Origin of the sequence: Klebsiella sp. 18074 (genome assembly GCF_902705905.1) — a bacterium.
Lineage (GTDB): Bacteria > Pseudomonadota > Gammaproteobacteria > Enterobacterales > Enterobacteriaceae > Klebsiella > Klebsiella terrigena.
This window is the reverse complement of the sequence record NZ_CACSIS010000028.1, coordinates 1-57,671: the sequence shown is the minus strand read 5'-3', so window position 1 is coordinate 57,671 and position 57,671 is coordinate 1. Positions and strand designations below refer to the sequence as shown.

Below are 57,671 nucleotides of genomic sequence, written 5' to 3'. Positions count from 1 at the left end.
GGAAATTAACGTCTGGGAGCTGATTCGCCTGGCGAACCGCCATCCGCGCGTCAATATCCTGCAGCCGGGACCGGGCGTTGGCGGCCACTGTATCGCGGTCGATCCGTGGTTTATCGTGGCGCAAAATCCGCAGCAGGCGCGGCTGATCCGCACCGCGCGTGAGGTCAACGACCATAAGCCTGAATGGGTTATCGAGCAGGTGAAGGCGCGGGTGGCCGAGTGTCTTGCCGCCAGCAACCGACGCGCCAGCGAACTGAAAATCGCCTGCTTTGGCCTGGCCTTCAAGCCGAACATCGACGATCTGCGCGAAAGCCCGGCGATGGCTATCGCCATGCAAATTGCGGCCTGGCACAGCGGCGAAACGCTGGTTGTTGAACCCAATATTCACCAGCTGCCGAAGAAGCTTGAGAGTCTGTGCACCCTGGCATCGCTGAGCGATGCTCTGGCGAACGCTGATGTGCTGGTGATGCTGGTCGATCACCATCAGTTTAAAGCGGTAGGCGGCGACAGCGTAACCCAGGCATTTATCGTCGATACCAAAGGGGTATGGCGGTGAGAACGATTCTGGTCACCGGTATGCGCCTGGGCCCGATCCCTGGCTCCGGCTATGGCCAATACTTACTGGATCTCGTCCGTGTCCGTCCGCGCCAGTATTGAACCCCTGGAGTGGGAAAATCGCTTCTTTGACGTTAACAGCGCGATCGTGCGCTTTCGTCACGACGCCCCGCCGCTGACGAGCCAGGCGCTGACCGGCTGGTCGCGGCTGCAGGCGAAGATTGCGGCGGACGATACCGAACGGCTGGATGCCTTACAGCAGCTGGGCTTCCAGCTTGTGGAAGGGGAAGTCGATCTGGCGCTGTCGGCCGGGACGACCGACGACCTCGGGTGCGAAATTGCTACCGGCTCAGACATCCCGCGCCTGCGGGAGCTGGCGGCGCAGGCGTTTGCCTTCAGCCGCTTTCGCGCGCCGTGGTATGACGCTGATGCCAGCGGCCGTTTCTACGCCCAATGGATTGAAAATGCGGTGCTGGGGACCTTTGATAACCAGTGCCTGATTTTTCGCACCTCCGACGGCGATATCCGCGCTTTTGTCTCCCTGCGTCAGCTCAACGCTACGGAGGCCCGGATCGGCCTGCTGGCCGGTCGCGGCGCCGGCGCTGAGCTGATGCAGGCGGCGCGAAGCTGGGCCGGATCGCGCGGGCTCTCTACACTGCGGGTGGCGACCCAGATGGGTAATACCGCCGCGCTTAAACGTTATATTCTCAGCGGTGCGAATGTGGAAAACACCGCGTACTGGTTATACAGGTGACATGATGATTCCATTTAACGCGCCGCCGGTGGTGGGAACCGAGCTTGATTATATGCAGTCTGCGATGGGCAGCGGCAAGCTGTGCGGCGACGGCGGATTTACCCGCCGCTGCCAGCAGTGGATGGAGCAGCGCTTCGGCACGGTAAAAGCGCTGCTGACCCCGTCCTGTACCGCTTCGCTGGAGATGGCGGCGCTGCTGCTGGATATCCAGCCGGGCGACGAAGTCATTATGCCGAGCTATACCTTCGTCTCTACCGCCAACGCCTTTGTGCTGCGCGGTGCCAAAATTGTCTTTGTCGATATCCACCGCGATACCATGAATATCGACGAAACGCTGATCGAAGCCGCCATCACTGAGAAGACCCGGGCGATTGTGCCGGTTCACTATGCCGGCGTTGCCTGCGAGATGGACACCATCATGGCCATTGCCAGCAGGCATAACCTGTTCGTGGTGGAGGATGCCGCGCAGGGCGTCATGTCGACCTACAAAGGGCGCGCGCTGGGCACTATCGGGCACATTGGCTGCTTTAGCTTCCATGAAACCAAAAACTATACCGCCGGCGGCGAAGGCGGGGCGACGCTGATCAACGATCGCCATCTGGTCGAGCGCGCGGAAATCATTCGCGAGAAAGGCACCAACCGCAGCCAGTTCTTCCGCGGACTGGTGGATAAGTACACCTGGCGCGATATCGGCTCCAGCTATCTGATGTCCGACCTGCAGGCCGCCTATCTGTGGGCGCAGCTGGAAGCGGCGGAGAAAATTAACCAGCAGCGCCTGACGCTGTGGCAGAGCTATTACGACGCGCTGCTGCCGCTGGCGCGCGCCGGGCGCATCGAGCTGCCGATTGTCCCTGCCGACTGCGGGCACAACGCGCATATGTTCTATATCAAGCTGCGGGATATCGACGACCGCAGCAGGCTGATCGCGTGGCTGAAAGAGGCCGAAATTCTCGCCGTCTTTCACTATATCCCGCTGCACAGTTGCCCGGCAGGGGAGAACTTCGGCGAGTTCCGCGGGGAAGACCGCTTTACCACTCAGGAGAGCGAGCGCCTGCTGCGCCTGCCCCTGTTCTACAATCTGTCGTCGGTTAACCAGCGGACGGTGATTAACTCGCTGCTGAGCTATTTCTCCTGATATGTCGTTGGCAAAAGCTTCGCTGTGGACCGCGGCGTCCACCCTGGTCAAAATCGGTGCCGGACTGCTGGTGGTTAAGCTGCTGGCCGTCTCCTTCGGGCCGGCTGGCGTAGGCCAGGCCGGTAACTTTCGCCAGCTGGTCACCGTGCTTGGCGTCCTCGCCGGAGCCGGTATTTTCAACGGCGTAACCAAGCTGGTTGCGCAGCATCACGACGATAGCCAGCAGCTTAGCCGGGTGGTCGGCACCTCCTTTTCGATGGTGCTGGGCTTTTCGACGCTGCTGGCGATTATCTTTTTACTCGCCGCGGCGCCGATTAGCCAGGGGCTGTTTGGTCATACGCAGTACCAGGGGCTGGTGCGGCTGGTGGCGCTGGTGCAGATGGGCATTGCCTGGGCTAACTTCCTGCTGGCGCTGATAAAAGGCTTCCGCGATGCGGCTGGGAACGCGGTATCGCTGATTGCCGGTAGCCTGATCGGCGTGGTGGCATACTATGCCTGTTACCATTTTGGCGGCTATCAGGGCGCGCTGCTAGGGCTGGCGCTGGTTCCCGCGCTGGCGGTGGTACCGGCGGCTATCGTGTTGTGGCGGCGGGGGAGTATCCCGCTCAGCGCGCTGCGCCCGCGCTGGGATAACGGCTTCGCCGGGCAGCTGTCCAAATTCACCCTGATGGCGCTGATTACCTCGGTAACGCTGCCGGTCGCCTGGGTGATGATGCGTAACCTGCTGGCGGCCCATTACGGCTGGGAGGCGGTGGGGATCTGGCAGGGGGTAAGCAGTATTTCCGACGCCTATCTGCAGTTCATCACCGCGTCGTTCAGCGTCTATTTGCTGCCTACGCTCTCCCGGCTAACCGCCAAAGCGGATATTACCCGCGAGATCGGCAAATCGCTAAAATTTGTCCTGCCGGCGGTGGCGGCGGCAAGCCTGACCGTCTGGCTACTGCGCGACTTTGCCATCTGGCTGCTGTTTTCCGAACGCTTCACGGCGATGCGTGACCTGTTTGCCTGGCAGCTGGTGGGCGACGTCCTTAAGGTCGGGGCCTATGTCTATGGCTACCTGGTGATCGCCAAAGCGTCACTGCGTTTTTATATTCTGACGGAAATCAGCCAGTTCACGCTGTTGACCGCCTTCTCACACTGGCTTATCCCGGCGCACGGCGCAGTTGGCGCAGCGCAGGCGTATATGGCTACGTATATTGTTTATTTCGCCCTTTGTAGCGGCGTGTTTTTACTTTGGCGTAAACGGGTATGACAGCACTGATACACGTACTGGGATCGGATATTCCGCACCACAACCAGACCGTTCTGCGGTTCTTTAATGACGAACTGGCCGCCGGCGACGAGCGGGCGCGCAGGTTTATGGTGGTCGGTGACGCAGCGGGCGTCCGCGAGGCGTATCCGGCGCTATCCATCACCTGTTATCCCGGAAAGAAATCGCTGGCGCAGGCGGTCATCTCCGCGGCGAAAGCGGATCGGCGCCAGCGCTTTTTCTTCCACGGTCAGTTCAATACCGGCCTGTGGCTGGCGCTGCTCGGCGGCGGAATTCGCCCTTCCCAGTTCAACTGGCATATCTGGGGCGCCGATCTGTATGAGAATTCGTCCAGCCTGAAGTTCCGGCTTTTCTATCCGCTGCGCCGTATGGCTCAGGGGCGCGTGGGGCGCGTTTTTGCCACCCGCGGCGACCTGAGCTGGTTTGCCCGCCGCCACCCTAAGGTTGCGGGAGAGCTGCTCTATTTCCCGACCCGGATGGATCCGGCACTGAATACCCTGGCGGATAGCGCCCCGCGCACCGAAGCGCTGACCATTCTGGTGGGCAACTCCGGCGATCGCAGCAATGAACATATTGCGGCGCTGCGCGCTATTCATCAGCAGTTTGGCGATACGGTAAACGTGATCGTCCCGATGGGCTATCCGGCCAACAATGCGGAATATATTAACGAAGTGCGCGCGGCGGGCGCGGCGTTATTTAGCGCCGGGCGTTTACAGGTGCTCAGCGACAGGCTGGAATTCAGCGATTACCTGGCGCTGCTGCGCCGCTGCGATCTGGGCTATTTCCTCTTTGCCCGCCAGCAGGGGATCGGTACGCTGTGCCTGCTGATTCAGGCGGGTATTCCCTGCGTACTGAATCGGGAGAATCCGTTCTGGCAGGATATGACGGAGCAGAATATTCCGGTACTGTTTACCGGCGATACCCTGGATGTTGCCGTGGTACGCGAGGCCCAACGTCAGCTGGCGAACGTTGATAAGAACCAGATTGCTTTCTTCCGGCCAAACTACCTGACGGGCTGGCAGCGGGCATTGCAGATTGCCTCGGGGGTGAGCGCATGACATTAATGCAATTTAGCGGGCTGCTGGTGGTCTGGCTGCTGTCGTCGCTGTTTATTGCCACCGCCACGTATTTTGAGTTTCGCCGGGTGCGCTTTAACTTCAACGTCTTCTTTTCACTGCTGTTTCTGCTGACTTTCTTCTTCGGCTTCCCGCTGACCAGCATTCTGGTATTTCGCTTTGACGTCAGCGTTGCGCCGCCGGAAGTGCTGCTGGAAACCCTGCTGGTGTCGGTGTGCTTTTACGCGGTGTATTACGTCACCTACAAAACGCGGCTGCGTTCGTCCGCTCACGATAGCCAGCGCCGCCCGCTGTTCACCATGAACCGCGTGGAGACCCATCTGGCATGGATGATTCTGCTGGCCGTTGCGCTGCTGTGCGTCGGTATTTTCTTTGCCCACAACGGATTCCTGCTGTTCAGGCTCAACTCCTATAGCCAGATCTTCTCCAGCGAAGTGTCCGGCGTGGCGCTGAAGCGCTTTTTCTATTTCTTTATTCCGGCGATGCTGGTGGTCTACTTCCTGCGCCAGGACTATAAGGCGTGGATTTTCTTTCTTATCAGCACCACCGCCTTCGGTCTGCTGACCTACGCTATCGTCGGCGGCACGCGGGCGAACATCATTATCGCCTTCGCCATCTTCCTGTTTATCGGCATTATTCGCGGCTGGATAAGCCTGTGGATGCTGGCTGCGGCCGGCGTGCTGGGTATCGTCGGTATGTTCTGGCTGGCCCTGAAGCGCTACGGGATGAACGTCAGCGGCGATGAGGCGTTTTATACCTTCCTGTACCTGACCCGCGATACGTTCTCGCCGTGGGAGAACCTGGCGCTGCTGCTGCAGAACTACGATAAGATAGAGTTCCAGGGGCTGGCGCCGATGATCAGGGATTTCTACGTCTTTATTCCCAGCTGGATGTGGCACGGCCGGCCGTCGATGGTCCTCAATACCGCCAACTACTTCACCTGGGAAGTGCTGAATAATCACTCCGGGCTGGCCATCTCCCCGACGCTGATTGGTTCGCTGGTGGTGATGGGCGGGGTATGGTTTGTTCCGCTGGGGGCGGTCGCGGTCGGGCTGATTATTAAGTGGTTTGACTGGCTGTATGAGCTTGGCAACCGGGAGAGCAACCGCTACAAGGCGGCCATTCTGCATAGTTTCTGTTTTGGCGCTATCTTCAATATGATCGTGCTGGCACGCGAAGGGCTGGACTCTTTCGGCTCTCGCGTGGTGTTTTTCCTCGTGATCTTTGGTATCTGCCTGCTGGCGGCGAAGTTGCTGTACTGGTTCCTGGATAGCGTAGGACTGATTCATAAGCGGACCAAACCGCTTTCGCAACCTCAGGTCTGATAAGGATTAACATGTCTGAGAGTACTTCCGCGCCGTTGTATCTGCTGAGAGGTTTACAGCTCATCGGGTGGCGCGACATGCAGCACGCACTGGATTTTCTCTACGCTGACGGCGCAATTCGTCAGGGTACGCTGGTGGCGATCAATGCCGAAAAGATGCTGGCAGTCGAGGACGATCCCGAGGTGCGGGCGCTGATTGAAGCGGCTGAATTTAAATATGCCGACGGTATTAGCGTGGTGCGTTCATTACGTAAAAAATATCCTCAGGCCCAGGTATCGCGCGTGGCGGGGGCCGACTTATGGGAAGCCCTGATGGAGCGCGCCGGAGCCCAGGGCACGCCGGTGTTTCTGATCGGCGGCAAGCCGGAGGTGCTGGCCCAGACCTGTACGCAGCTGCGCCAGCGCTGGAATGTTAACATCGTCGGCAGCCAGGACGGCTATTTCTCCGCCGACCAGCGTCAGGCGCTGTTTGAGCGCGTCCGCGATAGCGGGGCGAGGATTGTCACCGTGGCGATGGGCTCGCCGCGCCAGGAGATCCTGATGCGCGACTGCCGGTTGGTCTATCCGCAGGCGCTCTATATGGGCGTGGGCGGCACCTATGACGTATTCACCGGCCACGTTCACCGGGCGCCCAGGTTCTGGCAGAACATGGGGCTGGAATGGTTCTATCGTTTGATATCACAGCCCAGCCGGATTAAAAGACAGATCAGGCTGCTGCGATATTTACGTTGGCATTATACCGGCCAGCTCTAATATTCCACTACAAACAGGCGAGTTTTCACACATATTCGGTGTAATACATTCACCTGGCTGATACTTTATTTGCCATTTCCGCAAAATTAATTAACCATTCGCATGCTTAATGCGCGCCGGCACTCTTTGCCGGCGTGCAGGCAGGGCTATTTCCTTTCGCACATTTATAAAAATAACCGGTATATGCGCGGGACCTTCAGAAGGGCATCAAGGCGGCTTATCAGCTAACTTTCCGACATCCATCATGATGACGGAGGGATAGGTGCGTGCTGCCAATAGCGAGGCCGTTCGGCGGGAACGAGTAAAACCGGAGCAGGGCAAACACAAGAGGGTATATGACTGAGAAAAAAGCGGAACTTCAGCGCGGGCTGGAGGCCAGGCACATTGAGCTAATCGCCCTCGGCGGTACGATTGGCGTCGGTTTATTTATGGGATCGGCGAGTACGCTGAAGTGGGCCGGCCCGTCGGTCCTGCTGGCGTATATTATTGCGGGCTTATTTGTCTTCTTTATCATGCGTTCGATGGGGGAGATGCTGTTCCTCGAACCGGTAACCGGCTCGTTCGCCGTTTACGCTCACCGCTATATGAGCCCGTTCTTCGGTTATCTGACCGCCTGGTCCTACTGGTTTATGTGGATGGCGGTAGGGATATCGGAGATTACGGCCATCGGGGTTTACGTCCAGTTCTGGTTCCCCGACATGGTGCAGTGGATACCGGCCCTGATTGCCGTTGGGCTGGTGGCGTTGGCGAACCTGGCGGCGGTGCGCCTGTACGGTGAGATCGAGTTCTGGTTTGCGATGATTAAGGTCACGACCATCATCGTGATGATTGTGGTCGGGCTGGGGGTTATTTTCTTTGGCTTTGGTAACGGCGGGCACTCCATCGGCTTTGGCAACCTGACCGAACACGGCGGCTTCTTTGCCGGCGGCTGGAAGGGCTTCCTGACCGCGCTCTGTATTGTCGTTGCCTCCTACCAGGGCGTTGAGCTTATCGGTATTACCGCCGGAGAAGCGAAGAATCCGCAGGTGACCCTGCGCAGCGCGGTCGGCAAAGTTCTGTGGCGTATTCTTATTTTTTACGTAGGCGCCATTTTCGTCATTGTGACTATCTTCCCGTGGAATCAGATTGGCGTCGGCGGCAGCCCGTTCGTGCTGACCTTTGCGAAGATTGGCATCACCGCCGCGGCGGGCATTATCAACTTTGTGGTTCTGACGGCCGCGCTTTCAGGCTGCAATAGCGGAATGTACAGCTGTGGCCGCATGCTCTACGCGCTGGCAAAAAACCGCCAGCTGCCGGCGGCAGTCGGCAAGGTCTCCCGCAACGGCGTACCGGCGGTCGGCGTCGCGCTGTCGATCCTGATCCTGCTGATGGGCTCCTGCCTGAACTATATTATTCCCAATCCGCAGCGGGTGTTCGTCTACGTCTACAGCGCGAGCGTGCTGCCGGGTATGGTGCCGTGGTTTGTGATCCTGATTAGCCAGCTGCGTTTTCGCCGCGCGCATCGGGAGGCGATGGCCAGCCACCCGTTCCGCTCGCTGCTCTTCCCATGGGCGAACTATATTACGATGGCGTTTCTGGTTTGCGTGCTGATCGGCATGGGTTTTAACGAAGATACCCGGATGTCGCTGTTTGTCGGAATTCTTTTTCTGGCCCTGGTTACCCTTATTTATAAGGTTTTTGGCCTCGGGCGGCATGGAAATGTCGATAAAGCGGCTGAATAAGCAGCAAAGCGCATAAAGTGTGAGCAAACGGAAATTTTATTTAAAAAGGCACTAGACAGCGGGGGGGGAAGTCCGTAATATCCGACCCCGCAACGGCGCTAAGCGCCCGTAGCTCAGCTGGATAGAGCGCTGCCCTCCGGAGGCAGAGGTCTCAGGTTCGAATCCTGTCGGGCGCACCATTTAACCCGGTGCTTGAGCTGCGGTGGACTGTTTAAGACAGTGCCGCGTGAAAAGATTTGTAGTGGTGGCTATAGCTCAGTTGGTAGAGCCCTGGATTGTGATTCCAGTTGTCGTGGGTTCGAATCCCATTAGCCACCCCATTATTTGATAGAGTTGTGAATTGCGAAGGTGGCGGAATTGGTAGACGCGCTAGCTTCAGGTGTTAGTGTCCTTAGGATGTGGGGGTTCGAGTCCCCCCCCTCGCACCACGACTTTAAAGAATTGAACTAAAAATTCAAAAAGCAGTATATCGGCGAGTAGCGCAGCTTGGTAGCGCAACTGGTTTGGGACCAGTGGGTCGGAGGTTCGAATCCTCTCTCGCCGACCAATTTTGAACCCCGCTTCGGCGGGGTTTTTTGTTTTCTGATATCGCAAAAAACCCTCGTATCTTTCTGATTTAAAAAATAAAACCTCCCTGCCTCTACCGCCATTCTTTGTCCAGAAAACTCCCAATTCACCATCAGGGGAGATGTCATCTCCACAGAACCTGTGCGATAATAAACGGGTAGATGCTCATTCCATCTCTTATGTTCGCCTTTAGTGCCTCATAAACTCAGGAATGACGCAGAGCCGTTTACGGTGCTTATCGTCCACTGACAGATGTCGCCATTATCTGGTCTCATCAAACACCATGGACACGACGTTGAGTGAAGCACCCAATTTGTTGTCAAACAGACCTGTTTTAACGCCCGCCCTGATTATCAGTGCGGGCGTTTTTTTCTTTCAGGGGCTGGTAAGAAAAGGGCAGGGGATAAACGGAGAAGACGGCGCACAGAGAAAGCACTGTCGCCCCTGATGAGGCGACAGCGGCAGGGACGGCTACTGCGGCGTATTGTTCTGCAGGGTTAGCAGCAGGCCATCGCGGCGCAGCGTGGCGGCCTCTTCCGGCTGGTGCAGCCGGTCGAGCGTATCCGCCAGCCAGGCGTAGTCAAACGCGTCCGGGCGCTGCTTCAGCGCGGCGCGGAACGCGATACTGGCTTCCTGCCATTCGCCATGACGCATCAGCGATTGCCCCAGCGTACTCCACAGCAGCGGACGATCGCCGACGGCTTTGATCTGCTGGCGCAGCACCTTTTCCAGCTGTTCCGGATTGTTGGTCTTCAGGCGCGGGATAAGCATCACCAGGCGATCGTCATACTGCTTTTTCAGACCGTCGATAATAATCTGCTGCGCGGTATCGTGGTCATCGCTCTCGATGAGCAGATTGGCCATCGCCACCTGCAGCGCGACCTGGCCACGCGTTTTGCGGCTTTGGTTTTTCCACCATTCGCGCAGGCCTTCGCTGCCCCGATCGGCCAGCGTCTTATCCATTAAACCAATCCACGCCTGCTGCTCCAGCGCGGCGCGATGCTCTTCATCGCTGACGTTGGCTTTGGCCATCGACGGGATGATGTCCAGCAGCGAGTGCCAGGCGCCGGTGCGGGTGTAGGCCTGTTCCGCGAGACGCAGGACTTCAGGATGTCGGGGAGTGATTTCCAGCAGCTTATCAATACCGTGGCGCGCCGCATGATTTTCATTGCGCGCCAGCTGCAGGCGCACGCGGGCAATCTCTACCGGGATCAGATCGTCCCCGGCGAGCTCCGTTGCGCGCTCAAGATGCTGATTGGCGCGGGCTTCATCGCCGCGCTGCTGGGCCGCTTCTGCCGCCAGAAGATAGTTAACCACCGGCTGCTCGGCGTGATCGGCATTTTTGGCCATCAGCTTTTCAACCTGCTGGTAGTCGCCTTCCGCCAGTTTTAGCAGCGCCTGCTCGGTTTGCTTGCGCGCGCGGCGGCGTTTACGTCCTACGAACCAGCCGCGGGTATGGGCGCTGGTGCGAAAAATACGCCGCAGCAGCCATTCAATGGCAAACAGCACCACCATTGTGAGGATCAGTACGATCGCCAGGCCGGTGACGCTGGTTTCAATGTTGTAGTTATCGGTTTGGATCAGCACGTAGCCCTGATGGCCGGAAATGATCGGACCGATAACGATCCCGGCGATCAGCAGTGCGAAGAGTAAGAGAATTTTCAACATGCGTTACTCTCCTTGTGGCGCAGGGGCTGGTGCCGGCACGGCTGGCGTCGCGGCAGGAGCCGGAGCACCGCTCTGCGCGACGGCGGGTTGTGCCATCAGGTTACGTACTCGCGTCTGCATCAGCTTCTCGAGTATTGCCTGACTCTGCAGATTTTCTGGTACGCTCATGGTGATGCTCTGCTGGCTCAGCTTATCGACTTCCTCAAGGAAGGCTTTGGTGGTGGCATCGTCAGTATCGTAATAGGCGCGAACCCAGGTCGATACGTTTTCCAGGGCCTGCTTGTAGGTCTCTTCCTGGTGGCGCGGAACCGCCTGCGCGGCGACCAGCAGGCGGGAGCGAATATTCTCGCGCAGGTAGACGTCCTGGTTCGGCGCCAGCAGCGGCACTGCCGTTTCATCGCGGCGGCGGATGGTGATAAAGCTGTCCATAAAGCTCTGCCAGCTCTTCTGCAGGTTAATGCGCCACTCGCCGATTGAGCTGGACAGCTCTTCGCTGTCGGAATCCATCGGCGAGTCGTCGTCGTTATTATCCGCCAGACGCAGATTGTCTATCTGATTAGCGAGCTGATTCACTTTGAGAATGATGCCGTCGTAGTCGACCTGGCTTACCGCCGAGAGCGAGGCGATATCGTCGGTAATGGCGCGACGGGCGCCAATCAGGCTGGGGTCGTTCATATCGGCGAGGCTGGCATCGGCGCTTTTGAGCAGCGCGGCGGCGGTGGTGACGTCCTGATCGCTCCACAGCTTGCGTCCGGCAACTTTTACCAGGAAATCAGCCTGCGCCAGCAGCCAGGTTTTGGCGTCGCTGCCGGAGATAACGGCTACTTTCTGCTGCACTTCTTCCAGCTGCTTCGCCAGCGCATCCTGCTGACTTTTGGCTGCGGTCAGCTGGTCAGCCTGCTGCCTGATGATGCCTTCGAGTTCGGTTTTTTGGCCTTCCTGCGATTTCTGCAGGGCCGCAATCTGCGCGGCTAACGCTGAGCTGGCCGCGTTCTGTCGGGATAGCTGCTGATTGTGCACGCTGTACAGACCCACGCCGGCGGCGAGGGCAATAGCGATAGCGACCGCGCTCAAAACAAGACTGGTTTTATTCCCGCCCTTTTCCTTCCCGGTTTTCTCTGGCTGTGGCGTCTTTTCCACGGCCTCCCTGGTCTCTTCAACCACGGCGGATTGATTTTGTTGTTCCGTCATTATGGCTTCCAATGTTGAGAGTTATTGTAATGCGCGTAGCAGCGTATCGTTGTCGGCGCTTTCGGCTACCTGGATATCCTGCCAGCCCAATTCCCGTGCCTGCTGGGCCAGGCGCTCGCTGACAACTAAAATGCGACAGCGGAGGAGCCACCGTTCTCGATACCATTGCGGGATCAGCGTCCAAAGCTGTTGCAGCATCTCACCGCTGGTGATGACCAGCGTCGAGACGCCGCGAGACTGCCAGCGCATTGCTTCTTCTGCACCATCATAATGCTTTGCACAGCGTTGATAGCACTCACAAAAAGTGACATCAGCGCCGCGCTCGCGGAGCGTTTCGCCGAGTAATTCCCGGCCGCCGTTGCCGCGAAGCAGGAGGGCCTTCTTACCAGCAATGTTTTGTAATTCAGGTAATTGTAGCAAGACTTCGCTGATTTCCCGATCTAATGGGTAGCGAATATTCTGGCTGCTGACCTTATGCAGGGTCAGCGCCGTGGTGCGGCCAATGGCAAAATAGCCGGGAGCCAGCGGCCAGCGCAGGGCCTGCTGCTGCAGGCGAGCGTGGGCAAACTCCACGGCGTGCTGAGAGAGGGCGAACAATAGATCGCCCGCGGAGAGGGCCGCCAGCCGGTCGCCGAGCGTGTGCAGCTCGCGGCCGGGCGTAAATTCAATCAGTGGAAAGCTCCAGGCCACGCGTCCCAGCCCGCGCAGGCGGCTGACCAGCTCTTCGCCCTGCGGCAGCGGACGGGTGACCAGGATACTCATCGTGGCGCTTCTCCGGCATAAACTGCGGTCAGGATCTCCCGGGCACCGTTATCCAGCAGCTCTTCCGCCAGAGAGACGCCAAGGCGCTCGGCATCTTCAGGGCGCCCGCGGCGTTCGCCGTGAACCAGCTGTGAACCGTCCGGCGCGCCGACCAGCGCGCGTAGCCACAGCTCGCCGTCAATAAGCTCGGCGTAGCTGCCGATCGGCACCTGACAGCCGCCCTCAAGGCGGGTGTTCATCGCCCGCTCGGCGCGAACCCGTATCGCCGTTGGCGTATGGTTCAGCGGCGCCAGCAGCGCCTGCGTCCACTCGTCGTCAAGGCGGCACTCAATGCCGACTGCGCCCTGCCCGACGGCGGGAAGAGATTGTTCTGGGCTTAACGGCTGGCGAATTCGCGCTTCGAGCCCGAGGCGTAGCAGCCCCGCCGCGGCGAGAATAATCGCATCATACTCACCGCTATCCAGTTTGCCCAAACGGGTACCGACGTTACCGCGCAGGGAACGAATCTGCAGATCCGGGCGCCGTGCGGCCAGCTGACACTGGCGGCGTAAACTTGACGTGCCAACGATGCTGCCCTGAGGCAGCGCGTCAATAGAGGCATAGTGATTTGAGACAAAAGCGTCGCGCGGATCTTCTCTCTCACAAATCGTTACCAGCCCGAGGCCCTCGGGAAACTCGACGGGAACATCCTTCATAGAATGGACGGCGATATCGGCGCGCCCCTCCATAATGGCAAGCTCTAACTCTTTGACAAACAGGCCCTTGCCACCCACTTTTGCGAGGGGTGTATCAAGGAGCACATCGCCGCGAGTGACCATTGGCACCAGTTCAACCTTGAGCTGCGGATGGCAGGACTCAAGGCGCTCTTTCACATAATGCGCCTGCCATAGCGCAAGTGGGCTTTGCCTTGTGGCAATTTTCAAAACTTTGTCTAACATGCTTGTTACCGTCATTGTCGACCACAAACCATCCTAACATTGTTGTCTTATGGATGTTAGTTTTGTGGGTCAGGGCCTCGGTCATCTCTTTATTGGCCTTTTATGCGCATACCGGTTGCCGAACCGTAGAGAGGAATTTACACGCAGTAAACGGTGCTACACTTGTATGTAGCGCATCTTTCTTTACGGTCAATCAGCAAGGTGTTAGATTGATCACGTTTTAAACCATTTGTCCGTCAGCAGTTCATCACAACCACACCGACGACGAATGGTGACGGTTTTTGTTGAAATACTGAAACCCGGTACTGGCTATGGTACGTCGGGTTTTTGAACATCAGGCGATATGTCTTGTACCTCTATATTGAGACACTGAAACAGAGACTGGATGCCATCAACCAACTGCGCGTAGATCGCGCGCTTGCTGCCATGGGACCCGCTTTTCAGCAGGTTTACAGTCTACTGCCGACATTACTACATTATCATCACCCGTTGATGCCGGGTTACCTTGACGGTAACGTTCCCCGAGGCATTTGCCTTTACACGCCTGATGAAACCCAACGCCACTACCTTGACGAGCTTGAGCTAAACCGCGGAATGCTGACGCAGGAGCCGCCGAAAGGCGAGCTGCCGATCACCGGCCTTTACTCCATGGGCAGCACCTCATCCGTCGGCCAAAGCTGCTCTTCCGACCTTGATATATGGGTTTGCCACCAGGCCTGGCTCGACACCGACGAGCGCCAGCTGCTGCAGCGTAAATGCAGCCTGCTGGAGAGCTGGGCGGCGTCGCTTGGCGTGGAAGTCAGCTTCTTCCTGATCGATGAGAACCGCTTCCGCCATAACGAAAGCGGCAGTCTGGGCGGCGAAGACTGCGGCTCTACGCAGCATATCCTGCTGCTGGACGAATTCTACCGCACCGCCGTGCGCCTTGCCGGCAAGCGTATTCTGTGGAACATGGTGCCGTGCGACGAAGAAGAGCACTATGACGATTACGTCATGAGCCTCTACGCGCAGGGCGTGCTGACGCCGAACGAATGGCTGGATCTCGGCGGCCTGAGCTCGCTGTCGGCGGAAGAGTACTTCGGCGCCAGCCTGTGGCAGCTGTATAAAAGCATTGATTCGCCTTATAAAGCGGTGCTGAAAACGCTGCTGCTGGAAGCCTATTCCTGGGAATACCCCAATAACCGCCTGCTGGCGAAAGATATTAAACAGCGCCTGCACGACGGCGAGATCGTTTCCTTCGGTCTCGATCCCTACTGCATGATGCTGGAACGCGTCACGATCTACCTGCAGGCCATCGAGGACGAGACGCGCCTCGACCTGGTACGCCGCTGTTTCTACCTGAAAGTGTGCGAAAAGCTGAGCCGCGAGCGCGCCTGCGTGGGCTGGCGTCGCGAGGTGGTGAGCCACCTGGTGAAAGAGTGGGGCTGGGATGAAAAGCGTCTGGCGATGCTGGACAACCGGGCCAACTGGAAGATCGACGAAGTACGCAAAGCGCACAACGAACTGCTTGATGCGATGATGCAGAGCTACCGCAACCTGATTCGTTTTGCGCGTCGCAACAACCTCAGCGTTTCCGCCAGTCCGCAGGATATTGGCGTCCTGACCCGCAAGCTGTACGCGGCGTTTGAAGCGCTGCCGGGGAAAGTGACCCTGGTGAACCCGCAGATATCGCCGGATCTTTCCGAACCGAATCTGACCTTTATCCACGTGCCGCCGGGCCGCGCTAACCGCACTGGATGGTACGTCTATAACCGCGCGCCGGATATGGAATCGATCGTTAGCCATCAGCCGCTGGAATATAACCGCTATCTGAACAAGCTGGTGGCATGGGCGTGGTTTAACGGCCTGCTGACGTCGCGCACCCGCCTGTTTATTAAGGGCAACGGCATTGTCGACCTGGCGAAGCTGCAGGAGATGGTGGCCGATGTTTCTCACCACTTCCCGCTGCGTCTACCTTCGCCTACGCCGAAAGCGCTGTATAGCCCCTGCGAAATCCGCCATCTGGCGATTATCGTTAACCTTGAATACGATCCGACCGCCGCGTTCCGCAATCAGGTGGTGCATTTTGACTTCCGCAAGCTGGACGTATTTAGCTTTGGCGAAGAGCAGAAGTGCCTGATAGGCAGCGTAGACCTGCTGTATCGCAACTCGTGGAACGAAGTGCGAACCCTGCACTTCAACGGCGAGCAGGCGATGATCGAAGCGCTGAAGACCATTCTGGGCAAAATGCACCAGGACGCGGCGCCGCCGGATAGCGTTGAAGTGTTCTGCTACAGCCAGCATCTGCGCGGACTCATCCGCACTCGCGTGCAGCAGCTGGTCTCCGAGTGCATTGAGCTACGCCTCTCCAGCACCCGTCAGGACACCGGCCGCTTCAAGGCGCTGCGTGTCTCAGGGCAGACGTGGGGCCTGTTCTTCGAACGTCTTAACGTCTCGGTGCAGAAGCTGGAAAATGCCATTGAATTCTATGGTGCCATCTCGCACAACAAGCTGCACGGCCTGTCGGTTCAGGTAGAAACCAACCACGTCAGGCTGCCGCAGGTGGTGGATGGTTTTGCCAGCGAAGGGATTATTCAGTTCTTCTTTGAAGAGGCGGATAACGACAGCGGATTTAATATCTATATTCTCGACGAGAGCAACCGCGCCGAGGTTTACCATCACTGTGAAGGCAGTAAAGAGGAGCTGGTGCGCGACGTTAGCCGCTTCTACTCCTCATCGCACGACCGGTTCACCTACGGCTCCAGCTTTATCAACTTCAACCTGCCGCAGTTCTATCAGATCGTTGACGTTGACGGCCGGCTTCAGGTTATTCCCTTCCGTAGCCAGGCCATCGGTGCCGCGACGGCACCGGTCAATCAGGATGCCGCGGCGTCACCGATGCTCCAGCAGCACTACTCCTGATATCGCGTCCTGATATCGCGAAGTACTCCCCGGCTGCGCGAAGCGTACCGGGGATACCGATGAGCGCAGCCGGCTAGCCCGCTTTAACGGAAGCTCACCGCTTCGCCTGCCTGATGCGTTGCCGCCTGCTCCAGCAGATCCCAGAAGGTTTCGCCGCTGCGATCGCAGATCCACTCGTCGCCTTTGAGGTCAAAATGGTAGCCGCCCTGCTTGGTTGCCAGCCAGACCTGATGCAGCGGTTCCTGACGGTTAATAATGATTTTGCTGCCGTTTTCAAAGCTAATGGTCAGCACGCCGCCGTTAATTTCACAATCGATATCGCTATCGCCGTCCCACTCGTCCAGGCGCTCTTCGATAGTCATCCACAGGCTGTCAGCCAGGCGATGGAATTCACTGTCATTCATGGTTCTACCCTGCTTTTTTGAAGATGGCGGCAGTATAGCGCGAAACAAAAGCGCGCGCAGTCGGATGCTAAACGCTTGCTTTTACGTCTTCTCCTGCGATGATAGAAAGCAGAAAGAATGACTCACGGGCAACTATCAATGAAAAACGTTTTTCCTACGCTTGCCGTTCTGCTGGCGATCTTCAGCCTCACCGGCTGTGGTCTGAAGGGGCCGCTCTATTTCCCACCGGCGGATAAAACGGCGCCGCCGCCGACCAAACCGGTCGATAGCGGTATCCAGAGCGCGACGCCGGATCGTAACGATCGCGGCGATAGCGGTGGCCCGACCCAGGTAGACTACTGACGATACTCCCCGGGACGAACGGCCTGCCGTCCTCCTGAAACGCAAATTAGTTAGAGTACAGATGATGCAGTTTTCTAAAATGCATGGCCTGGGTAACGACTTTATGGTCGTTGACGCGGTAACACAGAATGTTTTTTTCTCTCCGGAGCTGATTCGCCGGTTGGCAGACAGGCATCTTGGCGTGGGCTTCGATCAGCTGCTGGTTGTCGAGCCGCCCTACGATCCGGATCTGGATTTTCATTACCGCATCTTTAACGCTGACGGCAGCGAAGTGTCGCAGTGTGGCAACGGCGCGCGTTGCTTTGCGCGGTTTGTTCGTCTGAAAGGCCTGACCAATAAACGTGATATTCGCGTCAGTACGGCGAACGGTCGTATGGTATTAAGCGTAACGGAAGACGATCTGGTGCGCGTGAATATGGGCGAGCCGAACTTTGAGCCGTCCCAGGTCCCGTTCCGCGCAAACAAAGCGGAAAAGACCTATATTATGCGCGTCGCTGAGCAGACAGTATTGTGCGGCGTGGTCTCAATGGGGAACCCGCACTGCGTCATCCAGGTCGATGATGTGGAAACCGCGGCGGTGGAAACGCTTGGCCCGGTGATGGAAAGCCACGAACGCTTCCCGGAACGCGCGAACATCGGTTTTATGCAGATAGTCGAGCGTCATCGTATTCGCCTGCGCGTCTTTGAACGCGGCGCGGGCGAGACCCAGGCCTGCGGCAGCGGCGCCTGCGCGGCGGTCGCGGTCGGTATCCAACAGGGGCTGCTGGCCGAGGAAGTACGCGTGGAATTACCAGGCGGGCGTCTTGATATCGCCTGGAAAGGCCCGGGTCAACCGTTGTTTATGACTGGCCCGGCGGCACACGTCTACGACGGATTTATTCATTTATGAAACAACTCGGGGAAGAACAGCAGGATACGATCGGCGCGCTGGATGACCGCGCGGTGGTGGACTATCTGTTGCAACATCCTGAATTCTTTATTCGTAATGCCGCTCTTGTGGAGCACATGCAGGTTCCTCATCCGGTTCGGGGGACCGTTTCGCTGGTCGAGTGGCACATGGCTCGCGCACGTAATCATATCAACGTGCTGGAAGAGAACATGTCGCTGCTGATGGAGCAGGCGACGGCCAACGAAAGCCTGTTTCAGCGGCTCCTCCATCTGCAGACGCGGCTGGCGGCGGCAGAAAGCCTCGATGAGATGCTCAATCGCTTTCATCGCTGGGCCCGCGAGCTGGGCCTGGCCGGCGCGACGGTGCGTCTGTTCCCCGACAGCTGGCGGCTCGGCGCGCCCTCAAAATTCACCCATCTTGCGTTGACCCGACAGGCCTTTGAGCCCGTGCGCATTCAGCGTCTCAGGCAGGAGCGCCACTACCTCGGCCCGCTGAACGGACCGGAGCTGCTGGTGGTGCTGCCGGAGGCGAAAGCCATCGGCTCGGTGGCGATGTCGCTGCTGGGCGGCGATGATGCCCCCGGCGTTATGCTGTTCAGCAGCCGCGATGCGCAGCACTATCAGCAGGGACAGGGCACACAGCTGCTTCAGGAAATTGCCCTGATGCTGCCAGGCCTGCTGGAGCGCTGGGTTGAACGCGCATGACCGACTCTCCTCTGTTTACCGCCGTTGCCCGCTTCCTGCGCTATCTTGGCGTGGAGCGTCAGCTTAGCCCGATTACGCTGCTTAACTACCGACGCCAGCTTGATGCGCTGGTGGCGCTGGCTGAAAACGCCGGCTTGAAAAGCTGGCAGCAGTGCGATGCGGCTCAGGTGCGCGGTCTGGCGGTGCGGAGTCGAAAACAGGGACTGGGTCCGGCAAGCCTGGCGCTGCGCCTCTCCGCGTTACGCAGCTTCTTTGACTGGCTGGTGGCGCAGGGCGAGCTTACCGCCAACCCGGCAAAGGGAATTTCGGCGCCTAAAATACCGCGTCATTTACCGAAAAATATCGACGTGGATGACGTTAACCGGCTGCTGGATATCGATCTGAACGATCCGCTGGCGGTACGCGACCGGGCGATGCTGGAAGTGATGTACGGCGCGGGCCTGCGTCTTTCTGAGCTGGTGAACCTCGACATTAAGCATCTCGACCTGGAATCGGGAGAGGTGTGGGTGATGGGGAAAGGTAGCAAAGAACGCCGCCTGCCGATTGGCCGCAGCGCGGTGGCGTGGATTGAGCACTGGCTGGATCTACGCGGCCTGTTCGGCACCGATGACGACGCGCTGTTTTTGTCGAAGCTCGGCAAACGCATCTCCGCGCGCAATGTTCAAAAACGTTTTGCCGAGTGGGGAATTAAGCAGGGGCTGAACAGCCACGTTCATCCGCACAAGCTGCGCCACTCCTTTGCCACGCATATGCTGGAATCGAGCGGCGATCTGCGCGGCGTGCAGGAGCTGCTGGGTCATGCCAATCTCTCCACTACTCAAATCTATACCCATCTTGACTTTCAACACCTTGCCTCGGTGTACGATGCGGCGCATCCGCGCGCCAAACGGGGGAAATAATGCGTTTTTACCGACCTCTGGGCCAGATTTCAGCACTGACGTTTGACCTGGACGATACCCTTTACGACAACCGCCCGGTCATCGACCGGACGCTGCACGAGTCGCTGGCCTTCGTGCGCAGCTACCATCCTTCGCTGAGCCAGTTCGACGCCCATCACCTGCAGCAGCTGCGCCAGACGCTGCTGGAGATCGAGCCGGATATTTACCACGACGTGACCGAATGGCGACGGCGTGCTCTGGTGCTGGGGATGATGAACGCTGGACTCTCTGCCGCGCAGGCCGAATCCGGTGCCGATGCGGCGATGGCGAACTTTGCCCACTGGCGCAGCCTGATTGACGTACCGCAGGAAACCCACGATACCCTGGCCGCGCTGGCGGAGAAGTGGCCGCTGGTGGCGGTGACTAACGGCAATGCGCAGCCGGAACTGTTCGGCCTGAGCGACTATTTCCGCTTTGTGCTGCGCGCCGGGCCTGACGGACGTTCTAAGCCGTTTGCCGATATGTATCATCTGGCGGCGGAGCGTCTGGCGCTGCCGCTGGGGCAGATACTCCACGTCGGCGATGACCTGACAACCGACGTAGCGGGCGCTATCCGCTGCGGCATGCAGGCCTGCTGGATTAAGCCGCAGGACGCCGACCTGATGCACACCACCGACAGCCGGCTGCTGCCGCACATTGAAATTTCGCGGTTGGCATCTCTGACCTCGCTGATATAATCACCATTAGTTCTGTATATATTAACAGTATGCCCGTCAGGCTAAGCGCTGGCGGGCGGCTCATTTCCGGCGGTGCCAATGGACGTTTCTTACCTGCTCGACAGCCTTAATGATAAACAGCGTGAAGCCGTCGCGGCCTCGCGCACCAATATGCTGGTTCTGGCTGGAGCGGGCAGCGGTAAGACCCGCGTACTGGTGCATCGCATTGCCTGGCTTATCAGCGTAGAAAACTGTTCGCCCTACTCCATTATGGCGGTGACCTTTACCAACAAAGCGGCGGCGGAAATGCGCCATCGTATTGGCCAGCTGATGGGCACGACCCAGGGCGGCATGTGGGTAGGCACCTTCCACGGCCTGGCGCACCGTCTGCTGCGTGCCCACCATCTTGATGCCGGGCTGCCGCAGGATTTCCAGATCCTCGATAGCGAAGATCAGCTGCGCCTGCTGAAGCGGCTGATCAAAGCGATGAACCTCGACGAGAAGCAGTGGCCGCCGCGCCAGGCGATGTGGTACATCAACAGCCAAAAAGATGAGGGGCTGCGCCCGCACCATATCCAGAGCTACGGCAATCCGGTGGAGCAGACCTGGCAGAAGGTGTATCAGGCCTATCAGGAAGCCTGCGATCGCGCAGGGCTGGTGGATTTTGCCGAGCTGCTGCTGCGCGCGCACGAGCTGTGGCTCAACAAGCCGCATATTCTTCAGCACTACCGCGAACGCTTTACCAATATCCTCGTCGACGAATTCCAGGATACCAACAATATTCAGTATGCCTGGATCCGTCTGCTGGCGGGCGATAGCGGCAAGGTGATGATCGTCGGTGATGACGACCAGTCGATCTACGGCTGGCGCGGCGCGCAGGTTGAGAATATCCAGCGCTTCCTGACCGATTTCCCTGGCGCTGAGACCATTCGCCTGGAGCAGAACTACCGCTCAACCAACAATATCCTCAGCGCCGCCAACGCCCTGATTGAAAATAACAGCGGACGTCTGGGCAAGAAGCTGTGGACCGACGGCGCCGACGGCGAGCCGATCTCCCTGTACTGCGCTTTTAACGATCTCGACGAAGCGCGTTTCGTGGTTAACCGGATTAAAACCTGGCAGGAAAACGGCGGAGCGCTGGAGCAGTGCGCCATCCTCTACCGCAGCAACGCCCAGTCGCGCGTGATGGAAGAGGCGCTGCTGCAGGCCAGCATGCCGTACCGTATTTACGGCGGCATGCGCTTCTTCGAACGCCAGGAGATCAAAGATGCGCTCTCCTACCTGCGCCTGATTGCCAATCGCAACGATGATGCGGCGTTTGAGCGCGTGGTCAATACGCCGACCCGCGGCATCGGCGATCGCACCCTGGACGTGGTGCGTCAAACGTCGCGCGACCGCCAGCTGACGCTATGGCAGGCGTGCCGCGAGCTGCTGAAAGATAAAGCCCTCGCGGGCCGTGCCGCCAGCGCCCTGCAGCGCTTTATGGAGCTGATTGACGCCCTGGCGCAGGAGACGGCGGATATGCCGCTGCATGTCCAGACCGACCGGGTGATTAAAGATTCCGGCCTGCGCATGATGTACGAGCAGGAGAAGGGCGAAAAAGGCCAGACGCGGATCGAGAACTTAGAAGAGCTGGTGACGGCAACGCGCCAGTTCAGCTACAACGATGAAGATGAGGATTTAATGCCGCTACAGGCGTTCCTTTCTCATGCCGCGCTGGAGGCGGGCGAAGGGCAGGCGGATACCTGGCAGGATGCGGTCCAGCTGATGACCCTGCACTCGGCGAAAGGTCTGGAATTCCCGCAGGTGTTTATCGTCGGCGTGGAGGAAGGGATGTTCCCGAGCCAGATGGCGCTCGACGAGGGCGGACGCCTGGAGGAGGAGCGCCGCCTCGCCTACGTGGGCGTAACCCGTGCGATGCAGAAGCTCACGCTGACCTATGCCGAAACCCGTCGTCTGTACGGCAAAGAGGTTTACCATCGTCCGTCGCGTTTTATCGGCGAGCTGCCGGAGGCGTGCGTGGAAGAGGTGCGCCTGCGCGCCACGGTGAGTCGTCCGGTGAGCCATCAGCGCATGGGCACGCCGATGGCGGAAAACGATACCGGCTACAAATTGGGTCAGCGCGTGCGCCATCCGAAATTCGGTGAAGGCACCATCGTCAATCTGGAAGGCAGCGGCGAGCATAGCCGTCTGCAGGTGGCTTTCCAGGGGCAGGGCATCAAATGGCTGGTGGCGGCCTACGCGCGGCTGGAAACAGTGTAACAGTAAGAAAAGTATCGTTTTTTTGTAATAATCTGCTAGCCTTATATGCTAAAGGGCAGGATTTGCTCTTTAGCGTTCCGTTGCGTGTTGACGCCGTTTTTGCGCTGGCGTAACATGCGCGCACGATTACGCTAAGAGGACATTCGCCTTGGACACACCCAGTAGATGCTGGCTCAACTTCCTGTCCATCAGGAACAACTCCTAAGGCTATCCTCTTATGCTGATAGCCTTAGCGGTTGTCAGCGACCCGTCATACCCGTCGCTCTGAGTCAGGCTTAATGGTCTGAAACCCCTTTTGTTTCTGTGTGCCCACCGAACTGTCCGATAATTTTTTTGCATTGGGAGTCCCGGTCATGCTGAGCGCATTTCAACTGGAAAATAATCGTCTGACGCGCCTGGAAGCCGACGAGATCAAGCACCTTGCCAGCTCGGTGTGGGTCGATCTGGTCGAGCCTGACGATGAAGAACGTAGCCGCGTGCAGACGGAACTGGGTCAGAACCTGGCAACCCGTCCGGAGCTGGAAGATATCGAAGCATCGGCGCGTTTCTTCGAAGATGAAGACGGTTTACACATTCACTCATTTTTCTTCTTTGAAGATGCAGAGGATCACGCCGGCAACTCCACGGTGGCGTTTACCATCCGCGAAGGGCGCCTTTTTACCCTGCGCGAGCGTGAGCTACCCGCATTCCGTCTCTACCGCATGCGCGTGCGCAACCAGTCAATGGTTGATGGTAACGCCTACGAGCTGCTGCTCGATCTGTTCGAAACAAAAATCGAACAGCTGGCGGATGAAATTGAAAATATCTACAGCGACTTGGAAAAGCTGAGCCGGGTGATTATGGAAGGTCGCCAGGGCGACGAGTACGATGACGCGCTCTCTACCCTGGCGGAACAGGAAGATATCGGCTGGAAGGTGCGCCTGTGCCTGATGGATACCCAGCGGGCGCTGAACTTCCTCGTGCGTAAGGCGCGCTTGCCGGCGGGCCAGCTGGAGCAGGCGCGTGAGATCCTGCGAGATATTGAATCGCTGCTGCCGCATAACGAATCGCTGTTCCAGAAGGTGAACTTCCTGATGCAGGCGGCGATGGGCTTTATCAACATCGAGCAGAACCGCATCATCAAGATCTTCTCGGTGGTCTCCGTGGTCTTCCTGCCGCCAACCCTGGTGGCATCAAGCTATGGGATGAACTTTGAGTTTATGCCTGAGCTGCACTGGAGCTTTGGTTATCCGGGGGCGATCGTCTTTATGATGCTGGCCGGCCTGGCGCCATACCTCTACTTTAAGCGTAAAAACTGGCTTTAAAACAATAAATTATATCAAAACCGGCTGCCTTATAAGGTGGCCGGTTTTTTTTTCGCTTTTATGTCTGCCGCCGCGCTGGAGAATGGAAACAGGCTTTGATTATCGCGAGTGACTTAATTCTCTACGCATCAGAAGTTTGGTCCATAAGTCACATAACGGCTGAGGGATAATTGTTACCATCGCAATATTCCCGATAAAAAAAGGTGAAATTTTATAATGAAAAGTATCTTTACACTCCCCTTTCTGGCCTTTTCCTGCCTCTCCGTTAATGCACAAGCTGTTGAAAAACTTGCTGGTAATGAAATTCTTGCGGTTCAAAAAGGCGGCGTTGCGGATAAAGTCTACGCCGAGAAGTATCCTCAGCTGAAGATTGCGACCTATAACATCGGCAAGAATGAAGCTTCCGATAACGTGGCGGATTTTACCTCACTCAATTTAGCGATTAAGAACATTGGCGCCGATATTATTGCGGTTCCGGAAGTCGATAATAAAACCGCCAGAAGCCAAAAGATCGATCAGCTAAAAACTATCGCGGACGCCAACGGCTACCACTATGCCTTCGGCAAAGCGCTGGATTTCGACGGCGGAGAATATGGCCTCGGTATTCTGTCCAAATATAAAATTGACCACACCCAGGTGATTAAGCTGCCGTCGGGGATGCCGAGCAGCGAATCGCGCTGCTGGCGCAAATCGCCGTTCCCGGCTTTGACTGCCCGGTGCTGGTGATGGTGACCCATCTCGACTGGCAGAAGGATCCGACGATGCGCGTGGAACAGGTTCGCCATCTTCTGGACGTGAGCATCGGCGATGCCCCATCTGACTTTAAAGATATCGCCTCATCGATCAAAATCCTCGCGGGTGATTTTAACTCCACGCACGATGAGCAGCCGTTAAAAGAGGTGGGTTATTTCTTTAACCCCGTCGTGAAGCAGGGGACGGATTACCGCACCTGGCCCGCGGTTAACCCGGCAATAGATATTGACCATATTTTTACCTTCAAGGGGCAAAAATGGAATGTGAAAAAAATCGAGGTGCCGCATAACTCGCCGGCCTTTGCCTGGTCATCCGCCAGCGATCATTTACCCCTGATTGCCGAGCTGGAGCTCACCGAGCAGTAAAAATAACGCGCCGGCCTCTGCGGATGAGAGGCCGGCGCGTGATGCGGACGCGACGGCGCTAAGCCCGACGCAGCCGGCGCTGGGTGTACAGCGCGTCGACGATAAACACCGCCAGCGCGACCCAGATAAAGGCGAAGGTGACCATCTTATCTGCCCCCGGAACTTCCCCGTAAAACAGCACCGCCAGCAGGAACATCAGCGTTGGGCCAATGTACTGGAAAAAGCCCAGCGTGGAGAGGCGCAGGCGGGTGGCCGCGCCGGTAAAGCACAGCAGCGGGATGGTGGTAACGACGCCGGCAGCCATCAGCAGCAGGTTCAGCGACCACGGGTTTTGGCCCATATGGCTGGTGGGGCTATCGGCAATACCGAACAGGTAAAGGGCGGCAACCGGCAACAGCCACAGGGTTTCAAACAGCATCCCGGTTTGGGCATCGACGGCAATCTTCTTGCGCAGCAGCCCGTAGAAGGCAAAGCTAAACGCCAGTCCGAGGCCAATTATCGGCAGCGAACCAAAGGTCCATAGCTGCACCAGCACCCCGCAGAGCGCCAGCAATACCGCTAGCCACTGCATGCGGCGAAAACGCTCGCCGAGGAAAAGCATCCCCAGCACGATATTGACCAGCGGGTTAATAAAGTAGCCCAGGCTGGCTTCCAGCATATGGTGGTTATTCACCGACCAGATAAAGAGCAGCCAGTTGCCGCCAATCAGCACCGCCGACAGCGCCAGCAGGAGCACCTTTTTTGGCGTCTGCAGCAGCTTTTTAACCTGCGGCCACTGGCGGCTAAAGCTAATAAGCGCCAGCATAAAGAAGAAGGACCAGATCACGCGGTGAGTCAGAATTTCATCTGCGGGAACGTAGTAGATAAGCTTGAAATATGCGGGTGCAATACCCCAGATAAAATAGGCGGCAAGAGCCAGAATAACGCCAAGCCGCGTTTGTTTTGCATCCATCGGTAAAATCCGTTACGCCAAAACAGCGATGTTACTCGATTTACGCCGATCAACCCACCATATACGTCGCCGTGGCGCTGGCGATATAAACCTGATCTTCGTTATGTAATTCTACGCGGGCGACCGCCACTTTATTCCCGGCGCGCAGCAGACTGCTGGTGGCGGTAAAGTGCTCTCCGCGGCCCGGCCGCAGGTAGTCGACGCGCAGATCGATGGTGCCCATACGCGACAGGCGCTGGCGCAACTCTTCTTCGTTGATGGTCTCATGGCGGGTCAGCGTACTGCCGACGCACACCAGGCCGGCGGCAACGTCCAGCGCCGAGGCAATCACGCCGCCGTGCAGAATGCTTTGCGCCCAGTTGCCGACCATCATAGGCTGGTTTTTAAAGCTCAGCTGGGCGAACTCTTTTTCGTAACGCTCCAGCTTCAGGCCTAAGGCGCGGTTAAACGGCATATGGTTGACAAAAATTTCTCCCACCAGCTTTAGGGCGGCTTCGGAAGTGAGTTCAGACATAGCGGGTGTATCCATTCGTTAATGAGATGTTGATTTTATGCCTCTAAAATATTGATTTCCACTTTCGGAACGGATAACCGAGCAGGGAGTCGATAAACAGGTAAAATGAGCCCGGTGTAAAATAGAAATAAAAATCACTCTTTCAGGAGAACAGTAATGCGTATCTCTTTGGCCTGGCTGCTGGCGCTGGTTGCGCTCCCGGCCGGCGTTTTGGCGCAGGACGTGCCGATTAATCATCAGGTCCACGATACTCCCGCGGTGCGCGGCAGCATTATCGCTAACCTGCTGCAGGATCATGATAATCCGTTCCTGCTCTATCCCTATGAGAGCAACTACTTGCTCTATACGTGGAGCAGCGATATCAACAAGGAAGCGATATCCAGCTATGACTGGGCCGAAAATGCCCGCAAGGATGAGGTGAAATTCCAGCTCAGCCTCGCCTTCCCGCTGTGGCGGGGGATCCTCGGTGATCATTCGCTGCTCGGTGCCTCCTATACGCAGAAATCCTGGTGGCAGCTCTCAAACAGCAAGGAGTCTGCGCCGTTTCGCGAAACGAACTATGAGCCGCAGCTGTTCCTCGGCTTTGCGACGGATTATCGGCTTGCCGGCTGGACGCTGCGCGATATTGAGATAGGCTATAACCACGACTCCAACGGCCGCTCCGATCCCACCTCCCGCAGCTGGAATCGCCTGTATACCCGCCTGATGGCGCAAAACGGCAACTGGCTGGTGGAAGTGAAGCCCTGGTACGTTATCGGCAGCACCGATGATAATCCGGACATCACCAAATATATGGGCTATTACCGGCTCAAAGTTGGCTATCAGCTAGGCGATGCCATACTCAGCGCGCAGGGGCAATATAACTGGAATACCGGCTACGGCGGCGCAGAGGTTGGCGTGAGCTATCCGATTACCCGTCACGTGCGTTTTTATACCCAGGTCTACAGCGGCTATGGCGAGTCGCTTATCGACTATAACTTTAACCAGACGCGCGTCGGCGTCGGCGTGACGCTCAACGATCTGTTTTAATCGTTGCACTCTGGCTCACGGGCGCTGAAAATAGCGCCTGTTTTTCTTTTCAGGCAGACGGGGTCAATGTGGCACAGGCGGAAGTATTGAATCAAACATTGCTGGCAAAGCAGGTTTTACAGGAAACCTTCGGCTACCAGCAGTTCCGCCCGGGTCAGGAAACCATTATCGACACGGCGCTGGAAGGGCGAGATTGTCTGGTCGTGATGCCAACCGGCGGCGGCAAATCGCTGTGCTATCAGGTGCCGGCGCTGGTGCTGGGCGGCCTGACGGTGGTGGTATCGCCGCTGATCTCGCTGATGAAAGATCAGGTCGATCAGCTGCTGGCGAACGGCGTGTCGGCGGCCTGCCTGAACTCAACCCAGAGCCGCGAGCAGCAGCAGGAGGTCATGGCCGGCTGCCGCAGCGGACAGATTCGCCTGCTCTACATCGCCCCTGAACGCCTGATGCTGGATAATTTCCTCGAGCATCTCAGCCACTGGAATTTGTCGATGCTGGCGGTGGATGAGGCGCACTGCATTTCCCAGTGGGGGCATGATTTCCGTCCGGAATACGCCGCCCTGGGGCAGCTGCGTCAGCGGATGCCACAAATCCCGTTTATGGCGCTGACCGCCACCGCCGATGACACCACCCGTCGCGATATCGTTCGCCTGCTGGGGCTGAACGACCCGCTGATTCAGGTCAGCAGCTTCGATCGCCCCAACATCCGCTATATGCTGATGGAAAAATTTAAGCCGCTGGACCAGCTGATGCGCTACGTGCAGGACCAGCGGGGCAAGTCGGGCATTATTTACTGCAACAGCCGCTCGAAAGTAGAAGATACCGCCGCGCGCCTGCAAAGCCGCGGCGTCAGCGCAGCGGCCTACCACGCCGGGCTGGAGCATCAGGTCCGTGCCGATGTACAGGAGAAGTTCCAGCGCGATGACCTACAAATCGTGGTGGCGACGGTGGCCTTCGGCATGGGCATCAATAAGCCGAACGTCCGCTTTGTGGTGCACTTTGATATTCCCCGTAACATTGAGTCCTACTATCAGGAAACCGGCCGCGCCGGGCGCGATGGCCTGCCGGCGGAGGCAATGCTGTTTTACGATCCGGCCGATATGGCGTGGCTGCGCCGCTGCCTTGAGGAGAAGCCCGCCGGGCCGCTGCTGGATATTGAACGCCATAAGCTGAACGCCATGGGGGCCTTTGCCGAGGCGCAAACCTGCCGCCGCCTGGTGCTGCTGAACTATTTTGGCGAAGGGCGTCAGGAGCCGTGCGGCAACTGCGATATCTGCCTCGACCCGCCGAAGCAGTACGACGCGTTAATGGATGCGCGCAAGGCGCTGTCGACGATTTATCGCGTCAACCAGCGGTTCGGGATGGGCTACGTTGTGGAGGTTCTGCGCGGCGCCAATAACCAGCGTATTCGCGATATGGCCCACGATAAGCTGCCGGTTTACGGTATTGGTCGCGATCAGAGCCACGAGCACTGGGTGAGCGTGATTCGCCAGCTGATCCACCTCGGGCTGGTGACGCAGAATATCGCCCAGCACTCGGCGCTGCAGCTCACCGAAGCCGCTCGCCCGGTACTGCGCGGCGAAGTTCCGCTACAGCTGGCGGTGCCGCGCATCGTGGCGCTGAAGCCGAAAGCGATGCAAAAATCATTCGGCGGCAACTACGATCGCAAGCTGTTTGCCAAGCTGCGCAAGCTGCGTAAAGCCATTGCCGACGAAGAGAATATCCCGCCGTATGTCGTCTTTAACGATGCGACACTGATCGAGATGGCCGAGCAATCGCCGATTACCGCCGGCGAGATGCTCAGTGTCAACGGCGTCGGTACGCGCAAGCTGGAGCGCTTCGGCAAAGAGTTTATGGCGCTTATCCGCGCGCATATTGATGGTGAAGAGGAGTAGTCAGGCGGGCGAAAAGGTGCCAGGATGTTCTCTTCATCCTTCAAGCTGCTCTGCGTTGACTGCGCTCACTCACCCTCGTCGCCGGCTGTTTTTCGCGCCTGGGAATGTCCTCATTTGTCACCCTGACGCATCTTGATCACTCCATTCCAGTGGGTTAACTATGCTGATGCTTTTTCTTACCGTCGCGCTGGTGCACATCATCGCGCTGATGAGTCCGGGCCCGGACTTCTTTTTCGTTTCGCAAACCGCCGTCAGCCGCTCGCGCAAAGAGGCGATGATGGGTGTACTCGGGATCACCTGCGGGGTGATGGTCTGGGCGGGCGTAGCGCTGCTCGGTCTGCACCTGATTATTGAAAAAATGGCCTGGCTGCACACCATTATTATGGTCGGCGGCGGGCTCTATCTCTGCTGGATGGGCTATCAGATGCTGCGCGGCGCGCTGAAAAAGAGCGAGGCACCCGCCGCAGAACCGCAGGTTGAACTGGCCCGCAGCGGGCGTAGTTTCCTCAAAGGGCTGCTCACCAACCTGGCTAACCCGAAAGCGATTATCTATTTCGGCTCGGTTTTCTCGCTGTTTGTTGGCGATGACGTTGGCGCGGGCGAGCGCTGGGGTATTTTCCTGCTGATCGTCCTGGAAACGCTGGCGTGGTTTGCGGTCGTGGCCAGCCTGTTTGCGCTGCCGGCGATGCGCCGCGGCTACCAGCGGATGGCGAAGTGGATTGACGGCGTGGCCGGCGCGCTCTTCACCGGGTTTGGCATTCACCTGATTATTTCACGCTAAGCCCGAAGACCCGCCAGGCTGCGCCTGGCAGGGTTATTCACCTCAGGCGTGGCGTGCCGAAGCCAGCAGGGCGCCAACCAGCATAAACAGCGATCCAAAGACCTTGTTCAACGCCGTCATCTGCTTCGGCCCCTTAATCCATGCCGCAATGCGCTGCGCCAGCGTGGCATAGCCAATCATCACGATGATATCGACCACAATGGTGGTGATCCCCAGAACGAGATACTGCATCACCTGGGGCTGATGCGGCACGATAAACTGTGGGAACAGAGCCGCCAGGAACACGATGCTCTTCGGGTTGGTCAGATTAACGAAAACCGCCCGCTGGTATAATTTCCCCTGGGTCTGCGCCTTAGCCAGGGTGGTTAAGTTGATGGCCCCCGCGGCCCGCCACTGCTGAATGCCCAGCCAGATAAGATAGGCCGCACCTGCCCATTTCAGCACTTCAAAGGCCAGCACCGAGCGGGAAAACAGCGTTCCCAGGCCAATACCCACCAGAACGATGTGAATCGCCAGCCCGGTCTGCAGGCCGGCAATCGAGGCCGTTGCCCCGCGGTAGCCGTGGCTGATTGAGGTGGTCATGGTATTAATCGCCCCTGAGCCCGGGGACAGGCTGAGAATAATCGATGTCAGCAGATAGGCGAACCACCACTCGAACGTCATGAGAAACTCCCTGATTGTCTGTTTTTATGCCACAATACGCTATTGTGTAAGCCTTGTGTGATACACGATAAAAAAACGATTTCTGGCGGTTAACAGGGGTGTAAACCCGATGTTTTGGCAGCAAAAGGATTGGGACACACGAGAAAACGCGTTTGCGGCTTTCACTATGGGGCCGCTGACCGATTTCTGGCGACAGCGGGAAGAAGCGGAATTTACGGGCGTGGATAGCATCCCGGTCCGCTTTGTACGCTTCTGCGCCAAACAACACGACCGGGTGGTGGTTATCTGTCCTGGGCGTATCGAAAGCTACGTGAAGTACGCCGAGCTGGCCTACGATCTGTTCCACAGCGGTTTCGATGTGATGATTATCGATCATCGCGGACAGGGGCGGTCGGGGCGCATATTAACCGACAGCCACCGTGGTCACGTCGTCAACTTTAGCGATTATGTTGACGATCTCGCTGCGCTTTGGCAGCAGGAAGTGGCTCCTGGCCACTGGCGAAAACGCTTTATACTGGCTCACTCAATGGGTGGCGCAATCGCGACCTTATTTTTGCAACGCCACCAGCAGCATTGTGATGCCATCGCGCTGTGCGCGCCGATGTTCGGGATAGTCATGCGCTTTCCGGACTGGATGGTGCGCCATATTCTCGACTGGGCTGAGGGCTATCAGCGCATTCGAGAAGAGTACGCCATTGGCACCGGCCGCTGGCGGGCGCTGCCCTTCTCGGTCAACGTTCTGACGCATAGCCGCCAGCGCTACCGGCGCAACCTGCGCTTTTATGCGGACGAACCCCAGCTGCGGGTGGGCGGGCCAACGTACCACTGGGTGCGCGAGGGGATCCTCGCGGGCGAAGAGGCGCTGGCTGGCGTAGAAAAAGATATTACCCCCACGCTGTTGTTGCAGGCTGAAGAAGAACGCGTGGTCGACAACCGTATGCACGAGCGCTACTGCGAGCTGCGAGCTGCGGCGGGCCACCCCTGCGAAGGTAATAAGCCGCTTGTCATAGAAGGGGCATACCATGAGATCCTTTTTGAAAAGGACGCCATGCGCTCAGTCGCGCTAAATGCCATCGTCGATTTTTTCACTCGACACAATTAGAGCCTATCCCAGCAGGTGTACATTGTTGCAGCCTGTGGGGCACGGACAGCGCGGAACAATCGGAACGTACAGGTAGTACGTGAGGATTGTGAGCGCAGCCCAGGTCCGAAATGGCAAAAAAATAGCCTGATGGGATAGGCTCTTAATCCGACGAAGACACTCGTCGCCCTGCTTAGAGGTTAAAATTTTTATGTACCAGGTTGTTGCGTCTGACTTAGATGGCACGCTGCTTTCCCCCGATCACTACTTAACCCCCTACGCGAAAGAGACGCTGCAGCTGCTGACCGCTCGCGGCATCAACTTTGTTTTTGCTACCGGCCGTCATTACATCGACGTCGGGCAGATTCGCGATAATCTCGGCATTAAGTCCTACATGATCACCTCCAACGGCGCGCGCGTGCACGATAGCGAGGGCAATCAGATATTCGCCCATAACCTCGATCGCGATATTGCCAGCGATCTGTTTGAGATGATGCGCAGCGATCCGCTGGTTGTCACCAACGTCTATCGCGATGACGAATGGTACATGAACCGCCACCGCCCGGAAGAGATGCGCTTTTTCAAAGAGGCGGTGTTTAACTACAAGCTGTACGAGCCCGGCGAGCTTGATTCACAGGGGATCAGCAAGGTGTTTTTCACCTGCGAGGATCATCAGCATCTGCTGCCGCTGGAGCAGGCGATCAACGCCCGCTGGGGCGATCGCGTGAACGTCAGCTTCTCAACGCTGACCTGTCTGGAAGTGATGGCGGGCGGCGTATCGAAAGGTCATGCCCTCGAAGCGGTTGCCAAAATGCAGGGATACGCCCTGAAGGACTGTATCGCCTTTGGCGACGGCATGAACGATGCAGAGATGCTGTCGATGGCGGGCAAGGGCTGCATTATGCTGAATGCGCACCAGCGCCTGAAAGATCTTCACCCCGAGCTGGAGGTGATTGGTAGCAACGCTGACGACGCGGTGCCGCACTATCTGCGCAGGCTCTATCTCTCCTGATAAAGATTGACGACTGGCGATTTATTCTCCAGTTGTCAACCTAACTCTTCGCTACAATGAGCGTTCTTCCTCCTGAGAGACATTCATTGTGGCGCTACTGATTATTACCACCATCCTGTGGGCCTTCTCCTTTAGCCTGATCGGCGAGTACCTGGCGGGCAGCGTTGATAGCTACTTTTCGGTGCTGATGCGCGTTGGGCTGGCGGCGCTGGTGTTCCTGCCGTTTTTGCGCACCCGCGGGCAGTCGCCGCGGACTATCGTGCTGTATATGCTGGTAGGGGCCATGCAGCTTGGCATTATGTATCTGCTGGCGTTCCGCGCTTACCTCTACCTGACGGTCTCCGAATTTCTGCTGTTTACGGTGTTTACGCCGCTCTATATCACCCTGATTTATGACCTGATCAGCGGGCGCAGGCTGCGCTGGGGCTATCTGCTCAGCGCCGGGCTGGCGGTGCTGGGGGCGGCCATTATTCGCTACGATAAAGTGAGCGATCATTTCTGGACCGGGCTGCTGCTGGTTCAGCTGTCGAATATCTGCTTTGCCATCGGCATGGTGGGCTACAAACGCTTGATGGAGCTGCGGCCGATGCCCCAGCACAACGCTTTTGCGTGGTTCTATATGGGGGCGCTGCTGGTGGCGGTTGCGGCCTGGCTTATGCTGGGCAACCCGCACAGGCTGCCGACCACCACGGTGCAGTGGAGCATCCTGGTATGGCTTGGCGTGGTGGCTTCAGGGTTGGGGTACTTCATGTGGAACTACGGGGCGACGCAGGTGGATGCCGGAACGCTGGGCATCATGAATAACGTCCATGTTCCAGCCGGGCTGCTGGTTAACCTTGCCATCTGGCAGGAACAGCCCCACTGGCCGAGCTTTATTATCGGGGCTCTGGTGATCCTGGCCTCGCTGTGGGCCCATCGCCGTTGGGTCGCTCCGCACTCCGGACAAACGGCAGATGATCGCAAGCGTGGTTCCGCGCTGAGCGAATAAATGCTTCGGTAACCGGCTGACGCTGCTCACCGTCGCGCACGGCGGAGTACAGCCGGCTCCACAGGCCTTCACCCAGGGTTTTGGTGACCACCAGACCCTGGCGTTCAAAAGTCTCCACCACCCAGTGCGGCAGCGCTGCGATGCCCATCCGCGCGGCAACCATCTGAATGAGCAGCAGCGTATTATCGACGCTCTTCAGCTGCGGGCTGATACCCGCCGGCTGCAGGAAGTGGCGCCAGATATCCAGGCGACTGCGTTGCACCGGGTAAATCAGCAGCAGCTCTGCGGCCAGGTCTTCCGGCACAATCCGCGTTTTCAAGGCCAGCGGATGATCTGGCGCCAGCACCAGGCGCACTTCAAAATCAAACATCGGCGAATAGTGCAGTCCGCTGCGCGGCAGAATATCGGACGTCATCACCAGATCCAGCTCGCCCTGCTGGAGCGCGGGCTGCGGGTCAAAGGTCACCCCGGACTGGAAATCAACCTCAACGTGCGGCCAGCTGGCGCGGAAGCTCTCGAGCGCTGGCGTCAGCCACTGAATACAGCTATGACACTCAATGGCGATGCGCAGCCGGGTTTGCTGCGGCTCGTTACAGTCCTGCAGGGCACGGGTGATTTGCGGCAGCACCTGGTGTGCTAGCTGCAGCAAAATCTCGCCCTGCGCGGTGAAGCGCAAAGGCTGACTTTTACGCACAAACAGACGGAAGCCAAGGCGCTGTTCCAGATCGCTGAACTGGTGGGACAGGGCGGATTGGGTCTGGTGCAGGGCCGCCGCAGCGCCCGCGAGTGAACCGCTATTCCGCAACGCCAGCAGCGTTTTCAGGTGTTTAATTTCGATCATGAAAGTCCTTCACTTCGGCATGAATAATTTGCGCTTGAGGAATATACAGTAACCGCCAATTATGGATGTGTAAACATCTGGACGTCTAAATCCTTTATCTTTCGAATTTATGGTGCGTTGGCCGCACTTCCTCACCCCAGTCACTTACTTCAGTAAGTTCCTGGAGATGAGCCAGTTTGCCGCCTTCTCTGAATTTAAAATCCTTAGGATTTGCACATCATGAGGCTCAAAAAATGACAATTATCAATCACACCCTCGGTTTCCCTCGCGTTGGTCTTCGCCGCGAGCTGAAAAAAGCGCAAGAGAGCTACTGGGCGGGTAACGCAACCCGTGAAGAGCTGCTGGCAGCGGGCCGTGAGCTGCGCGCTCACCACTGGGATCAGCAAAAGCAGGCGGGTATAGATCTGCTGCCGGTGGGCGATTTCGCCTGGTACGACCATGTTCTGACCACCAGCCTGCTTCTGGGCAACGTGCCGGCTCGTCATCAGAACAAAGACGGCTCCGTCGATATCGATACGCTGTTCCGCATTGGCCGCGGCCGCGCGCCGACCGGTGAACCGGCGGCAGCGGCGGAAATGACCAAATGGTTTAACACCAACTATCACTACATGGTGCCGGAGTTTGTGAAAGGTCAGGAGTTCAAACTGACCTGGACCCAGCTGCTGGACGAAGTTGACGAAGCGCTGGCGCTGGGCCATAAGGTGAAGCCCGTGCTGCTTGGCCCGGTTACTTATCTGTGGCTGGGTAAAGTGAAAGGCGAGCAGTTCGATCGCCTGGAGCTGCTGAATGACATTCTGCCGGTCTATCAGCAGGTGCTGGCTGAGCTGGCAAAACGCGGCGTTGAGTGGGTGCAGATTGATGAGCCGGCGCTGGTGCTGGAGCTGCCGCAGCCGTGGCTGGATGCCTTCAAGCCGGCATACGACGCGCTGCAGGACCAGGTTAAGCTGCTGCTGACCACCTATTTTGAAGGGGTTAGCGCCAACCTCGACGCCATCACCGCGCTGCCGGTGCAGGGTCTGCACGTTGACCTGGTTCACGGTAAAGATGATGTTGCCGGGCTGCATGCGCGCCTGCCGTCGGACTGGCTGCTCTCCGCGGGCCTGGTCAACGGTCGTAACGTCTGGCGCGCCGATCTCTCCGAGAAATACGCGCAAATTAAAGAGATCGTCGGCAAACGTCAGCTGTGGGTTGCCTCCTCCTGCTCCCTGCTGCACAGCCCGATCGATCTGAGCGTGGAAACCCGCCTGGATGCGGAAGTGAAAAGCTGGTTTGCCTTCGCCCTGCAAAAATGCGCTGAGCTGGCGCTGCTGCGCGATGCGCTGAACAGCGGCGATACCGCCGCCATTGAGGAGTGGAGCGCGCCGATTCAGGCCCGCCGTCACTCAACCCGCGTACACAACGCCGCGGTGGAAAAACGTCTGGCGGCCATTACCGCCCGGGACAGCCAGCGCAACAGCCCGTACGCAGAGCGTGCCCAGGCCCAGCGCAGCCGCTTTAACCTGCCGGCGTGGCCGACCACGACCATCGGCTCTTTCCCGCAGACCACCGAAATTCGCGGCCTGCGCCTGGACTTCAAGAAAGGCAATCTCGACGCTAATAACTACCGTACCGGCATCGCGGAACATATTAAGCAGGCGATCGTTGAACAGGAGCGTTTAGGCCTCGACGTGCTGGTGCACGGCGAAGCCGAGCGTAACGACATGGTGGAGTATTTCGGTGAGCACCTCGACGGCTTTATCTTTACGCAAAACGGCTGGGTGCAGAGCTACGGTTCGCGCTGCGTCAAGCCGCCGGTGGTGATCGGCGACGTCAGCCGCCCGGAAGCTATCACCGTTGAGTGGGCGAAATACGCGCAGTCTCTTACCGACAAGCCGGTGAAAGGTATGCTGACTGGTCCGGTGACGATCCTGTGCTGGTCATTCCCCCGCGAAGACGTCAGCCGCGAAACCATCGCGAAGCAGATTGCGCTGGCGCTGCGTGACGAAGTGGCGGATCTGGAAGCGGCCGGTATCGGCATTATCCAGATTGATGAACCGGCGCTGCGAGAAGGCCTGCCCCTGAAGCGGAGCGACTGGGATGCATACCTGCAGTGGGGCGTGGAAGCCTTCCGTATCAACGCCGCCGTGGCGCAGGATGATACCCAGATCCATACCCATATGTGTTACTGCGAGTTCAATGACATCATGGATTCTATCGCGGCGCTGGATGCGGACGTGATTACCATTGAGACCTCGCGTTCCGACATGGAGCTGCTGGAGTCGTTCGAGGAGTTCGAATATCCGAACGAAATCGGGCCGGGCGTGTATGACATCCACTCGCCTAACGTCCCGAGCGTGGAGTGGATTGAAGCCCTGCTGGAGAAAGCCGCTCAGCGCATCCCGGCGGAGCGGCTGTGGGTTAACCCGGACTGCGGACTGAAAACTCGCGGCTGGCCGGAAACCCGTGCGGCGCTGGCGAACATGGTGAAAGCCGCGCAGAACCTGCGTGAGTCCGCATAAAGAGCCGCCGCGGTAAAAATCAGCGGTAACGCAGTAACAGGTAACTCGGTAACAGGTAATGCAGTAATTGATCGTGCGGTAATAAAAAGAGGAGGCGAATGCCTCCTCTTTTATATTCATCGGGAGCGCAAATTTAAGCCTTCTTTCCCCCGCCATACTGAGCAAACCACGCCAGCATGCGCTGCCAGCCGTCCTGCGCCGACTCTTCATGGTAGCTGGCACGATAGTCGGCATTAAACGCGTGGCCGGCCTGCGGGTAGACCACGATCTCTGCCGTCGCGTTGGCGGCGCGCAGCGCCTGGCGCATGGTTTCTACCGTGTCCTGCGGGATGCTGTCATCCTTCGCGCCGTAAAGTCCCAGCACCGGGGCGTTAAGATCGACGGCGACGTCCACCGGATGCTTCGCGGAGTTCAGCGTTTTCTGCCCGACCAGCTTGCCGTACCAGGCGACGGCGGCCTTCAGCTGCGGATTGTGCGCGGCGTAGAGCCAGGTAATACGACCACCCCAGCAGAAACCGGTGATCAGCAGGCGATGAGCATCGCCCCCGTGACGTCCTGCCCAGCTGGCGACATGGTCAAGGTCTGCCAGCACCTGCGAGTCCGGGACTTTGCTGACCAGCTCCTGGAATAGCGTCGGGATATCGGTGTACTCGTTCGGATCGCCCTGGCGAAAGTACAGCTCTGGAGCGATCGCCAGATAGCCTTCCAGCGCCAGACGACGGCAGACGTCGCGGATGTGCTCATGGACGCCGAAAATTTCCTGCACCACGATCACCACCGGAAGCGGGCCATCGCTATTTTTCGGTCGGGCATGGTATGCCGGCATGTTCTCGCCCTGAGAAGGGATCGAGGTTTCTCCAGCGGTAATGCTCTCTTCCGGCGTATAAACGGCGGTAGAAGCGTGCGGGGTGGCTGCAGGTGCAAAGCCGGGTTGCTTGGTTGTGGTCATGGTATTCTCCGTACCCTTAATTTATTAGCGCATCGATAACTATAGACTCTTAAGACCGGACGTTAACAAATCACAGTGCCCGAAACAGGCTATCTTTTGTTCAGGCACGGTGAATATAACTTGTTAATGTGACGTAACTCACTATTTAATGGAATATTGTTGCAATGATTTTCATTCGTGGTGATTGGTGTCACAAAATTAAGCGGATGGCTTCTGTAAAGTACCGTTTTGCTTCTGCTGATAATTCGACCCACAGAGGAGTTTTTTATGTCTAAGTCTGATGTTTTTCATCTCGGCCTCACCAAAAACGATTTACAAGGGGCTACGCTGGCTATCGTCCCTGGCGATCCGGAGCGTGTGGAAAAGATCGCCGCGCTGATGGATAAGCCGGTCAAGCTGGCATCGCACCGCGAATTTACCTCCTGGCGCGCCGAGCTTGACGGCAAGCCGGTGATCGTATGCTCTACCGGTATCGGCGGCCCATCGACGTCGATTGCCGTTGAAGAACTGGCTCAGCTGGGAATCAATACCTTCCTGCGTATCGGCACCACTGGCGCCATCCAGCCGAATATCAACGTTGGCGACGTGCTGGTGACCACGGCATCCGTGCGCCTCGACGGCGCGAGCCTGCACTTTGCGCCAATGGAATATCCGGCCGTCGCTGACTTTGCCTGCACCACCGCGCTGGTGGAAGCGGCTAAATCAATCGGCGCAACGACCCATATCGGCGTGACCGCCTCTTCTGACACCTTCTATCCGGGCCAGGAGCGCTATGACACCGTTTCCGGTCGCGTGGTGAGCCGTTTTAAAGGCTCGATGGCAGAGTGGCAGGCGATGGGCGTCATGAACTACGAAATGGAATCCGCCACGCTGCTGACCATGTGCTCCAGCCAGGGCCTGCGTGCCGGGATGGTTGCCGGGGTTATCGTTAACCGTACCCAGCAGGAAATTCCTAACGCCGAAACCATGAAGCAAACCGAAAGCCATGCGGTGAAAATTGTCGTTGAAGCGGCCCGCCGTCTGCTGTAGTTCCTCCCCTTATCGCGAAGGCCGGCTCGCCCGGCCTCTCTTTTTTGCGCTGCGCCTCGCAGGAAATTCCTTTTAAACTGGACGTTTGTACAGCACAATTCTATTTTTGTGCCGTAGGCGGTTGCAGTAGCAGGGGGCGTTGTGGATATCTCAATTATTATAAGTGCCATCGCGGCGCTGGTCGTAGGGCTGGTCGTCGGCTGGCTGGCGACGAAGGCCGCTGCCGATCAAACGCGTGCCGACCTCATCGAAGAGCGGCGCGAGCTGGATATTGAGCTGAGCTCGGCCCGCCAGCAGCTGGTGCAGGCGGCCCACTGGCGCGATGAGTGCGAGCTGCTGAATAATGAGCTGCGCAGCCTGCGCGATATCAATAGTTCGCTGGAGGCTGACCTCCGTGAAGTCACCACCCGCCTTGAATCTACCCGGCTAAATGCGGAAGAGAAAGTTCGCCAGATGGTGAACAGCGAACAGCGCCTCAGTGAGCAGTTTGAAAATCTGGCGAACCGCATTTTCGAGCACAGCAACCGGCGGGTTGATGAGCAGAACCGGCAAAGCCTGCACGGCCTGCTGACGCCGCTGCGCGAACAGCTGGACGGCTTTCGTCGGCAGGTGCAGGACAGCTTCGGTCAGGAGGCGCGAGAGCGCCACACGCTGGCCCATGAAATCCGCAACCTACAGCAGCTCAATACCCGGATGGCGCAGGAGGCCCTGAACCTGACCCGCGCGCTTAAGGGTGATAACAAAACCCAGGGCAACTGGGGGGAAGTGGTTTTAACCCGCGTGCTGGAGGCTTCCGGGCTGCGGGAAGGCTACGAGTACCAGACCCAGGTCAGCATTGAAACGGAAAACCGCTCGCGGATGCAGCCGGACGTGATCGTCCGTTTGCCGCAGGGAAAAGACGTGGTCATTGATGCCAAAATGACGCTGGTGGCCTATGAGCGCTACTTCAACGCCGAAGATGATTACGCCCGTGAGGCGGCGCTGCAGGAGCATATTGCCTCAGTACGCAGCCATATCCGCCTGCTTGGCAGGAAAGACTATCAGCAGCTTCCGGGGCTGCGATCGCTCGACTACGTCCTGATGTTTATCCCCGTTGAGCCCGCATTTCTGCTGGCGATAGACCGCCAGCCAGAGCTTATCAGCGAAGCGCTGCAGCACAATATTATGTTGGTCAGCCCCACCACGCTGCTGGTTGCGTTACGCACGATAGCCAACCTCTGGCGCTATGAGCATCAGAGCCGTAATGCGCAGAAAATTGCCGAACGCGCGGGCCGCCTGTACGACAAGATGCGGCTGTTCGTCGATGACATGTCCGCAATAGGCCAGAGCCTCGACAAAGCGCAGGATAATTACCGCCAGGCGATGAAAAAGCTGGCCTCCGGTCGCGGCAACCTACTGGTGCAGGCTGAAGCCTTTCGCGGCCTCGGGGTGGAGGTTAAGCGCGGGATTAATCCGGACTTAGTCGAACAGGCAACCGCCCAGGACGATGAATACCGGCTGGATGATGATGATAAACCATCGGAAAGTAACGGTTTTTCATCCGAATCTTCCGCTGCATCTATGTCGGGCAAGGGGGCTCAGCCGCGTTGAAGCGTATGGGAAATGCGCTGAATCTGTTACACTCGGCGAACATTTTCTTGATAAGCAAGCAGGCATTGAGATGGTTGAGGATTCACAAGAAACGACGCACTTTGGCTTTCAGACGGTTGCCAAAGAGCAGAAGGCGGACATGGTTGCGCATGTATTCCATTCTGTGGCCGCAAAATATGATGTGATGAACGATTTGATGTCGTTCGGTATTCATCGTTTGTGGAAGCGTTTCACCATCGATTGCAGCGGCGTGCGTCGCGGGCAGACCGTGCTGGATCTGGCCGGCGGCACCGGCGACCTGACGGCAAAATTCTCCCGTCTGGTCGGTGAATCTGGCCGCGTCATGCTGGCCGATATTAACGATTCAATGCTGAAAATGGGCCGCGAAAAGCTGCGCAACGTCGGCATCGTCGGCAACGTTGAGTACGTTCAGGCCAATGCCGAAGCGCTACCGTTTGCCGATAACACCTTTGACTGCATCACTATTTCATTCGGCCTGCGCAACGTCACCGATAAAGAAAAAGCGCTGCGCTCCATGTACCGGGTTCTGAAGCCGGGTGGACGCCTGCTGGTGCTGGAGTTTTCAAAACCGATTATTGAGCCGCTGAGCAAAGCGTACGACGCCTACTCCTTCCATATCCTGCCGCGCGTGGGCGAACTGGTAGCCAGCGACGGCGAAAGCTATCGCTATCTGGCGGAATCTATTCGCATGCACCCCGATCAGGACACCCTGAAGGGCATGATGCAGGATGCGGGCTTTGAAAGCGTCGACTACTACAACCTGACGGCAGGTATCGTGGCGTTACACCGCGGTTATAAGTTCTGACAGGGGGGACGCTATGCCTTTCAAACCACTGGTAACCGCGGGTATTGAGACGGTTCTGAATACCTTTCTCTGGCGTGATAAAGCCTTAAAACCGGCGCGTCAGCGTCTGTCAGGGAAAGTGCTGCGCGTGGAGCTGCAGGAGCTGGCGACGCCGGTGGTTCTGGCCTTTAGCGAGCGCCAGGTCGATGTGCTCGGCGCGTGGGAAGGCGAAGCAGACTGTACCGTCATCACCCGCCTGAGCGTCCTGCCGCAGCTGCGCAATCGTCAGCAGCTTACCGCGCTTATCCGCAGCGGTGACCTGCAGGTGCAGGGCGATCTGCAGGTGGTGCAGAATATGGTGACGCTGTGCGATCTGGCGGAGTTTGATCCCGCTGAGCTGCTGGCCCCGTATACCGGCGATATTGTCGCCGAGGGCGTCAGCAAAGTATTTCGCACCGGCGCCCGCTTCCTGCTGCACGGCGCGCAGCGCCAGCAGCGGTATGTCGCTGAGGCACTCACCGAAGAGTGGCGGCTGGCGCCGGGCCCGCTGGAAATGGCCTGGTTTGGGGAAGAGACCGCCGCCGCGGAACGCGCCCTGGCTGCGCTTGAAAAACGGCTGGAAACGCTGGAGGGCAAATGACGCCAGGAGAATTACGGCGCCTGTATCTTATTATCCGCACCTTTTTGAGCTACGGGCTCGATGAGCTGATCCCCAAAATGCGTATCACGCTGCCGTTGCGTATCTGGCGGCGTACGCTGTTCTGGATGCCAAATCGTCACAAAGACAAACCTCTCGGCGAACGCTTACGCCTTGCGCTGCAGGAGCTGGGGCCCGTGTGGATCAAATTTGGCCAGATGCTGTCAACCCGTCGCGATCTCTTTCCTCCGCAAATAGCCGATCAGCTCGCGCTCCTGCAGGATCGCGTGGCGCCGTTTGATGGCCAGCTGGCTAAAAAGCAGATCGAGCAGGCGATGGGTGGCCTTCCGGTTGATGCCTGGTTTGATGATTTCTCGATTGAGCCGCTGGCCTCCGCCTCGATTGCTCAGGTGCATACCGCGCGCCTGAAAGAGAACGGCAAAGAGATTGTGATTAAGGTTATCCGCCCGGACATCGTGCCGGTTATTAAAGCGGATATGAAGCTTATCTATCGCCTGGCGCGCTGGGTGCCTCGCCTGCTGCCCGACGGCCGCCGCCTGCGTCCGCAGGAAGTGGTGCGCGAGTATGAAAAGACGCTGCTCGACGAGCTCAACTTGCTGCGCGAATCGGCAAACGCCATCCAGCTGCGGCGCAATTTTGAAGATAGCCCGATGCTCTACGTTCCGGAGGTTTACTCCGATTACTGTAGCGAAGGCATGATGGTGATGGAGCGGATTTACGGCATCCCGGTTTCCGATGTCGAGGCGCTGGAAGCTCAGGGTACCAATATGCAGCTGCTTGCAGAGCGGGGCGTGCAGGTCTTTTTCACCCAGGTATTCCGCGATAGCTTCTTCCACGCGGACATGCACCCGGGGAATATTTTTGTCAGCTATGAGCATCCGGAGAACCCGAAATATATCGGCATTGACTGCGGCATCGTGGGCTCGCTGAATAAAGAAGATAAGCGCTATCTGGCGGAAAACTTTATCGCCTTCTTCAACCGTGACTATCGCAAAGTTGCCGAGCTGCACGTCGATTCCGGCTGGGTGCCTGCGGATACAAACGTTGAAGAGTTCGAGTTTGCCATCCGCACCGTCTGCGAACCTATCTTCGAAAAGCCGCTGGCTGAAATCTCCTTTGGGCATGTGCTGTTGAACCTGTTCAATACCGCCAGGCGCTTCAATATGGAAGTTCAGCCGCAGCTGGTATTGTTACAGAAGACATTACTTTACGTAGAAGGGGTAGGCCGCCAGCTCTATCCTCAGTTAGACTTGTGGAAAACGGCGAAGCCTTTCCTTGAGTCGTGGATTAAAGATCAGGTCGGCATTCCGGCGCTGGTACGCGCGTTTAAAGAAAAAGCGCCGTTCTGGATTGAAAGAATGCCGGAGATACCGGAGCTGGTGTACCAAAGCCTGCAGCAGAGCAAGCAGCTGCAGAACAGCGTTGATACAATTGTCCGGGATATCCAGGGGCGGCACGTTCGTCAGGGACAGTCCCGTTATCTGTTTGGTATAGGCGCCGTTTTGTTACTCAGCGGTACGCTGTTATTTATCCACCGGCCGGAGTGGGGCCTGATGCCCGGCTGGCTAATGGCCGGTGGCGTTGTGACCTGGCTGATTGGCTGGCGGAAAACGCGCTAAGCGGTATGGCCTCCATCACGGCGCATTCATTGTTGCGCGAAGTCATGCGAGCAGCCTGACGAAGAGGCGGTCCGCGGGATGACGTGTATAATGCGTCCCATTAATTCATCATCTGTCATAGGGGAATGTGTATGGGTGGTATCAGTATTTGGCAGTTATTAATTGTTGTCGTCATCGTCGTTCTGCTTTTTGGGACAAAAAAGCTGAGCTCGCTGGGGTCGGATTTAGGTGCATCAATCAAGGGCTTTAAAAAGGCTATGAACGATGATGAAAAACCTGAAAACGGGACTCCGGACGCGGATTTCGCGGCGAAATCTATCGCTGACAAGCAGGATGATGCGAAAAAAGACGAGACAAAACGCCACGACAAAGAGCAGGTGTAATTCGTGTTCGATATCGGTTTTAGTGAACTACTGCTGGTGTTTGTGATTGGCCTCATCGTACTGGGGCCACAGCGACTACCTGTAGCGGTAAAAACGGTGGCTAGCTGGATCCGCACGCTGCGTTCGCTGGCGGCCACCGTGCAAAATGAGATCACTCAGGAACTAAAACTGCAGGAGTTTCAGGACAGCCTGAAGAAAGTCGAAAAGGCGAGCCTGGATAACCTGACGCCTGAGCTGAAGGCCTCAATGGACGAACTGCGTGAAGCCGCCGAATCCATGAAACGCTCCTATTCCACGCACGATCCTGAGAAAGCCAGCGACGAAGCGAACACTATCCATAACCCGGTGGTGAAAGGCAGCGAAGAACAGCGCCAGGACGTCACGCCGGCGACGGCTGAACACCAGGCCAGCGCGGCGGTTCATGCGCCAGCCAGCGCCGTCGATGAGCCGCTGACGCCGTCGACCGAGCTTCCTGAAGCCAAAGAAAAGGCTGCCGTTAAAGCTACCGATTCCTCCCCCGCATCGAGTGATAAACCGTAAAAATGGGCGTAGACGATACTCAACCGCTAATTTCGCATCTGATTGAGCTGCGTAAGCGTCTGATCAACAGCATTCTCGCGATTCTGGTGATTTTTCTGGCGTTGGTTTACTTTGCTAACGACATCTATCAGCTGGTTTCGGCTCCGCTTATCCGGCAAATGCCGGTTGGCGCGACGATGATCGCCACGGACGTGGCCTCTCCTTTCTTTACGCCGATCAAGCTGACATTTATGGTCTCGATCATATTGTCGGTGCCGGTCATCCTGTATCAGGTCTGGGCGTTTGTGGCGCCGGCCTTGTATAAGCATGAACGCCGGCTAGTGATGCCGCTGCTGGTCTCCAGCACGCTGCTGTTCTACATCGGTATGGCCTTTGCCTACTTTGTGGTGTTCCCGCTGGCGTTTGGCTTCCTGACGCACGCGGCGCCGGAAGGCGTGCAGGTCTCTACCGATATCCGCAGCTATCTCGACTTCGTCATGGCGCTATTTATCGCTTTTGGCATCTCGTTTGAAGTGCCGGTTGCCATCGTGCTGCTGTGCTGGATGGGCGTCACCACGCCGGACGATCTGCGTAAGAAACGGCCCTATGTGCTGGTCGGCGCCTTCGTTGTGGGTATGTTGCTGACGCCGCCGGACGTATTCTCGCAAACGCTGCTGGCGATTCCGATGTACTGCCTGTTTGAAGTTGGGGTCTTCTTCGCCCGCTTCTACACCGGAAAACGCCTGACGCGCGATGAAGATGCCGCCGCCGAAGAGGCGGGCAGTAAAGAAGAGTAGCTAACCGCCCGTCAGGGCGGTTGTCATATGGGAGGGGCGATGTTTGATATTGGCGTAAATCTGACCAGTTCACAGTTTTCTCGCGATCGTGATGAGGTTGTTGCCCGCGCTCAGGCGGCCGGCGTGACCGGCATGCTGCTGACCGGCACCAATCTCCATGAAAGCGAACAGGCGCAGCAGATGGCGCGGCGCTATCCCCGCTGCTGGTCAACCGCAGGCGTGCACCCGCATGACAGCAGCAGCTGGACGGAGTCGGTCGCGGTGGCGATCGGCGAGCTGGCACGCAGACCGGAAGTGGTGGCAATCGGTGAATGCGGCCTCGATTTCAACCGTAACTTTTCGACTCCGGCGGAGCAGGAAACGGCGTTTAGCGCCCAGCTGGCGCTGGCGGCCGAGCTTTCGCTGCCGGTATTTTTGCACTGCCGCGACGCCCACGAGCGCTTTCTGACGCTGCTCGCGCCGTGGCTGGATAAGCTGCCCGGAGCCGTGCTGCACTGCTTTACCGGCAGTCGTGATGAAGTACGCGAGTGTCTGAAGAGAGGTTTGTATATCGGGATCACCGGCTGGGTATGCGACGAGCGTCGCGGCCTTGAGCTGCGCAATCTGCTGACTGAAATTCCGGCCGATCGCCTGCTGATTGAGACCGATGCGCCCTATCTACTGCCGCGAGACCTGAGCCCTAAACCCAATTCCCGACGCAACGAGCCCGTGCACCTGCCGCACATTCTGACGCGCGTTGCGGGCTGGCGCGGAGAGGAGGTTCAGCGGCTGGAGGAGGTGACGGACGTCAACGCCAGAACGCTCTTTGGCGTTCGCTTTTAACCGCGCCGTCAGATTTTATGGAAGTCGGTATTTTTGACGCTCTGCAGCACCTGCTTATTAAGCAGGTTCAGCAGCAGCATAGAGCGAGTTTCGCCATCCGGCTCGCTGAAGATCGCCTGCAGGCCTTCGAACGCGCCGTCGGTAATCAGCACGCTATCGCCGCCATGCGGCGTTTCCGGGTCCGTAATGCCTTCCGGTTTATAGATAGAGAGCTGATGGATAACCGCCGACGGTACGGTAGCCGGCTGGGCGCCAAAACGAACGAAGCTGTTCACGCCGCGCGTAGCGCTAATGGTCGTGGTATGGATAACTTCCGGATCGAATTCGATAAACAGATAGTTAGGGAACAGGGGTTCGCTGATCGTAGTGCGTTTACCGCGGACGATTTTTTCCAGTGCGATCGTCGGCATCAGGCAATTGACCGCCTGCCGTTCGAGATGTTCCTGGGCGCGCTGAAGCTGCCCACGCTTGCAATACAGTAAATACCAGGCTTGCATAATAACTCTTTCCACTCGATTAGTAGCAAGCATAACAAAAGCCTGGAGCGATCGCGAAAGCCATTATAAGTGAAAACTAAAATTCTATATTCTTTCACGCTAATTTAACAAAAGTACAGCATGGCACCGGCGAACACCGTATAATCAGCCGCCTGTATAGAGGTCAATAACAACTCCATGAAATACCACGATCTACGCGACTTTCTGACATTACTGGAGCAGCAGGGGGAACTGAAAAGGATATCCCTGCCGGTCGATCCTCATCTGGAAATCACCGAAATTGCCGATCGCACTTTACGTGCTGGCGGCCCGGCTCTGCTATTCGAAAATCCTAAAGGTTACACCATGCCGGTGCTGTGTAATCTGTTTGGCACGCCTAAGCGCGTGGCGATGGGCATGGGGCAGGAAGACGTTAGCTCGCTGCGGGAAGTGGGCAAGCTGTTAGCTTTCCTCAAAGAACCTGAGCCGCCAAAAGGCTTTCGCGATCTCTTCGATAAGCTGCCGCAGTTCAAGCAGGTACTGAACATGCCGACTAAGCGCCTGCGCGGCGCTCCCTGTCAGCAGAAAATTATCGAAGGCGAGAGCGTCGACCTGACGCAGATCCCGATTATGACCTGCTGGCCGGATGATGCCGCGCCGCTGATTACGTGGGGGCTGACGGTCACCCGCGGCCCGCATAAGGAACGGCAGAACCTGGGTATCTATCGCCAGCAGCTGATTGGCAAAAATAAGCTGATTATGCGCTGGCTATCCCATCGCGGCGGCGCGCTGGATTTCCAGGAGTGGTGTGCGGCGCATCCGGGAGAGCGTTTCCCGGTCTCCGTGGCGCTCGGCGCCGACCCGGCGACCATTCTTGCCGCAGTGACGCCGGTTCCCGATACCCTTTCAGAGTACGCTTTTGCCGGCCTGCTGCGCGGAACGAAAACGGAAGTCGTGAAGTGTATTTCTAACGATCTGGAAGTGCCCGCCAGCGCTGAAATTGTGCTGGAAGGGTATATTGAGCCAGGTGAAATGGCGTCGGAAGGGCCGTATGGCGATCATACCGGCTATTACAATGAAGTGGACAGCTTCCCGGTGTTTACGGTGACCCATATCACCCGACGCGAAGATGCCATTTACCATTCGACCTACACCGGAAGACCGCCCGATGAGCCTGCCGTATTAGGCGTGGCGCTAAACGAAGTCTTTGTGCCGATTCTGCAAAAGCAGTTCCCGGAAATTGTCGATTTCTACCTGCCGCCGGAAGGATGCTCTTACCGCCTGGCGGTCGTCACGATGAAGAAACAGTACGCCGGACATGCTAAACGCGTGATGATGGGCGTATGGTCCTTCCTGCGCCAGTTTATGTACACCAAATTCGTTATTGTCTGCGATGATGACGTTAACGCGCGCGACTGGAACGATGTGATCTGGGCGATTACTACCCGGATGGACCCGGCTCGTGATACGGTACTGGTAGAGAATACGCCAATTGATTATCTGGATTTTGCCTCGCCGGTTTCCGGCCTGGGTTCAAAAATGGGGCTGGATGCCACAAACAAATGGCCAGGCGAGACCCAGCGAGAATGGGGTCGCCCAATCAAAAAAGATCCTGAGGTGACGGCGCGCGTCGACGCCATCTGGGACGAGCTGGCTATCTTTAAATAACAGTAAGCGGGGCTAACGCCGCTGTTTTGCTCTATAGACCCGACAGAGGGGACGCATGACAACCTTAAGCTGTAAAGTGACCTCGGTGGAGGCGATTACCGATACCGTGTATCGCGTTCGATTAGTGCCAGAAGCGGCTTTCTCTTTCCGCGCCGGCCAGTATTTGATGGTGGTAATGGATGAGCGCGATAAGCGTCCGTTCTCTATGGCCTCTACGCCAGCGGAACAGGAGTTTATTGAACTGCATATCGGCGCTTCTGAGCTAAACCTGTATGCGATGGCGGTCATGGATCGCATCCTGAAAGAGCGTGAGATTGAGGTTGATATCCCGCATGGCGAAGCCTGGCTGCGTGAAGATGAGGATCGTCCGCTCATTCTCATTGCCGGGGGAACCGGTTTTTCATACGTGCGCTCCATTTTGTTAACGGCTCTGGCCCGCAATCCGAATCGCGATATTGCCATCTACTGGGGCGGCCGCGAGGCGAAGCACCTCTACGATCTGTCAGAGCTGGAAGCGCTGAGCATTGAGCATCCTGGCCTGCGCATCGAGCCGGTTGTTGAACAGCCGGAAGAAGACTGGCGTGGACGTTCCGGGACCGTGCTGACCGCGGTGCTGCAGGATTACGGCACTCTGGCAGAGCATGATATCTACATCGCCGGTCGCTTCGAGATGGCTAAAATTGCCCGCGACCTGTTCTGTAACGAGCGTCAGGCGCGTGAAGATCGCCTGTTTGGCGATGCGTTTGCATTTATCTGATTATCGGCGCCCCGTTCTTCGGGAAGGGGCGGCTGATGGTAGCTTGCAGAAATAAAAAACCCGCCCCTGACAGGCGGGAAGAACGGCAACTAAACCCCCTCCCCGTCATAATTTACGCTGCCTCTTTGTTGGCTGCCCTCGTTCACCCCGGTCACATAGTTGTCTATGCTGCCGGGGATTTACCTGGTTGCCGCCGCGATGCCGCAAGAATTATTCAGGGATTAATTCTTTAATCAAACCCGCTCAAATACCGTCGCAATCCCCTGACCTAAACCAATGCACATGGTGGCCAGCCCAAACTGCGCGTCTTTGCGCTCCATCTGATTAATCAACGTGGTACTGATACGCGCGCCGGAGCAGCCCAGCGGGTGGCCCAGGGCGATCGCGCCGCCGTTAAGGTTGATCTTTTCGTCGATCTGCTCCATCAGGCCCAGATCTTTTATGCACGGCAGGATCTGCGCGGCAAACGCTTCGTTCATTTCAAAAACGTCGATATCGCTGGCGCTCAGTCCTGCCTTTTTCAGCGCCAGCTTTGATGCCGGAACCGGGCCGTAGCCCATGATGGACGGATCGCAGCCAACAACGGCCATTGAGCGTACGCGGGCGCGGGGCTTCAGCCCCAGCTCCCGGGCGCGGCTCTCGCTCATTAGTAGCATGGCGGCAGCGCCGTCGGAGAGGGCGGAAGAGGTGCCTGCGGTGACGGTGCCGGTGACCGGGTCAAAGGCGGGCCGCAGCGCGGCCAGCGCCTCCACGGTGGTTTCCGGGCGAATAACTTCATCATAGTTAAATGATTTCAGTACCCCGTCGGCGTCGTGACCGCCCGTGGCGACAATCTCATTTTTAAAGGCGCCGGATTGCGTCGCAGCCCATGCGCGAGCGTGGGAGCGTGCGGCAAACTGGTCCTGCATTTCGCGGCTGATGCCGTGAAGACGCGCCAGCATTTCTGCCGTCAGGCCCATCATGCCGGCCGCTTTGGCGACGTTACGGCTAAGGCCTGGGTGGAAATCGACGCCGTGGCTCATCGGGACATGGCCCATATGCTCCACGCCACCAATCAGGCATACGCTCGCGTCGCCGGTCATGATCATGCGCGCCGCATCGTGCAGCGCCTGCATCGATGAACCGCACAGGCGGTTAACCGTCGTCGCGGGCACCGAGTGCGGGATCTCCGCCAGCAGCGCAGCGTTACGTGCAATGTTAAAACCCTGCTCCAGCGTTTGCTGTACGCAGCCCCAGTAGATATCGTCAATCGTGGTCGCGTCGAGCGCCGGATTACGCGATAGCAGGCTACGCATCAGGTGTGCGGAGAGGTCTTCCGCACGCACGTGACGAAACGCGCCGCCTTTTGAACGGCCCATCGGGGTACGAATTGCATCGACAATGACAACCTGTTCCATTGTGACTCCTTAAGCCGTTTTCAGCTCGCCTACCGGACGGGCAGGTTCAACCGGGGGGTAATAGGGTTCGTTATGGCGTGCTTTGCTGCGCAGACCTTCCGGCACCTCATACAGCGGGCCGAGATGCTGATACTGCTGTGCCATATCGAGATATTTTGCGCTGCCCAGCGTATCCAGCCAGCGGAAGGCTCCGCCGTGGAATGGAGGGAAGCCGAGGCCATAAACCAGCGCCATATCCGCTTCCGCCGGGCTGGCGATAATGCCTTCTTCCAGGCAACGCACCACTTCGTTGACCATGGGAATCATCATGCGGGCGATAATTTCTTCATCGCTGAAGTCGCGCTTCGGCTGGCTTACGTCCGTCAGCAGGCCTTCAACGGCCGCGTCCTCTTCTTTCTTCGGTTTGCCTTTGCTGTCCTGGGTATAGCGCCAGAAGCCAAGGCCGTTTTTCTGGCCGAAGCGGGTAGCATCGAACAGGGCGTCAATCGCATCGCGATAATCTTTCTGCATGCGCTGCGGGAAGCCGGCGGCCATTACCGCCTGCGCGTGGTGAGCGGTATCGATGCCGACCACGTCGAGCAGGTACGCCGGGCCCATCGGCCAGCCGAACAGCTTCTCCATGACCTTATCGACCTTGCGGAAGTCCGCGCCATCGCGCAGCAGCTGGCTGAAGCCGGCGAAGTAGGGGAACAGCACGCGGTTAACAAAGAAGCCGGGGCAGTCGTTAACCACGATCGGCGTTTTGCCCATCTTGCTGGCCCAGGCCACCACTTTGGCAATCGTCTCGTCCGAGGTTTTTTCGCCGCGAATCACTTCAACCAGCGGCATACGGTGCACCGGGTTAAAGAAGTGCATGCCGCAGAAATTCTCCGGACGCTGCAGAGCGTCCGCCAGTTCACCAATCGGGATCGTTGAGGTGTTGGAGGCCAGCACCGTATCTGGGCGCACTTTGCCTTCAGTCTCAGCCAGCACCGCCTTTTTCACTTTCGGGTTTTCGACAACGGCTTCAACGACCACGTCCACGCGCTCAAAGCCAGAGTAGTCCAGCGTTGGCTGAATGGTGCCGATGACGCCAGCCAGCTTCAGGCCGTCAATCTTGCCGCGCTCAAGCTGTTTGTTAAGCAGCTTGGCGGCTTCATTCATGCCGAGCGTCAGCGATTTGTCGTTAATATCCTTCATGATCACCGGTACGCCTTTCCAGGCAGACTGATAGGCGATACCGCCGCCCATAATCCCGGCGCCCAGCACGGCGGCCTGTTTCGGGGTTTCAACGTCTTTGGTGAGCTTCTTCGCTTTGCCTTTGACGTATTGATCGTTGAGGAAGATGCCGACCAGCGCGCGGGCTTCTTTGGTGTGCGCCAGCGGGACGAAGCTTTGATTTTCCAGCTTCAGCGCCTCATCGCGGCCGAGTCGGGCGGCAGCTTCGATGGTTTTGACGGCGGTCATCGGCGCCGGATAGTGTTTCCCGGCGGTCTGGGCAACCATGCCTTTCGCAATGGTGAAGCTCATGGTCGCTTCGATTTTGCTGAGCTTCAGCGGCTCCAGCTTCGGCTGGCGCTTCGCCTGCCAGTCGAGATCGCCGCTAATGGCCTGGCGTAAAATGCTGAGCGCGCCGTCGCGCAGTTTCTCTGGCTTGACGATGCCGTCGACGAGGCCGATTTTCAGCGCCTGATCCGCCCCGACGTCTTTGCCGGCGGCGATAATTTCCAGCGCGCTATCGGCGCCGAGCAGACGCGGCATACGCACTGAACCGCCGAAGCCCGGCATGATGCCCAGCTTAGTTTCCGGCAGGCCGATGCGCAGGTCCGGCGTGGCCAGACGATAGTCCGTTGCCAGCACGCACTCACAGCCGCCGCCCAGCGCATAGCCGTTGACCGCTGAAACGGTGGGCACCGGTAAATCTTCGAGGCGGTTGAAAACGCTATTGGCAAAATGCAGCCATTGGCTCAGCTGCTCCTGCGGGACCAGGAACAGGGAGAGAAATTCGGTTATATCGGCACCGACGATAAAGGCCGCTTTTTCAGAGCGCAGCAGCAGCCCTTTAAGATCTGTTTGCTTTTCGAGCACGTCCAGCGCATGGCCGAGGCTGGCTACGGTTGCGGTATCGAGCTTGTTCACCGAGCCGGGGGCATCGAACACCAGTTCGGCAATGCCATCTTCCAGCCAGTCGAGGTACAGGTTGTCGCCTTTGTAGAGCATGTCAGTCTCCTGAATCCAGCAATATGATCTGGTCGTACCAGATGAAACGGAGTGTGGGATTTATGTTAAAGAATTGCAAACAAGTCTTTAAATAAATGCTGGTCGGATCACACCCGGCGGAAATCGCCCTGCCGGAAGCCGATGTGCTAAGATGCGGAGAGTCACGATCTAATAAAATCAAAGGATAAATAGATGGAATCACTAGCCGCGCTCTATAAAAACCATATTGCTACCCTACAAGAACGTACCCGTGATGTTTTATCTCGCTTTAAGCTCGATGCCTTACTGATCCACTCCGGTGAGCTGGTTAACGTTTTTCTTGACGATCACCCGTACCCGTTTAAGGTCAATCCGCAGTTTAAAGCCTGGGTGCCCGTCACGCAGGTTCCTAACTGCTGGCTGCTGGTGGATGGCGTCAATAAGCCGAAGCTGTGGTTCTACCTGCCGGTTGATTACTGGCATAACGTTGAGCCGCTGCCGACTTCATTCTGGACCGAAGAGGTGGACGTTATTGCGCTGCCGAAGGCGGATGGTATCGGTAGCCAGCTCCCGGCGGCGCGCGGCAACATCGGCTATATCGGCCCGGTCCCTGAGCGCGCGCTGGGGCTAGAGATTGCCGGGGATAAAATCAACCCGAAAGGGGTTATCGACTATCTGCACTACTACCGCTCCTATAAAACGGATTACGAGCTGGCCTGCATGCGCGAAGCGCAGAAATCAGCGATCAACGGTCATCGGGCGGCGCATGAAGCCTTCCTGTCCGGGATGAGCGAGTTCGATATCAACCAGGCCTATCTGACCGCGACCGGTCACCGCGATACCGACGTACCGTACAGCAACATCGTGGCGATCAATGAGCATGCCTCCGTGCTGCACTACACCAAACTGGATCACCGTGCGCCGGCGGAAGCGCGCAGCTTCCTGCTCGATGCCGGTGCGGAATATAACGGCTATGCGGCGGATCTCACGCGCACCTGGGCCGCACACGGCGATAGCGACTTTGCCCAGCTGATTAAGGACGTTAATGACGAGCAGCTGGCGCTGATTAGCACGCTGAAAGTTGGCACCAGCTACGTGGATTATCACGTCCAGTTCCATCAGCGTATTGCTAAGCTGCTGCGTAAACACCAGATCGTCACCGATATGAGCGAAGAGGCGATGGTCGAAAACGACCTCACCGGGCCGTTTATGCCTCACGGTATCGGCCACCCGCTGGGCCTGCAGGTGCATGACGTCGCCGGTTTTATGCAGGATGATTCCGGTACCCATCTGGCGGCGCCGTCTAAATATCCGTACCTGCGCTGCACGCGTGTGATCCAGCCGCGTATGGTGCTGACCATCGAACCCGGTATCTACTTTATTGAATCCCTGCTGGCACCGTGGCGCGAAGGGCAGTTCAGTAAGCACTTCAACTGGCAGAAAATTGAAGCGCTGAAACCGTTTGGCGGCATTCGTATCGAAGATAACGTCGTTATCCATGAAAGCAGTGTCGAAAATATGACGCGTGATCTGAAACTGGCCTGATGGACAGCTGGTTGATACCGGCCGCGCCGGTGAGCTTTGTCGAAGAGATTAAGAAGAGCCGGTTTATTACGCTACTGGCGCATACCGATGGCGTAATAGCGGCAAAGGCGTTTGTTGAATCAGTAAGAGCGGATCACCCGGACGCTCGCCACCACTGCGTGGCGTGGGTGGCCGGGCCGCCGAATGATTCACAGCAACTGGGTTTCTCCGACGATGGCGAACCGGCGGGAACGGCAGGTAAACCGATGCTGGCACAGCTTATGGGCAGCGGTGTCGGTGAGATAACCGCCGTCGTAGTGCGTTACTACGGCGGTATTCTACTGGGTACCGGTGGTCTGGTGAAGGCCTATGGCGGCGGCGTACACCAGGCGCTTGCTCAACTGACAACGCAGCGCAAGACGCCGCTGACCGCATATACTTTGCAGTGTGAATACGGGCAATTAGCCGGTGTTGAGGCGCTGTTGACCCAGTTCGCAGGGCAAATTGTCGAAAGCGAATATCAGGCGTTCGTCCAGCTGCGTGTTGCGCTTCCTCAAGCTGAAGTGGCGTCATTTTCAGCAAAACTGGCTGATTTTAGCCGCGGCTCGTTGCAATTACTGAAGATTGACGAATAATCCCCACCTGATTTTTTTGCATATCAAAGGAAGCGCCAGAGATGCATTTTCGCGCGATTACCCGAATCGTTGGACTGCTGGTCATTTTATTTTCGGGGACCATGATCCTCCCGGGATTAGTGGCCCTGATATACCGTGATGGTGCCGGGCGGGCGTTTACCCAGACCTTTTTCGTCGCTTTAGCTATTGGCTCTCTATTATGGTGGCCGAACCGCCGTGAAAAGGGTGAGCTGAAATCCCGCGAGGGCTTTCTGATCGTCGTCCTCTTCTGGACCGTGCTGGGCAGCGTCGGTGCGCTACCGTTTATCTTCGCCGAGCAGCCAAACCTGACGGTAACCGATGCGTTTTTTGAATCCTTCTCTGGCCTCACCACCACGGGCGCAACCACGCTGGTTGGCCTCGACTCGCTGCCTCATGCCATTCTTTTCTATCGCCAGATGCTGCAGTGGTTTGGTGGTATGGGGATCATTGTGCTGGCGGTCGCGATCCTGCCGATACTCGGCGTCGGTGGGATGCAGCTGTACCGGGCGGAGATGCCCGGGCCGCTGAAGGATAACAAAATGCGCCCGCGAATTGCCGAAACGGCAAAAACGCTGTGGCTCATCTACGTTCTTCTGACCGTCGCCTGTGCGCTGGCGCTGTGGTTTGCCGGGATGCCTGCGTTTGACGCCATCGGTCACAGCTTTTCGACCATCGCTATTGGCGGCTTCTCCACGCATGACGCCAGCGTCGGCTACTTTGACAGTCCGACGATTAACTCGATTATCGCGGTCTTCCTGCTGATCTCCGGCTGTAACTACGGCCTGCACTTTTCATTACTCAGCGGACGAAGCCTGAAGGTGTACTGGCGTGACCCCGAATTCCGCATGTTTATTGGCGTACAACTGACGCTGGTGGTGATTTGCACGCTGGTGCTGTGGCTGCATGATGTCTATAGCTCCGCGTTAACCACCTTGAACCAGGCGTTTTTCCAGGTTGTCTCAATGGCCACTACGGCGGGCTTCACCACCGATAGCATTGCACGCTGGCCGCTGTTCCTTCCGGTGCTGCTGCTGTGCTCGGCATTTATCGGTGGCTGTGCCGGTTCGACGGGCGGTGGTCTGAAGGTTATTCGTATCCTGCTGCTCTTTAAGCAGGGGAACCGCGAGCTGAAACGCCTGGTCCACCCGAATGCGGTGTACAGCATTAAGCTGGGCAACCGCGCGCTGCCGGAACGCATCCTCGAAGCAGTATGGGGATTCTTCTCCGCCTATGCGCTGGTGTTTATCATTAGTATGTTGGCGATTATTGCTACCGGCGTCGATGACTTCTCCGCATTTGCTTCGGTCGTCGCAACCTTAAACAACCTGGGGCCGGGCCTGGGCGTCGTGGCGGATAACTTTGCGACGATGAATCCGGTCGCAAAATGGATCCTGATTGCTAATATGCTGTTTGGTCGTCTGGAAGTGTTCACCCTGTTGGTGCTGTTTACTCCCACTTTCTGGCGTGAATAACTGGAGTATTTGTGAAAACGTTGATTCTATTTTCCACCCGTGACGGGCAGACTCGTGAAATTGCCTCCTTTCTGGCATCCGAGCTGAAAGAGCTGGGCGTCGATGCGGACACCCTCAACCTGAACCGCGCCGATGCGGTTGCATGGCACGACTACGATCGCGTGGTGATTGGGGCATCCATTCGCTATGGCCACTTCCATCCTGCGGTTGACCGCTTCGTGAAGAAACACCTGCAGTCGCTGAACGCGCTGCCCGGTGCGTTTTTTTCGGTTAACCTCGTGGCGCGTAAACCTGAGAAGCGTACTCCGCAAACCAATAGCTATACGCGCAAGTTCCTGCTCAGTTCACCGTGGCAGCCGCAGCGTAGCGCGGTATTTGCCGGTGCGCTGCGCTATCCGCGCTATAGCTGGTACGACCGCGTAATGATCCGCCTGATTATGAAGATGACCGGCGGTGAAACGGATACCAGTAAAGAAGTGGTCTATACCGACTGGCAGCAGGTCGCTAATTTTGCGCGAGAGATCGCACAAATGAGCAGCAAATAGCGGATAAAATCACCGTGATGATGGCAAACTGAGCGGTTGAAAAGTTTTTTGCAAACAGGGCTTGTCAACGTCGGAGAACTCCCTATAATGCGCCTCCACTGACACGGAACAACGGCTTACAGGCCGCCGGGTTAGCGGGGTTCAGTGATGAACGCCGACAGAGAAAAGCAAAATTAAACGCTTGACTCTGAATGAGGAAAACGTATTATACGGGACCTCGCAACGGTGAGCGAAAGCCGCGTTGCACTGCTCTTTAACAATTTATCAGACAATCTGTGTGGGCACTCAAAGTGACATGGATTCTTAACGTCCTCGGACGAAAAATGAATACCAAGTCTCTG

Annotated in this window: 52 protein-coding genes, 4 tRNA genes and 1 pseudogene (1 of these 57 running past the window's edge); 44 read left to right on the top strand and 13 right to left on the bottom strand. The window is 57.5% G+C overall.

Translation table 11 applies throughout. From position 1 onward, the window contains the following. The 12 genes from wecC to GVK32_RS22755 all read left to right on the top strand — a co-directional run. Positions 1-556: the final stretch of a UDP-N-acetyl-D-mannosamine dehydrogenase gene (gene wecC / locus GVK32_RS22810; protein WP_159872545.1), read on the top strand. 707 nt of this gene lie to the left of the window's left edge; 556 of the gene's 1,263 nt are visible here — the last part of the coding sequence; its start codon lies off the left edge, out of view; it ends in the stop codon at positions 554-556. 78 nt (positions 557-634) lie between these two features. Continuing rightward, the gene (gene rffC, locus GVK32_RS22805; RefSeq protein WP_159872562.1) at positions 635-1,309 is read left to right on the top strand and encodes a dTDP-4-amino-4,6-dideoxy-D-galactose acyltransferase; all 675 of its coding nucleotides are present in this window, start codon (positions 635-637) and stop codon (positions 1,307-1,309) included. A gap of 4 nt (positions 1,310-1,313) precedes the next feature. Continuing rightward, positions 1,314-2,444 carry a dTDP-4-amino-4,6-dideoxygalactose transaminase gene (gene rffA, locus GVK32_RS22800; RefSeq protein ID WP_159872560.1) on the top strand — a complete coding sequence of 377 codons (1,131 nt, stop codon included), beginning with the start codon at positions 1,314-1,316 and terminating at the stop codon, positions 2,442-2,444. Position 2,445: 1 nt separating this feature from the next. Then, positions 2,446-3,696: a lipid III flippase WzxE gene (gene wzxE, locus GVK32_RS22795; RefSeq protein WP_159872543.1), complete on the top strand. Its 1,251-nt coding sequence runs from the start codon at positions 2,446-2,448 to the stop codon at positions 3,694-3,696. Beyond that, a complete protein-coding gene (locus GVK32_RS22790; RefSeq protein WP_159872541.1) occupies positions 3,693-4,772 on the top strand; it encodes a TDP-N-acetylfucosamine:lipid II N-acetylfucosaminyltransferase in 1,080 nt (359 codons plus the stop codon). Before wzxE ends, GVK32_RS22790 begins: the two co-directional genes overlap by 4 nt. Next, on the top strand, positions 4,769-6,115 hold the full coding sequence (gene wzyE / locus GVK32_RS22785; RefSeq protein WP_159872539.1) for an ECA oligosaccharide polymerase: 1,347 nt from the start codon (positions 4,769-4,771) through the stop codon (positions 6,113-6,115). Before GVK32_RS22790 ends, wzyE begins: the two co-directional genes overlap by 4 nt. Positions 6,116-6,126: 11 nt before the next feature. Then, positions 6,127-6,867 (top strand): lipopolysaccharide N-acetylmannosaminouronosyltransferase, encoded by a 741-nt coding sequence (gene wecG / locus GVK32_RS22780; RefSeq protein ID WP_159872537.1) that lies wholly within the window; start codon positions 6,127-6,129, stop codon positions 6,865-6,867. Between the two features lie 335 nt (positions 6,868-7,202). After that, on the top strand, positions 7,203-8,588 hold the full coding sequence (locus GVK32_RS22775) for an amino acid permease (RefSeq protein ID WP_159872535.1): 1,386 nt from the start codon (positions 7,203-7,205) through the stop codon (positions 8,586-8,588). A 102-nt stretch (positions 8,589-8,690) separates the two neighbouring features. Beyond that, positions 8,691-8,767, top strand: a tRNA-Arg gene (locus GVK32_RS22770). Positions 8,768-8,832: 65 nt separating this feature from the next. Further along, a tRNA-His gene (locus GVK32_RS22765) sits at positions 8,833-8,908 on the top strand. Positions 8,909-8,930: 22 nt separating this feature from the next. Then, a tRNA-Leu gene (locus tag GVK32_RS22760) sits at positions 8,931-9,016 on the top strand. A 42-nt stretch (positions 9,017-9,058) separates the two neighbouring features. Continuing rightward, positions 9,059-9,135: transfer RNA gene (locus tag GVK32_RS22755), tRNA-Pro, on the top strand. A gap of 491 nt (positions 9,136-9,626) precedes the next feature. Here the strand turns inward: GVK32_RS22755 and hemY are convergent. From hemY to hemC, 4 genes are read right to left on the bottom strand one after another with little or no spacing between them, the layout of a single operon-like run. Further along, positions 9,627-10,823 (bottom strand): protoheme IX biogenesis protein HemY, encoded by a 1,197-nt coding sequence (hemY, locus tag GVK32_RS22750; RefSeq protein WP_041143485.1) that lies wholly within the window; start codon positions 10,821-10,823, stop codon positions 9,627-9,629. Between the two features lie 3 nt (positions 10,824-10,826). Further along, positions 10,827-12,014, bottom strand: coding sequence for a uroporphyrinogen-III C-methyltransferase (gene hemX, locus GVK32_RS22745; RefSeq protein ID WP_159872533.1), 1,188 nt, complete (start codon positions 12,012-12,014; stop codon positions 10,827-10,829). Between the two features lie 21 nt (positions 12,015-12,035). Continuing rightward, the gene (gene hemD / locus GVK32_RS22740) at positions 12,036-12,776 is read right to left on the bottom strand and encodes a uroporphyrinogen-III synthase (protein WP_159872531.1); all 741 of its coding nucleotides are present in this window, start codon (positions 12,774-12,776) and stop codon (positions 12,036-12,038) included. Then, a complete protein-coding gene (gene hemC, locus GVK32_RS22735; RefSeq protein ID WP_045853608.1) occupies positions 12,773-13,714 on the bottom strand; it encodes a hydroxymethylbilane synthase in 942 nt (313 codons plus the stop codon). The genes hemD and hemC overlap by 4 nt, the downstream gene beginning before the upstream one ends. Before the next feature lie 348 nt (positions 13,715-14,062). Here hemC and cyaA point away from each other — a divergent pair, with 348 nt between their 5' ends. Then, on the top strand, positions 14,063-16,615 hold the full coding sequence (gene cyaA, locus GVK32_RS22730) for a class I adenylate cyclase (protein WP_159872529.1): 2,553 nt from the start codon (positions 14,063-14,065) through the stop codon (positions 16,613-16,615). 83 nt (positions 16,616-16,698) lie between these two features. On the opposite strand, the gene cyaY is transcribed toward cyaA, so the two are convergent. Beyond that, on the bottom strand, positions 16,699-17,019 hold the full coding sequence (gene cyaY, locus GVK32_RS22725; RefSeq protein WP_041143490.1) for an iron donor protein CyaY: 321 nt from the start codon (positions 17,017-17,019) through the stop codon (positions 16,699-16,701). Between the two features lie 138 nt (positions 17,020-17,157). On the opposite strand from cyaY, the gene GVK32_RS22720 reads away from it, so the two are divergent. From GVK32_RS22720 to GVK32_RS22685, 9 genes and pseudogenes are all read left to right on the top strand, one after another. Continuing rightward, positions 17,158-17,361 (top strand): lipoprotein, encoded by a 204-nt coding sequence (locus GVK32_RS22720; protein WP_041143491.1) that lies wholly within the window; start codon positions 17,158-17,160, stop codon positions 17,359-17,361. Between the two features lie 64 nt (positions 17,362-17,425). Next, positions 17,426-18,250: a diaminopimelate epimerase gene (gene dapF, locus GVK32_RS22715; protein ID WP_041147498.1), complete on the top strand. Its 825-nt coding sequence runs from the start codon at positions 17,426-17,428 to the stop codon at positions 18,248-18,250. Continuing rightward, positions 18,247-18,954: a DUF484 domain-containing protein gene (locus tag GVK32_RS22710; RefSeq protein ID WP_041143492.1), complete on the top strand. Its 708-nt coding sequence runs from the start codon at positions 18,247-18,249 to the stop codon at positions 18,952-18,954. The genes dapF and GVK32_RS22710 overlap by 4 nt, the downstream gene beginning before the upstream one ends. Then, positions 18,951-19,853, top strand: a complete 903-nt coding sequence (gene xerC, locus GVK32_RS22705) for a tyrosine recombinase XerC (protein WP_041143493.1) — start codon at positions 18,951-18,953, stop codon at positions 19,851-19,853. The genes GVK32_RS22710 and xerC overlap by 4 nt, the downstream gene beginning before the upstream one ends. Next, positions 19,853-20,569, top strand: a complete 717-nt coding sequence (gene yigB / locus GVK32_RS22700) for a 5-amino-6-(5-phospho-D-ribitylamino)uracil phosphatase YigB (protein WP_159872527.1) — start codon at positions 19,853-19,855, stop codon at positions 20,567-20,569. Before xerC ends, yigB begins: the two co-directional genes overlap by 1 nt. Positions 20,570-20,647: 78 nt before the next feature. Then, the gene (uvrD, locus tag GVK32_RS22695; protein ID WP_159872525.1) at positions 20,648-22,810 is read left to right on the top strand and encodes a DNA helicase II; all 2,163 of its coding nucleotides are present in this window, start codon (positions 20,648-20,650) and stop codon (positions 22,808-22,810) included. A 148-nt stretch (positions 22,811-22,958) separates the two neighbouring features. Beyond that, positions 22,959-23,015, top strand: a complete 57-nt coding sequence (gene ysgD, locus GVK32_RS29575) for a YsgD/CorL family protein (protein WP_350494802.1) — start codon at positions 22,959-22,961, stop codon at positions 23,013-23,015. Positions 23,016-23,163: 148 nt separating this feature from the next. Next, positions 23,164-24,114: a magnesium/cobalt transporter CorA gene (corA, locus tag GVK32_RS22690; protein ID WP_041143496.1), complete on the top strand. Its 951-nt coding sequence runs from the start codon at positions 23,164-23,166 to the stop codon at positions 24,112-24,114. Between the two features lie 216 nt (positions 24,115-24,330). Then, positions 24,331-25,232: pseudogene (locus GVK32_RS22685) on the top strand (endonuclease/exonuclease/phosphatase family protein). A gap of 58 nt (positions 25,233-25,290) precedes the next feature. Here the strand turns inward: GVK32_RS22685 and rarD are convergent. Beyond that, positions 25,291-26,184, bottom strand: coding sequence for an EamA family transporter RarD (gene rarD / locus GVK32_RS22680; RefSeq protein ID WP_159872523.1), 894 nt, complete (start codon positions 26,182-26,184; stop codon positions 25,291-25,293). Positions 26,185-26,233: 49 nt separating this feature from the next. Beyond that, entirely contained in the window at positions 26,234-26,698 is a 465-nt protein-coding gene (gene yigI, locus GVK32_RS22675) for an acyl-CoA thioesterase YigI (RefSeq protein ID WP_041143499.1), read from the bottom strand. Between the two features lie 156 nt (positions 26,699-26,854). Between yigI and pldA the strand changes: the two genes are divergently transcribed. The 3 genes from pldA (at position 26,855) to rhtC (ending at position 30,403) form a co-directional block, all read left to right on the top strand. Continuing rightward, positions 26,855-27,727: a phospholipase A gene (gene pldA, locus GVK32_RS22670; RefSeq protein ID WP_159872521.1), complete on the top strand. Its 873-nt coding sequence runs from the start codon at positions 26,855-26,857 to the stop codon at positions 27,725-27,727. Between the two features lie 68 nt (positions 27,728-27,795). Beyond that, positions 27,796-29,622: an ATP-dependent DNA helicase RecQ gene (gene recQ / locus GVK32_RS22665; RefSeq protein WP_123710424.1), complete on the top strand. Its 1,827-nt coding sequence runs from the start codon at positions 27,796-27,798 to the stop codon at positions 29,620-29,622. A gap of 160 nt (positions 29,623-29,782) precedes the next feature. Then, positions 29,783-30,403: a threonine export protein RhtC gene (gene rhtC / locus GVK32_RS22660; RefSeq protein WP_041143502.1), complete on the top strand. Its 621-nt coding sequence runs from the start codon at positions 29,783-29,785 to the stop codon at positions 30,401-30,403. A gap of 42 nt (positions 30,404-30,445) precedes the next feature. Here rhtC and rhtB read toward each other — a convergent pair whose 3' ends face one another. Continuing rightward, on the bottom strand, positions 30,446-31,066 hold the full coding sequence (rhtB, locus tag GVK32_RS22655; protein ID WP_159872519.1) for a homoserine/homoserine lactone efflux protein: 621 nt from the start codon (positions 31,064-31,066) through the stop codon (positions 30,446-30,448). Positions 31,067-31,175: 109 nt separating this feature from the next. Here rhtB and pldB point away from each other — a divergent pair, with 109 nt between their 5' ends. The 3 genes from pldB to GVK32_RS22640 all read left to right on the top strand — a co-directional run bounded on the left by pldB (position 31,176) and on the right by GVK32_RS22640 (position 34,147). Next, the gene (pldB, locus tag GVK32_RS22650; protein WP_041143504.1) at positions 31,176-32,168 is read left to right on the top strand and encodes a lysophospholipase L2; all 993 of its coding nucleotides are present in this window, start codon (positions 31,176-31,178) and stop codon (positions 32,166-32,168) included. A 190-nt stretch (positions 32,169-32,358) separates the two neighbouring features. After that, a complete protein-coding gene (yigL, locus tag GVK32_RS22645; RefSeq protein WP_045853595.1) occupies positions 32,359-33,159 on the top strand; it encodes a sugar/pyridoxal phosphate phosphatase YigL in 801 nt (266 codons plus the stop codon). 88 nt (positions 33,160-33,247) lie between these two features. Further along, positions 33,248-34,147, top strand: a complete 900-nt coding sequence (locus GVK32_RS22640; protein ID WP_159872517.1) for a carboxylate/amino acid/amine transporter — start codon at positions 33,248-33,250, stop codon at positions 34,145-34,147. Here the strand turns inward: GVK32_RS22640 and metR are convergent. After that, complete coding sequence (metR, locus tag GVK32_RS22635; RefSeq protein ID WP_159872515.1) at positions 34,035-34,988, bottom strand: HTH-type transcriptional regulator MetR; 954 nt, start codon at positions 34,986-34,988, stop codon at positions 34,035-34,037. The two genes, GVK32_RS22640 and metR, sit on opposite strands and share 113 nt — an antisense overlap. Before the next feature lie 233 nt (positions 34,989-35,221). Between metR and metE the strand changes: the two genes are divergently transcribed. Further along, positions 35,222-37,486: a 5-methyltetrahydropteroyltriglutamate--homocysteine S-methyltransferase gene (metE, locus tag GVK32_RS22630; protein WP_159872513.1), complete on the top strand. Its 2,265-nt coding sequence runs from the start codon at positions 35,222-35,224 to the stop codon at positions 37,484-37,486. Positions 37,487-37,619: 133 nt separating this feature from the next. Here the strand turns inward: metE and GVK32_RS22625 are convergent, their stop codons facing one another. After that, complete coding sequence (locus tag GVK32_RS22625; RefSeq protein ID WP_123550846.1) at positions 37,620-38,435, bottom strand: dienelactone hydrolase family protein; 816 nt, start codon at positions 38,433-38,435, stop codon at positions 37,620-37,622. Between the two features lie 267 nt (positions 38,436-38,702). Between GVK32_RS22625 and udp the strand changes: the two genes are divergently transcribed. The 9 genes from udp (at position 38,703) to tatD (ending at position 46,657) form a co-directional block, all read left to right on the top strand. Continuing rightward, entirely contained in the window at positions 38,703-39,464 is a 762-nt protein-coding gene (gene udp / locus GVK32_RS22620; protein ID WP_041143515.1) for a uridine phosphorylase, read from the top strand. 141 nt (positions 39,465-39,605) lie between these two features. Further along, entirely contained in the window at positions 39,606-41,054 is a 1,449-nt protein-coding gene (rmuC, locus tag GVK32_RS22615; protein WP_159872512.1) for a DNA recombination protein RmuC, read from the top strand. 70 nt (positions 41,055-41,124) lie between these two features. Then, entirely contained in the window at positions 41,125-41,880 is a 756-nt protein-coding gene (gene ubiE, locus GVK32_RS22610; RefSeq protein WP_041143517.1) for a bifunctional demethylmenaquinone methyltransferase/2-methoxy-6-polyprenyl-1,4-benzoquinol methylase UbiE, read from the top strand. A gap of 13 nt (positions 41,881-41,893) precedes the next feature. Next, positions 41,894-42,499, top strand: a complete 606-nt coding sequence (locus tag GVK32_RS22605; protein ID WP_128879344.1) for an SCP2 domain-containing protein — start codon at positions 41,894-41,896, stop codon at positions 42,497-42,499. Further along, positions 42,496-44,136, top strand: a complete 1,641-nt coding sequence (gene ubiB / locus GVK32_RS22600; protein WP_132514566.1) for a ubiquinone biosynthesis regulatory protein kinase UbiB — start codon at positions 42,496-42,498, stop codon at positions 44,134-44,136. The genes GVK32_RS22605 and ubiB overlap by 4 nt, the downstream gene beginning before the upstream one ends. Positions 44,137-44,267: 131 nt before the next feature. Further along, complete coding sequence (tatA, locus tag GVK32_RS22595) at positions 44,268-44,519, top strand: Sec-independent protein translocase subunit TatA (RefSeq protein ID WP_123710432.1); 252 nt, start codon at positions 44,268-44,270, stop codon at positions 44,517-44,519. Between the two features lie 3 nt (positions 44,520-44,522). After that, the gene (gene tatB / locus GVK32_RS22590) at positions 44,523-45,059 is read left to right on the top strand and encodes a Sec-independent protein translocase protein TatB (RefSeq protein ID WP_159872511.1); all 537 of its coding nucleotides are present in this window, start codon (positions 44,523-44,525) and stop codon (positions 45,057-45,059) included. A gap of 2 nt (positions 45,060-45,061) precedes the next feature. Beyond that, on the top strand, positions 45,062-45,835 hold the full coding sequence (gene tatC / locus GVK32_RS22585) for a Sec-independent protein translocase subunit TatC (protein WP_159872510.1): 774 nt from the start codon (positions 45,062-45,064) through the stop codon (positions 45,833-45,835). Positions 45,836-45,862: 27 nt separating this feature from the next. Beyond that, positions 45,863-46,657, top strand: a complete 795-nt coding sequence (gene tatD, locus GVK32_RS22580; protein WP_200842928.1) for a 3'-5' ssDNA/RNA exonuclease TatD — start codon at positions 45,863-45,865, stop codon at positions 46,655-46,657. A gap of 8 nt (positions 46,658-46,665) precedes the next feature. Here the strand turns inward: tatD and rfaH are convergent, their stop codons facing one another. After that, positions 46,666-47,154: a transcription/translation regulatory transformer protein RfaH gene (rfaH, locus tag GVK32_RS22575; protein WP_159872508.1), complete on the bottom strand. Its 489-nt coding sequence runs from the start codon at positions 47,152-47,154 to the stop codon at positions 46,666-46,668. Positions 47,155-47,331: 177 nt separating this feature from the next. On the opposite strand from rfaH, the gene ubiD reads away from it, so the two are divergent. Then, on the top strand, positions 47,332-48,801 hold the full coding sequence (ubiD, locus tag GVK32_RS22570; RefSeq protein WP_159872507.1) for a 4-hydroxy-3-polyprenylbenzoate decarboxylase: 1,470 nt from the start codon (positions 47,332-47,334) through the stop codon (positions 48,799-48,801). A gap of 55 nt (positions 48,802-48,856) precedes the next feature. Further along, complete coding sequence (fre, locus tag GVK32_RS22565; protein ID WP_123710435.1) at positions 48,857-49,558, top strand: NAD(P)H-flavin reductase; 702 nt, start codon at positions 48,857-48,859, stop codon at positions 49,556-49,558. A 233-nt stretch (positions 49,559-49,791) separates the two neighbouring features. On the opposite strand, the gene fadA is transcribed toward fre, so the two are convergent. Both fadA and fadB read right to left on the bottom strand, forming a co-directional pair. Then, a complete protein-coding gene (fadA, locus tag GVK32_RS22560; RefSeq protein WP_041143527.1) occupies positions 49,792-50,955 on the bottom strand; it encodes an acetyl-CoA C-acyltransferase FadA in 1,164 nt (387 codons plus the stop codon). A 9-nt stretch (positions 50,956-50,964) separates the two neighbouring features. Further along, positions 50,965-53,154, bottom strand: a complete 2,190-nt coding sequence (fadB, locus tag GVK32_RS22555; protein WP_159872506.1) for a fatty acid oxidation complex subunit alpha FadB — start codon at positions 53,152-53,154, stop codon at positions 50,965-50,967. Positions 53,155-53,346: 192 nt separating this feature from the next. Here fadB and pepQ point away from each other — a divergent pair, with 192 nt between their 5' ends. The 4 genes from pepQ to hemG are packed head-to-tail and all read left to right on the top strand — an operon-like array spanning position 53,347 to position 57,330. Next, on the top strand, positions 53,347-54,678 hold the full coding sequence (gene pepQ, locus GVK32_RS22550; RefSeq protein ID WP_159872505.1) for a Xaa-Pro dipeptidase: 1,332 nt from the start codon (positions 53,347-53,349) through the stop codon (positions 54,676-54,678). Continuing rightward, the gene (locus GVK32_RS22545) at positions 54,678-55,292 is read left to right on the top strand and encodes an IMPACT family protein (RefSeq protein WP_123710443.1); all 615 of its coding nucleotides are present in this window, start codon (positions 54,678-54,680) and stop codon (positions 55,290-55,292) included. The genes pepQ and GVK32_RS22545 overlap by 1 nt, the downstream gene beginning before the upstream one ends. A gap of 41 nt (positions 55,293-55,333) precedes the next feature. Next, positions 55,334-56,785, top strand: a complete 1,452-nt coding sequence (gene trkH / locus GVK32_RS22540; protein WP_159872504.1) for a Trk system potassium transporter TrkH — start codon at positions 55,334-55,336, stop codon at positions 56,783-56,785. Between the two features lie 11 nt (positions 56,786-56,796). Then, positions 56,797-57,330, top strand: coding sequence for a menaquinone-dependent protoporphyrinogen IX dehydrogenase (gene hemG / locus GVK32_RS22535; RefSeq protein ID WP_159872503.1), 534 nt, complete (start codon positions 56,797-56,799; stop codon positions 57,328-57,330). Positions 57,331-57,671: the final 341 nt, after the last annotated feature.

Bases quoted from the DNA above. Each gene is read 5' to 3' on its own strand.
- rffA (WP_159872560.1), top strand. From the start codon at position 1,314: ATGATTCCATTTAACGCGCCGCCGGTGGTGGGAACCGAGCTTGATTAT.
- wzxE (WP_159872543.1), top strand. From the start codon at position 2,446: ATGTCGTTGGCAAAAGCTTCGCTGTGGACCGCGGCGTCCACCCTGGTC.
- GVK32_RS22790 (WP_159872541.1), top strand. From the start codon at position 3,693: ATGACAGCACTGATACACGTACTGGGATCGGATATTCCGCACCACAAC.
- wzyE (WP_159872539.1), top strand. From the start codon at position 4,769: ATGACATTAATGCAATTTAGCGGGCTGCTGGTGGTCTGGCTGCTGTCG.
- wecG (WP_159872537.1), top strand. From the start codon at position 6,127: ATGTCTGAGAGTACTTCCGCGCCGTTGTATCTGCTGAGAGGTTTACAG.
- GVK32_RS22775 (WP_159872535.1), top strand. From the start codon at position 7,203: ATGACTGAGAAAAAAGCGGAACTTCAGCGCGGGCTGGAGGCCAGGCAC.
- hemY (WP_041143485.1), bottom strand. From the start codon at position 10,823: ATGTTGAAAATTCTCTTACTCTTCGCACTGCTGATCGCCGGGATCGTT.
- hemX (WP_159872533.1), bottom strand. From the start codon at position 12,014: ATGACGGAACAACAAAATCAATCCGCCGTGGTTGAAGAGACCAGGGAG.
- hemD (WP_159872531.1), bottom strand. From the start codon at position 12,776: ATGAGTATCCTGGTCACCCGTCCGCTGCCGCAGGGCGAAGAGCTGGTC.
- hemC (WP_045853608.1), bottom strand. From the start codon at position 13,714: ATGTTAGACAAAGTTTTGAAAATTGCCACAAGGCAAAGCCCACTTGCG.
- cyaY (WP_041143490.1), bottom strand. From the start codon at position 17,019: ATGAATGACAGTGAATTCCATCGCCTGGCTGACAGCCTGTGGATGACT.
- GVK32_RS22720 (WP_041143491.1), top strand. From the start codon at position 17,158: ATGAAAAACGTTTTTCCTACGCTTGCCGTTCTGCTGGCGATCTTCAGC.
- dapF (WP_041147498.1), top strand. From the start codon at position 17,426: ATGCAGTTTTCTAAAATGCATGGCCTGGGTAACGACTTTATGGTCGTT.
- GVK32_RS22710 (WP_041143492.1), top strand. From the start codon at position 18,247: ATGAAACAACTCGGGGAAGAACAGCAGGATACGATCGGCGCGCTGGAT.
- xerC (WP_041143493.1), top strand. From the start codon at position 18,951: ATGACCGACTCTCCTCTGTTTACCGCCGTTGCCCGCTTCCTGCGCTAT.
- yigB (WP_159872527.1), top strand. From the start codon at position 19,853: ATGCGTTTTTACCGACCTCTGGGCCAGATTTCAGCACTGACGTTTGAC.
- uvrD (WP_159872525.1), top strand. From the start codon at position 20,648: ATGGACGTTTCTTACCTGCTCGACAGCCTTAATGATAAACAGCGTGAA.
- corA (WP_041143496.1), top strand. From the start codon at position 23,164: ATGCTGAGCGCATTTCAACTGGAAAATAATCGTCTGACGCGCCTGGAA.
- rarD (WP_159872523.1), bottom strand. From the start codon at position 26,184: ATGGATGCAAAACAAACGCGGCTTGGCGTTATTCTGGCTCTTGCCGCC.
- yigI (WP_041143499.1), bottom strand. From the start codon at position 26,698: ATGTCTGAACTCACTTCCGAAGCCGCCCTAAAGCTGGTGGGAGAAATT.
- pldA (WP_159872521.1), top strand. From the start codon at position 26,855: ATGCGTATCTCTTTGGCCTGGCTGCTGGCGCTGGTTGCGCTCCCGGCC.
- rhtC (WP_041143502.1), top strand. From the start codon at position 29,783: ATGCTGATGCTTTTTCTTACCGTCGCGCTGGTGCACATCATCGCGCTG.
- rhtB (WP_159872519.1), bottom strand. From the start codon at position 31,066: ATGACGTTCGAGTGGTGGTTCGCCTATCTGCTGACATCGATTATTCTC.
- pldB (WP_041143504.1), top strand. From the start codon at position 31,176: ATGTTTTGGCAGCAAAAGGATTGGGACACACGAGAAAACGCGTTTGCG.
- yigL (WP_045853595.1), top strand. From the start codon at position 32,359: ATGTACCAGGTTGTTGCGTCTGACTTAGATGGCACGCTGCTTTCCCCC.
- metR (WP_159872515.1), bottom strand. From the start codon at position 34,988: ATGATCGAAATTAAACACCTGAAAACGCTGCTGGCGTTGCGGAATAGC.
- metE (WP_159872513.1), top strand. From the start codon at position 35,222: ATGACAATTATCAATCACACCCTCGGTTTCCCTCGCGTTGGTCTTCGC.
- GVK32_RS22625 (WP_123550846.1), bottom strand. From the start codon at position 38,435: ATGACCACAACCAAGCAACCCGGCTTTGCACCTGCAGCCACCCCGCAC.
- udp (WP_041143515.1), top strand. From the start codon at position 38,703: ATGTCTAAGTCTGATGTTTTTCATCTCGGCCTCACCAAAAACGATTTA.
- ubiE (WP_041143517.1), top strand. From the start codon at position 41,125: ATGGTTGAGGATTCACAAGAAACGACGCACTTTGGCTTTCAGACGGTT.
- GVK32_RS22605 (WP_128879344.1), top strand. From the start codon at position 41,894: ATGCCTTTCAAACCACTGGTAACCGCGGGTATTGAGACGGTTCTGAAT.
- ubiB (WP_132514566.1), top strand. From the start codon at position 42,496: ATGACGCCAGGAGAATTACGGCGCCTGTATCTTATTATCCGCACCTTT.
- tatA (WP_123710432.1), top strand. From the start codon at position 44,268: ATGGGTGGTATCAGTATTTGGCAGTTATTAATTGTTGTCGTCATCGTC.
- tatC (WP_159872510.1), top strand. From the start codon at position 45,062: ATGGGCGTAGACGATACTCAACCGCTAATTTCGCATCTGATTGAGCTG.
- tatD (WP_200842928.1), top strand. From the start codon at position 45,863: ATGGGAGGGGCGATGTTTGATATTGGCGTAAATCTGACCAGTTCACAG.
- rfaH (WP_159872508.1), bottom strand. From the start codon at position 47,154: ATGCAAGCCTGGTATTTACTGTATTGCAAGCGTGGGCAGCTTCAGCGC.
- ubiD (WP_159872507.1), top strand. From the start codon at position 47,332: ATGAAATACCACGATCTACGCGACTTTCTGACATTACTGGAGCAGCAG.
- fre (WP_123710435.1), top strand. From the start codon at position 48,857: ATGACAACCTTAAGCTGTAAAGTGACCTCGGTGGAGGCGATTACCGAT.
- fadA (WP_041143527.1), bottom strand. From the start codon at position 50,955: ATGGAACAGGTTGTCATTGTCGATGCAATTCGTACCCCGATGGGCCGT.
- fadB (WP_159872506.1), bottom strand. From the start codon at position 53,154: ATGCTCTACAAAGGCGACAACCTGTACCTCGACTGGCTGGAAGATGGC.
- pepQ (WP_159872505.1), top strand. From the start codon at position 53,347: ATGGAATCACTAGCCGCGCTCTATAAAAACCATATTGCTACCCTACAA.
- GVK32_RS22545 (WP_123710443.1), top strand. From the start codon at position 54,678: ATGGACAGCTGGTTGATACCGGCCGCGCCGGTGAGCTTTGTCGAAGAG.
- trkH (WP_159872504.1), top strand. From the start codon at position 55,334: ATGCATTTTCGCGCGATTACCCGAATCGTTGGACTGCTGGTCATTTTA.